Below are 57,671 nucleotides of genomic sequence, written 5' to 3' on the forward strand. Positions count from 1 at the left end.
GCGAGCAGCAGCACACCGGCGATGGCGGGCCCGATCATGCCGCCGAGCTGGAACACCGACGAGTTGACGCTGATGGCGTTGCGCAGGTGTCGCTGCCCGACGAGTTCGGACACGATCACCTGGCGCGCGGGGTTGTCGATCACCGTGACCATTCCGGTGGCGAAGGCGATGGCGAACACATGCCACGCCTCGACGGCGCCCGAGAGCGTGAGGGCCGCGAGCCCCAGGCTCAGCACGGCGAAGATCGACTGCGTGATCATCATGAGCATGCGCTTCGAGTAGCGGTCGACGAAGACGCCGCCCAGCAGGCCGAAGAAGAGCATGGGCGCGAACTGCATGGCCACCGTGATGCCCACGGCCGTGGCGCTGCCCGTGAGTTGCAGCACGAGCCAGTCCTGCGCGATGCGTTGCATCCATCCCGCGGTCATGGCGACGAAGTTGCCGGCCGTCCAGATGCGGAAGTTGGGGATGGAGAGGGCGATGAAGGTGTGCTTCCACGGCGGCCGCACGGTGGTGACGGACAGCGGCTCGGTGGGAGGGAAGGCGGCGGCGGTTGCAGAAGCAGAAGAAGAAGTCACGGATGTCTCTGGTCAGGAAGGAGAGGGCTGGTTACGTATGGGTCGGGATACTGACTTAACGCTAAGCGCATCCTGTTTATTCGGACCCTCAATGGCTACTATTACTGCCATTGGTTTTATCAATGCGGTCGGATGTCACGCCGCCCGTTCGCGAGAGGTGCACCGTGTTCGATCCCATCCTTCTGAAGACGTTGCTCGTGGTCGCCGAGACGCACAGCTTCACGCGGGCCGCCCAGCAGCTGGGCCTCAGCCAGCCCACGGTGAGCCAACAGATGAGCAAGCTCGAGAAGGCGGCCGGGCGGTCGCTCATCGTGCGCGACACCCGCGAGGTGCGGCTGACCGACAACGGCGACGCCATGGCCGGTTTCGCCCGCACGATCCTGGCGGCGCATGCGGCGGCCGAGAGCTACTTCAGTGGTTCGGCCATGAAGGGGCGGCTGCGCTTCGGCGCGGCCGACGACCTCGCGATCACGCAGTTGCCGCGCATCCTGAGGCATTTTCGGCAGCTGTATCCGCAGATCAACCTCGAGCTGACCGTGAACCAGAGCGGGCCGTTGCGGCGGCGGCTCGAGGCCGGGCACCTCGACCTCATCTTCATCAAGCAGAGCGCGGGCGACGAGACGGAGTCGACGCGCGTGGCTCGCGACTCGATGGTGTGGGTGGGGCAGGAGAAGATGACGATCGAGGAGGGCGCGCCCGTGCCGCTCATCGCCTATCAGGGGCCGAGTCTCAGTCGGCAGATGGCGATCGAGGCGCTCGAGGCGGCCGGACGCACGTGGCGCATCACCTGCAACACGCGTGACGTGAACGGGGTTCTGGCGGCCGTGCGGGCCGGTATGGGCGTGGCGGTGTTTCCGCAGGCCCTGATCCCGGCGGACCTCGTGAAGGTGAGCAACCGTTTCACGCTGCCCGAGCTGGGCGACGTCGACTACGTTTTGATGGCAAACCCGGCGGCGGCGCAAGACTCGGTAGAGGCGTTGAAGTCGGCGATCGTGAGTCGCGGGGTGAGTCGGGCGGCGTGAGGCAGAGTCGTCCGTCGAGGGCCCGGCGCTGACGTAACCTGAGAGCGTGCCACGCTTCTCTGACCTCGCCCGCGTTTTCTCTCGACGGGACCGGTCCGAAGCCAGTGGACAACCGGGCGTGGGGGCCGAGCTCGTCGACGTGACGGGTGAATCGAGCGCTCTGCCGGGAGCGACCTCTGGCGCGACATCAGGCCCGCGCTCTCGGCCTGAGAAGCTTGCGCGCGAGAAGCTGCCGCGCGACGTCCTCGTCCTCGGGGTCGTCGCCTTCTTCGTGATGGTCGGCTTCGGTGTCGTCGTGCCCGTGCTGCCCGTCTACGTGCGCTCGTTCGGCGTCGGTTACGTCGAGGTGGGTGCCGTCGTCTCGGCGTTCGCGGTCATGCGTCTCGTGGCGAACCCGTTCGTCGGCAAGCTCATGGACTGGGCCGGCGAGCGCACGATTCTCGCGATCGGCATCGGCATCGTGGCGCTCTCGTCGGGGCTCGTCGGGCTCGCGCATACCTACCCCCAGGTCCTGCTGCTGCGCGGCGCCGGGGGCATCGGCTCGGCCATGTTCTCGGTCGCGGCCATGACGTTGTTGCTGTCCTCCACGTCGCCCAAGCTGCGCGGACGCGCGGTCGGTTTCTATCAGGGCGGGTTCCTCATCGGCGGCATGGCGGGCCCCGCGGTCGGCGGCCTGCTCGCCACCGTGTCGCTCACCGCGCCGTTCTTCTTCTACGCCGTGACGCTCGCGATCGCGGGGCTCGTAGGCCTCTTCCTGCTGAGCGGTCGCAAACGGGCCGAGGTGGATGCCGCAGCCGAGGTCATCCCGTTGGGTCGGGTGATCCGCGACCGCCGTTTCCAGGTGGCGTGCCTGGCGAACCTGGCGCAGGGCTGGTCGGCTATGGGTGTGCGCGGAGCGTTGATCCCGGTGCTGGTGGTCGAGGCGCTGCACCAGGAGCCGGCGTGGACCGGTATCGCGTTCGCGGTGGCCGCCGTCGCGCAGACCATCGCCCTCGCGCCGGCCGGGCGTTTCGTCGACACCGTCGGCCGCAAACCGGCCATCATCGGTGCCTTCGCGGTGGGGGCCGTCACGATGATGGCGATCCCGTTCGTCACGTCGCTGTGGCTGCTCATCGTGTTGCTGTGCGTCTACGGCGTCGCGGCCGCTTTCATGGGCACCGCTCCCGCGGCCGCCGTCGGTGATGCAGCGGGTGCGCGCGGCGGCAAGCCGGTTGCGCTGTTCCAGGCGTTCTCCGACGCGGGAGCAATCGCGGGTCCGCTGGTGGCCGGCTTGCTGCTCGACCTGTATTCCTTCCCGGCGGCGTTCGCCTCGGCCTTCGTCATCATGGCGGCGGCCGCGCTCTTCGCCCTGCGCATGCCGTCCGACCGCGTGAAGCCGGTCGCTGCGTCGTAACAGCGGCGCCGCTCCACCTGCGCCGCTCCACCTGCGCCGAATCAGCTGCGTCGTAACAGTGGTACGCATTCGCGCCGAGGCGGCGAGCGCGTGCGAGTCTGTGACAACGCACCGGATGCCCCGAACCTCCGGTCGGCAGACGGAAGGAGCGGCGCATGGCACCCCTCGATACGCGGGAACCCGAGCTGGGGTTCAGCACGCAGCAATTGCACGGCGGCGTCGGCACGGATGGTGACGGCTTCCACGCGCGGGCGACGCCCATCTATTTGAGCGCGGGCTTCGTCTTCGACGATTTCGAACAGGCGGCCGACCGCTTCGACGGAGCGACGGGTTCCGGTGACGGGTACTCCTACACGCGCACGGGCAATCCGACGACGGCTTCTGTCGAGCGCCGCCTGGCGGTGCTCGAGCGGGGGCGCAACGCTTTGCTCGTGGGCAGTGGGCAGGCTGCGGCATCCGTGGCGTTGCTCGGGCTGTTGCAGGCGGGGGATCATGTGCTGGCGGCATCCAGCCTGTATGAGGGGTCTCGCGGGTTGCTCGTCGAGAACTTCGGGCGGCTGGGCATCGAGGCCGGGTTCGTCGACGACGCGAATGACGCGGGGGCGTGGCAGGCGGCGATCCGGCCGAACACGAAAGCGGTGTTCGTCGAGTCGATCCCGAACCCGAAGAATGATCTGGTCGACATCGAGTTGGTGGCGGGGGTGGCGCACCGCAACGGGATTCCCCTGGTGGTCGACAACACGTTCGCGACGCCCTATCTGCAGCGCCCGATCGAGCACGGGGCCGATATCGTCATCCACTCGGCCAGCAAGTTCTTGGCCGGGCACGGTTCGGTGCTGGGCGGCGTCATCGTCGACGCGGGCACCTTTGACTGGGCCGACGCCTCACGTTTTCCGCACCTCAACGAGCCGTCGCGGTCCCTCGGCGGCCTGTCGTTCGTGGAACGCTTCGGCCCCGACGCCTACTTCGTTTACGCCAAGGATGTCGTGGCGGCCCGCTTCGGCCCGACACCGTCGCCGCTCAACGCGTTCCTGATCCAGCAGGGTGTCGAGACGCTGTCACTGCGCGTCGAGCGGCAGTCGCGCAATGCGCTGGCCGTGGCCCGGTGGTTGGAGCAGCGGCCCGAGGTGCACTCGGTCGACTACTCGGGGCTGGAGTCGAGCCCGTATCACGCACTGGCCGAGCGGTATCTGCCGCGCGGGCAGGGTTCGGTGTTCTCATTCACGTTGCGCGGGGGAGTCGAGGCGGCGCGCGCCTTCTTCGACGCCGTCCAGATCTTCACGAGGATGACTCACCTCGGCGATGTGCGTTCGCTCGTCATCCATCCGGCCTCGACGTCGCACGCGGCGCGCACCGAGGACGAGCGCCGGGCCGCCGGCGTATGGCCGGGCATGTTGCGTCTGTCGATCGGCATCGAGGACGAGGCCGATCTACTGGCCGACCTGGACCGAGCCCTCCTTGCTGCGGCCTCCGCCGGTGAGCCCCTCGACGCATCGGCCCCGGCTGCGCTCGACCCGATCGGACACATCGCATGACGAAAGCTCAACACTTCGGCTGGTTCCTGTCCCGGGGCTTCGGCCCGCACGGCTGGGGGCACCCCTACTACGAGTGGAACTACCCCTGGTATGAGCCGCAGCTCTACCAGCAGTCCATCCGCGACCTCGAGCAGGCGGGCTTCGACCTCGTGATCATCGAGGATGCGCTGTCCCTCGGCAACGCAGACACACTCGACCTGCGCATCCGCAGCGCCTATGGCGGACCGAAGCACGACCCCCTCATGCTCGCGCCCTACCTTTTCGACGTGACCTCGCATATCGGCATTGCGCCGACGGTGAACCCGCTGGCGTATTCGCCCTATCAGGCGGCCCGGCAGTTTGCCACGTTGCAGCATCTGAGCTCCAACCGGTTCGGCATCAACGTGGTCACCGATGTCGGGTCGAGCCGGCACTTCGGTGTTGAACCCGTGTCTCACGACGCGGCTTACGACCGGGCCGAGGAGTGGCTCACGAGCATCCGCCGCCTGTGGCACAGCTGGGGTGACGATGCCCTCATCGCGGATGCCGCGACGGGCCATTTCGCCGACGGAACCCGCCTCGACGCCCTGCAGCACCGCGGCGCGAACTACACGTTCGATGGTCCGCTGAACGCCCTGCCCTTCGCAGCCGGCGACCCCGTGGTGGTGTCGCCGGGCGGTTCGCCGCGCGGGCTCAACTTCGCGGGCGAACAGTCCGAGGTGCAATTGGCGCTGGCGTCGCTCGATGTCGACACCATCCGCGCCTACCGGGCCAAGGTGTTGGATGCAGCAACGGCGCACGGTCGCACGGCGGCCGACATCGACATCCTGTTCGTGTTCAAGCCCATCATCGTGGCGAGCACCGAGGAGGCGGACCGACTCGTTCAGGCGTCGGCCCACCCTGACGACGCGGCGCTGCTGCAGGTGGCGGCCGGGCAGTCGAGCGACCTTGAGACGGACCTGACGAAGCTCGACCTCGACCGGCCCGTCGACGAGGGCATCTTCGGCGACCATGTGTCGCGCGGCAGCATCAAGGGCCTGCTCGGCAAGGCCGACAGCTTCGCGTCGACGACGTTGCGCGAGCTGTTGACCGCCAAGGCCCGGCTCGGCCGCATCTCGTCGCGCGAGGGGTTCGTGGGCACGGCCGACGAGATCGCCGACTTCATCGAACAGATCGGGGACGAGGCTGATAACGACGGGTTCATCTTCTCGGGCGATCTGCACCCTGTGACCATCCACCGCATGCTCGACGAGTTGGTGCCGATCCTGCGTCGCCGAGGGATTCTCCGCACATCGTTCGGCAACGGCGGTCTGCGCGGCAACCTGCGCGACTTCTAAGGTTTCGGCGCGGCCTCCGGCGGCTGGGGCGGTGCGCTGAGGATGGCCACGGTGGGTAGATCGGGCGCGGCCCAGGCGAGCGAGCCGAGGCCCTGGGGGAGGAGCCAGCGCAGCTCGTCGTGATCGAGGCTCTGTGTGGGCAAGGTCTCGGCGCGCGCTTCGTAGCAGGCGAGGTCGATGAGTCGACCCGAGTCGAGGGCCGTCGTCGAACGGTCGATGAGGGTGACAATACGGATATCGATGCCGAGCTCTTCGCGGATCTCGCGGGCCAGAGCGACTTCGGGAGTCTCGCCGGGCTCTACTTTGCCGCCCGGGAACTCCCACAGTCCGGCCGACGAGATGCCCGGGCGCCGACGGCAGGCCAAGATCCCGTCACCGTGGCGGATGACGGCGGCGACGACGCGGATGGCTGCGGGAGTGTCGGCGGCTGAGGTCACATCACTGAGGCTATGCCGTGCGCGGGCATCGGGAGGGGTGGCGCGCCCGTGGCGCCCGGGTCACCTGCGCCGCCCATGTCGCCCCTACCGCCCGAGCCGCCTACTCCTTTCGGATCGCGCGAGCAAAGGGCTGTGGGGCGTTGCAGCCGCGGCGTACCGTTGCCGGTGGACAGTTAAGGAAAGGAGCATCCCATGCCCGCTTCAGAGGAATTGCCGTCGACGCTCGAGCGCTCGCCGAAGCATGCCCAAGCGATCTGGTCGAAGGCCCACGATTCGGCTGTGCAGGAGTACGGCGAGGGTGAGCGTGCCCACCGCACCGCCTTCGCCGCGTTGAAACACGAATACGAGAAGGTCGGCGACCACTGGGAGAAGAAGGAGTCGAGCGGCCCCTCCGACGCGCAGGCCGAGGGTGGCGCGGGCCGCGGGGAGAAGAAGACGCAGGAGGGGGTCGACGCGAATGCGACGAAGGAGCACCTGCTCGACGTCGCGAAGAAGCTCGACATCTCGGGCCGTTCGTCGATGAACAAGGATGAGCTGGTCGACGCCATCAAGAAAGCCAATGCCCGCGAAACCCGAAAGGCCCGTTCATGACGACATCCAGCGAGATCATCTGCGACGGTTTCGACCGAGTGCGCGGCACGTTCGACACGGTAGCGACCGGTCTGACCGAGGAACACCTGCAGTTCACGCCCGCGCCGGATGCGAACCCGATCGTCTGGTTGCTCTGGCACCTGACCCGCGTGCAGGATGACCACGTGGCTGACGCGGCAGGGTCGGAGCAGGTATGGACGACTCAGGGGTTCGCCGATTCGTTCAAGCTCCCCTTCGCCGATGTCGCGACGGGCTATGGCATGGATGCGGCGCAGGTGTCGCTCGTGACGGGTGTCACGGCCGATCAGTTGCTCGACTACCACCATGCGGTGCACGAGCGAACGGTCGAATACGTGCGATCGCTCTCGGAGGCCGACCTGGACCGGGTGGTCGATACCCGCTGGAATCCTCCGGTGACGCTGGCGAGCCGACTCGTCAGCGTGATCGCGGACGACCTGCAGCACGTCGGTCAGGCCGCTTACGCGAAGGGCCTGCTCGGCTCGGCGTGAACCAACGCTCGCTTCAGGGCTGACTGTGACTGACTGACTGACTGATTGGCCGACTTGCTGACTGACTGATTGGCCGACTAGTTACCCCTGCCTAGGCGGCGTCCCACGGGGTGTCAACCCGTGAACGCCGTTCAGGACCGGGTGCAAGCATGGGATGACGGCATCCAACGATTTGAGGAGTGCGACACATATGGCTGAAAAGACTTCGGGTTCGGATGCGGCGGTCTTCGTCCTGTTCGGGGCGACGGGCGATCTGGCGAAGCGCATGGTTCTGCCGGCCTTCTTCCAACTGGCACAGCATGGTCTGCTGCCGAAGCAGTGGCGCCTGATCGGTAACGGCCGCGGCGACGTGTCACACGAGGATTTCACGCAGCATGTGTTCGATGTGTTGACGGAGTTCGGTCCGAAGCCCGAGGACGGCCCCTGGGACGAGTTCTCGAAGAACCTGCGTTTCGCGGGCGGCGGCTTCGACGCGTCGAACCCGGGCAGCTTGCTGGATGTCATCGACCAGGCGAAGTCCGACCTGGGGGAGGGCGCTCAGTTCATCCACTATCTGGCGATTCCGCCGAGCGCGTTCATCTCGATCACCGAGGGGCTGGGTGAGCATGGTCTCGCCGAGGGCGCGCGCGTGGTCTATGAGAAACCGTATGGCACGTCGCCCGACAACTTCCGCAAGCTGAACGAGGCGGTGCAGAAGGTGCTCGATGAAAAGCAGGTGTTCCGCATCGACCACTTCCTCGGCAAGGAGGCGACCCAGAACATCCACACGTTGCGTTTCGGCAATTCGGTGTTCGGCGACGTCTGGAACCGCGATCACATCCGCGCGGTGCAGATCGACGTGCCCGAGACGCTCGACATCGCGGACCGCGCCGAGTTCTATGACGAGACGGGCGCCCTGCTCGACATGATCGTCACGCACCTCTTCCAGCTGGCGGCGGAGATCGCGCTCGAGCCGCCGCTGTCGATGAAGGCCGACGATATGCAGGATGCCCGCAACGCCATCATCGCCGCGTTCCGGCCCATCTCGCCCGACGACGCGGTCTTCGGCCAGTTCGAGGGTTACACCGAGACCGAGGGGGTCGCGGATGATTCGACGATGGACACGTTCGTCGCCGCCAAGCTGTTCATCGACACGGACCGCTGGCGCGACGTGCCGTTCCTTCTGCGAACGGGTAAGCAGCTGGCGCGCGGGGGGCAGCGCATCAGCGTGATCTTCGAGAAGCCACACACCGGCCCGTTGAGTCACGACACCCCCGTACTCGGCAACGTGCTCACGTTCGATCTCGAGGGCTCGGGTTCGATCGACATGCGTGTGGTCGTGAAGCGTCCGGGTGCCGACTTCGAATTGGCCACCGATATCGCCCGCCTGCCCCTGTCGACGGTCGAGGACGCCGATCCGCTGCCGCCCTACGTGAAGCTCATCAACGACATCATCGAGGGCGATCGCTCGCTCTTCACACGACCGGATGGCCTCGAGCACACGTGGGAGGTCATCGGGCCGTTGCTCGACAACCCGCCCCAGATCCAGTCCTACGAGCGTGGCTCGTGGGGGCCCGAGGCCGCCGCGGCGCTCGCTGCCCCGGACGGCTGGTTGCTGGGCGACACCCGCGACGAGGATGGCCCGCTCGACGGCGAGGGCGAATCTGACGCGGCGGATGCCGATACCGATCTGAACGACTCTGCCGAGAACTAGACGAATACCTCGTCGCGCACGAGGTTGCGAAACGGCCGGGTGACGGGTTCTGCTCCCACCCGGCCGTTTGTGCGCCGGCTGGCCGGCGCGGACGTGGTCCGAATGCCGCGGGTTAACCGGGACCCGCTATCGTGCTGCGGGTGATGTCTTCTCCCGCATTGGCCCGCCGCCTTTCGCTGACCAACGCGATCTTCCTCGGTCTCGGTTCGATGATCGGCGCGGGTCTGTTCGCCTCCTTCTCTCCGGCCGCACGGGCTGCCGGTAACGGCCTCCTCGTCGGACTCGCCGTGGCCGCCCTCGTGGCCACGTTCAATGCTCTGTCGACGGCGCAACTGGCGGCCGCGATGCCTCAATCGGGCGGAACCTACCTGTACGGCCGTCGCGTCCTGGGCGAGTGGTGGGGTTTTCTGGCGGGCTGGGGCTTCGTGATCGGCAAGACCGCCAGTTGCGCCGCAATGGCTCTGACCTTCGCCGCCGCGATCGCCCCGCCCGGGTGGCTTCGACCCGTAGCCGTCGTCGCGGTGGTGGCGATCGCCCTGATCAACATCGCCGGTGTCACGCGCACGGCCCGCGCGACACAGATCATCGTCATCTTCGTTCTCGCCGCGATCGCCATAGCCGTGGTCAGCGGCCTCTCGGCGGGCAGCGACTCGTCCTCCCGCCTGGCCGGGTTCCTCACGGACGGGTCTCTCTGGTCGGGTGGCGTCTACGGGATCCTCCAATCCGCCGGTCTCCTCTTCTTCGCCTTCGCGGGCTACGCCCGGGTCGCCACGCTGGGCGAAGAGGTCCGCGACCCCTCGCGCACCATTCCGCGGGCGATCATCGTGGCGCTCGCCGTATGCGTAGCCGTGTACGCCGTGGTCGCTGTGGTGTTGTTATCGGTGCTCGGTTCCTCCGCTGTCGCGGGGAGTGCTTCGCCAGTCGTCGATCTTGCTGCCTCGTCGGACTGGCCGTGGGCGGAGTGGGTGGTGCGCGCGGGGGCTGCTGCGGCGTCGCTCGGTGCTCTTCTGGCCCTGATCGCCGGGGTGGGCCGCACGGTTCTGGCGATGTCGCGCGGCGGCGATCTTCCGGCCTGGCTGTCTGCCGTGCACCCCCGGTTCTCGACTCCCTACCGCGCCGAGGGTGTCGTGGCCGTCGTGCTGGTGATCCTCGTCTCCCTGACCGACCTGCGGGGCGCGATCGCGTTCTCCTCGTTCGGCGTGCTCGTGTACTACTTCATCGCCAACCTGTCCGCCTGGCTTCAGGACGCCTCGGAGCGCCGCTTCGGGCGTGTGGTTCCGACGCTCGGCGCGGTGCTGTGCGTTCTTCTCGTCGCGACGTTGCCCGTGAGCGCGATCGTGACGGGTGTGGCGGTCTTCGTCGTGGGCGCGGTGTATCGGGCGATCCGTCTGCGCCGGGCAATTTCCGCCTAGAAGAGCGCGTCGGCGTTGGACGCAACCGGCGGGGGAACGGCGATGGCACTCGCGAGCACCGCCCTGCCGAGTCGAAGCGTGCCGGTTGTGGTCGGTGTGCTGCGGATGCCGCCGCGGCCGCGCAGTGCCTTGTGCGCTCCCGGTGCGAGCACGGTATTCATCCAACCGCACGGGTTGGCGGGTCGCTGCCCGTCGAAATGGACCGGCCCCTCGCCCGTGTCGATACTGAAGGGCTGACGCGTAAGGAGGTCGATGTCTGCGCCCCGGACGATGATGTTACGTCGCGTCGCCACGGGGTCGAGCGGCCCACAAGCCAGGACGGTTTCGACGTGCTGGAGGGCCTCGGCGGCGAAGAAGGTGACCGCCGCGGTTCGGTGTGCGGCGCGGCCGAAGAATCGGTCACCCCTGATGCCCAAGCCGGCGACGACACTGATGGTGTCAGGGGTTTCGTCGATCGATGCGTCGAGGTCCGCTGGCCCGTCCGCTGGCCGACCCTCGTAACGGTGAGTCGGAGATACGACGAACCGTTCGATGACAATCTCGGTTCGGTAGGGGAGCTCCGGCGACACCTCCCCAGGCTAATCGACGGATGGATCGTGCGATATCCCGAACGCCCGCCCCATCGGCGCGACCCGCCCTCCATCTGCGCGAGCGATCAGCCATCTGCCGGACCGATCAGCGTTGTGATGTGTCCTTTACCCGGTCGACGAGCTCCCGCCACGGGCCGTCGAGCTTCTTCTCGGGGATGCGCGCGCCCCGTTCTTCGGGCACGGTCGGATTCGCCTGGTCGACCGAGGATTCGTCTTTCCCGACCTCGGCCGGCTGCATCAACACGCGAATCGTATACACGAACCGGTCGGCGCCGGTCTCTAGCCCGGCGTCTTCGTCATCCCACGGGCAGGAATCGACGAGAGCGAGCCACTCGGCGACGTCGGGTTCGGCTTCGGCCTCGACCGTCCATCGCGGGCTGAGGCCGGCGACACCTCCCGAACGCGTCACCGTGATGCGGAGCGTGCTCGCCGGCTCGATGTCACTCATGGGTAACCACCCCCACAGTCTGCCAGGCGTCCTCGACCGCGAGGTGTTCCGGAGAGCCATTGCCGAAACGCGCCTCGGCCGAGGCGACCGTCAACCGGGCGAACTCCGAGAACGTCGCGGTCGGGCTGATCTCGCCCTGGATGGCGTCGTACCAGACGAGCCCGACGCCGTTCCAGGCCGGCCCGCCGAGCGTGGTCGCGGCGATCGCGAAGGCGCGGTTGGGGATGCCGGAGTTCAGGTGCACGCCTCCGTTGTCGTCCTCCGTGTCGATGTAGTCGGACATGTGCGCTGGTTGCGGGTCCCGGCCGAGCACGTCGTCGTCGTAGGCCGTGCCGGGCTCGAGCATGCTGCGCAAGCCCCGTCCTTGGACCGCGGGCGTGAACAGGCCTTCGCCGATGAGCCAGCTCGCCTCTCCGGCCGTCTGGCCGAGGTTGTATTGCTCGACCAGTGCCCCAAAGACGTCGGAGATGCTCTCGTTCAGCGCTCCGGACTGCCCCTGGTATTCGAGCGCCGACGTATATTGCGTGACCCCGTGCGTCAGCTCGTGGCCGATCACGGAGAGCGACGCCGTGAAGCGATTGAACACCTCGCCGTCGCCGTCGCCGAACACCATGCGACTGCCCTCCCAGAAGGCGTTGTCGTATTCCTCGCCGTAGTGCACCGTGGCCAGCAGCGGGAGGCCGTTGTCGTCGATGGAGTTGCGCCCGAAAGCGTCGAGGAAGAGGGCATGGGTGGCGCCGAGCCCATCGAACGCCTCGGTGACCGCGATGTCGTCCGTGGCGGCATCCGTTTCTCGTCGCACGGTGACGCCCGGAAGGGTCTCTTGGCCCTGGGCGTCGGAGATGATTCTGTTCACTCGGGTGCCGGCCTCGGCGGGCACTGCTGCCGCGGTCGGGCGGGCCGCCGTGCGGGCCGCCCGTTCCCGGCGCAGTGGGGGGTCGACGAGGAGGGAGCGGCGGGCCGCAGCGGAGGCGCGCGAGACGCGTTCATCGTCGGTCTCGGCGAGGCGATTGAGGAGGTACGGCGGAACGATTGAGTAAGTCATGGGGTGACCATACGCGGCCCCACCGACGCCGTCGAGGGCCTGTGGAGAGGATTGAGGATCGCTGCCTGTGGAGAACTGATCGGGGGTGTCATCGGCGCGAAAGGCCCGCTAGCGTTGAGGAATGACTGACCCGAACAACGCGTCCATCGCCCCCGGCGACAACGAGAACGAGGCGACTCACACCGACGCCGAGCTCCCTCTCCTTCAACAGGGCGACCCCGAGGCCGAGCGCCGAAACAGCGAGAAGATCGACGAGCTCGCCCTTGCCGCCCGAGACGCCGGCGTCGAAGACATCGCCACCCAGACGGCCCTCTGGAAGGCGGTCTTTTCGCTCGAGCGCTGGTTCTTCATCCCGCGCGGTGACATGGACGCCATGGCGGACGTGCAGCCGCTCGCCGTCGTGGTCGACGAGCAGCCCATGCTCTTGGCTTACACCTCACCCGAACGCGCTCGCCAGTCGGCGATCACGCTGGGCCTCACCGACGAGGAGGCCGCTCATGTGCTCGCCGTTCCGTCCGAGGGGATGGTCGAATCCGCCGACGGATACAGCAAGGTCGGCCTGCAGGGCGTGCTCTTCGACTACGGGTGGACGGGGTTCTACGCGCCCCTGGGCCAGCTCGGTCCCATTCGCTCGCACTCGCTCGCGAACTGAGCGATCAGGAGGCGGGTGCGGTTGCCGGGGAGGGAGCTGAAGACATCCGGTCGGTTGCGGCGGAGAAACGCAGAGCGACGATCATCACCACAAGTGCCGCGAGCGTCAGGGATGCTCCCACCCAGAGTGGGGACGTGTAGCCGAGGCCGGCGGTGATGGTGATGCCGCCGAGCCAGGCGCCGAGTGCGTTTCCCACGTTGAAGGCCGCGATGTTCGAGCTCGAGGCGAGCGTCGGGGCGTGATCCGCGAAGTGCATGATGCGGGTCTGCAGCCCGGGCACGGTGCCGAAGCCGAAACCGCCCATGAGCGCCAGGAGGATGACGGTGGCGATCGGGTTCGCGGCGAGCAGTGCGAACGTGGCGAGAACGACCGTGAGTCCCGCGAGGAAAACGGTGATGGTGAGGTCGCGCGAGCGATCGGCAGCCTTGCCGCCCACGATGTTGCCGAGGAACGTTCCGACGCCGAAGAGGATGAGGAGCCACGGGACCGCCGCGCTCGCGAAACCGCTCACCTCGGTGAGAGTGAATGCGATGTAGGTGAAGGCGCCGAACATGCCGCCGAAGCCCAGCACGGTGACGATGAGCGACAACCACACTTGGCGCGAACGAAACGCCCCGAATTCTGTGCGCAGGCTGGTCTGGGCCGTCGCGACTCCGCGCGGGGCCGGCACCAGGGCGATGATGCCCACGAGCGCGATGACGCCGATGCCTGTGATCGCCCAGAAGGTGGAGCGCCAGCCAGCCGCTTGGCCGAGGAAGGTTCCGAAGGGGACACCGAGCACGTTCGCTAGCGTCAGGCCGGTGAACATGATGGCGATGGCACCCGAGCGCTTGTGCGGTTTGACCATATTGGCCGCGACCACCGAGCCGATGCCGAAGAAAGCTCCGTGACAGAGGGCCGCCACGATGCGGCCGAGCAGCATGATCGCGTAGGTGGGGGCGACCGCGGACACCAGGTTGCCGATGATAAACAACACCATAAGGCCGATGAGCACCTGCTTGCGCGGCAGCTTCGTCACGGCGGCGGTCAAGAGGATGGCGCCGGCCGCCACGCTCAGCGCATAGCCGGAGATCAGCCATCCAGCCGCCGCTTCATCGACCCGGAAGTCTGCCGCGATTTCGGGGAGGAGGCCGGCGATGACGAACTCGGTGAGGCCAATTCCGAAGCCGCCGAGGGCGAGAGCTAAGAGTCCGATAGGCACGGGGTGACCTCCACGATGTGTACTTACGCCGATAGGACGCATACGCTGTTATTTGCAGGCGCGGGGTAAATACTTGCACACGCTAGGTATCCGCGCAAGCAACTAAATGCGTCGACCGCGCGCGGTCACGGGAAGGACATCGCATGAGCATCGAAGACGACGCTGTCGAAGTGCGCGCACAGGGTTGGCGCACGCTCGCGGCGTTGCACGGCCGCATCGAAGCGGCCCTCGAACGTGCACTGAATGCCGAGGCCGACCTGTCGGTCGTCGAATACACCGTGCTCGAAGCGCTCAGCCGACAGGACGGGTGGCACATGCGCATGCAGCAGCTCGGCCGGGCCGCAGCCCTCAGCAGCAGCGCCACCACGCGTCTCGTGAACCGCCTCGAAGACCGCGGGCTGCTCACGCGCGTCCTGTGTCTCGACGACCGGCGAGGCGTGTACACCGAGCTGACTGCGGCCGGGCACAAGATCTTTGATCGGGCGCGACCGGTGCACGACCGCACTCTCGAGCAGGCGCTCGCCGAGGCAACGGACGCTCCCGAACTCGCGCCCCTCGTAGATGCCCTGCATGCCCTGAACCCCGTGCCTGCGGCTTGAGGTTCTCCACAGCGCGCCGAGTCGGATTTTCTGCACAGATGCACGAATATTCCGCTCTCTGTATCGCTCCGGCAGCACAATAGTCAGATGAGTCCCACACCCGCCACGGCGTCGTTCCTCGCCGCCCGCGACATCCTTCTCGACGAGCGCGAAGACGCCGCCGCCGCCCGTGCACGCTTCAGCTGGCCCGACGTCGGCCCGCACTTCAACTGGGCTGTCGATTGGTTCGACGCCATTGCCCTCGAAAACGACAGCACCGCCCTCTGGATCGTCGAAGAAGACGGTCGCGAGACAAAAGTGTCATTCCGTGAGATGTCCCGGCGCTCGAACCAGGTCGCGAACTGGATGCGGGAGCGGGGCGTTCGTCAGGGCGACCACGTCATGCTCATGCTCGGCAACCAGGTCGAGTTGTGGGAGACGATGCTGGCAATCATGAAGCTCGGCGCCGTCATCCTGCCGACCTCGACAGTGCTCGGGGCGGATGAACTCGCCGACCGCATCGACCGCGCAGACGTCGCGCACATCATCGCCAACGCCGATGACGCGGCCCTCTTCGACGGTGTCCCGACGAGCGTGGGGCGCATCGCGATCGGCGGCCTGGCTCACGGATGGGCGGAATACGGCGACAGCGACGGGGCGTCCAACGACAAACCGGGCGTTCAGGTGAGCTCCGATGACCCGGCCCTCATCTACTTCACCTCGGGCACCACGAGCAAGCCGAAGATGGTCGTGCATACGCATTCGTCGTACCCCGTCGGGCACCTCAGTACGCTGTCGTGGCTGGGGCTGCAGCCCGGCGACGTGCACCTGGCTATCTCATCGCCCGGGTGGGGCAAGCATGCGTGGAGTTGCTTTTTCACGCCGTGGATCGCCGAGGCGACCGTGTTCGTCTATAACTACAAGCGTTTCGACGCGCAGGCCCTTGTCGCGCAGCTCGATCGCGCCCATGTGACCACTTTCTGTGCGCCGCCCACCGTGTGGCGGATGCTGATTCAGAACGACATCACGCGGCGGCCGGGTGCGCTGCGCGAGATCATGTCGGCGGGAGAGCCGCTCAACCCCGAGGTGATCAGCCGCATCCGTTCGTGGTGGGGGCTCGTGATCCGCGACGGGTATGGGCAGACCGAGACGACCGCGATCATCGCCAATACGCCGGGCGCGGCGCTCGTTCCGGGATCGATGGGCACACCGTTGCCGGGTGTCGCGATCGCGCTCATCGACCCGCTCACGGGTGAGGCCGGTGATGAAGGGGAAATCTGCATCGACCTGAGCGCGTCGCCAGTCAACCTGATGTCGGGCTACCTCGGTGACGACGCCAAAACGGCGAAGGCCATGGCCGACGGCTACTTCCACACGGGAGACGTCGCGTCGCGCGACGAGCAGGGCTACATCACGTTCATCGGGCGCACCGACGACATCTTCAAATCATCCGACTACAAGGTCTCGCCGTTCGAGGTCGAGAGCATCTTGATCGAGCACGATGCCGTGGCCGAAGCCGCGGTCGTCGGGGCGCCCGACGACATGCGGCTCAACATCACGAAGGCCTACGTCGCGCTGGCGAACGGGTGGAAAGACGACGCCGAAACGGCTCGGCACATTCTGCAGCATGCTCGCGACGCGATGCCGCCCTACATGCGAGTCCGCCGGGTCGAATTCTTCGAGTTGCCCAAGACGGCGTCGGGCAAGATTCGACGCGTCGAACTGCGGGCCCGTGAGGTCGAGGCGGCCGAACGTGGCGAACGCCTGGCCGGCGAATGGCGCGAAGGAGACCTGCTGAGTTGACCGGCTCCTGGCACCTGACCAGGCCGAACCCGTGGGTCCGGAGCACAGGCCGAACTCGGCGCTCAGGTTCAGCGCTCGAACTCGGGGCTCGGGCTCGGCGCGCGGGAGATCGGGATCAGGCTCGGCGCGCCGGGCTCGGGTTCGGGTTCGGGTTCGGAGCCGAGTCTCAGAGGTCGAGTTCTCGGCGCAGGAAGTCGAGGATGAGCGGCTCCTCGTCGACGTCTCCGGCCTCATGACCGTTGTACGGCCACACCGTCATCGACTTCGGGCCGTGGTGCTCGTGGAACGCCCCGAACACCGTCGACGGTGGCGTGACAGCATCCATCAGGGCCGCCGAATAGTACGTCGGGGTTGACGAATTGCGGGCGAAGTTGACGGTGTCGAAGTAGCGCAACGTGTCGTGCACCTGCGCGACCTTCTCGCGATGCACCTTCAAGAACTCGCCGATCTCACGGAACGGGAGAGCGTTCGTGACAACCGTCGCCCGCGGGAAATCGGCCAGGAACGGCACCCCCGCCGCTGCCGCACGCACGTGCGGCGACAGGGCTGACGCGGCAATCGCCAACGCGCCGCCCTGGCTGTTGCCACGAACCGCGATGCGAGATGAATCCACTAGCGACAGGCCCGCCGCCGCATCTACCGCGCGCACCGCATCAGTGATGAGGCGGCGGTAGTAGTAATCCTCGCGATTCAGGATGCCGCGGGTCATCACACCCGCGAACTGCGGGCCGCCGCTGCCGCCGTTGTCAGGGGTATCGCCCACCGACCAGTTGCCGCCCTGGCCACGCGTGTCCATGTGGAAATGCGCGAAACCCGTCGACGCCCAGAACAGCTCGGCCCAGGGACGACCGCGCCCGCCACCGTAACCGACGAACTGCACCACCGTCGGAAGCGGGCCCGTCGCCCCCGCGGGAACGCGCAACCACGCCCGAACCGGATCGCCACCGAAACCCGGGAACGTCACATCGTAGACATCGATCGTCGTCAGAGGGGTCTCAACCTTCGACACCGAGACGTCGTCGCCCAGGGCGCGCGATTCGACAAGAGTCGACTCCCAGAACTCCGAGAAATCCTCGGGGAGGGTCTGGGCGCTGCGATAAGACTGCAGCTCGGTTTCGGTCATATCGGTGAACATCGATGCTCCTCAGGTCGGACTGCCACAAGTATTTCGGGCGGGCGGGAAGTCGCGGGTCGCGCCACGCGAAGCCGACGGAATTCAGTGCGCGCGCGGGGGCGAAAACGGTCCCGTAGGTGGTGCGGCTCACCGCGGCTCGTAGTGAGCGTTCGACACACGGACGACGCACGGCACCGGTCCCCGCGTCGCATCCGAGCGCTCCGGAATGAGCCCGGGAGACCCCGTCCTCAAGCTCGACGAGGCATCCGGATGCGTCGGTGCGCGCCCGTGGAAGCCGGCCGGTGCGCTCGAGTCGGAGGGCGGGCGAGAGAACGCGAACACACCGAGCCACAGGCCGAGAAAGCCGCCGGCGACAGGGGACGTGAGGAAAGCTCCATCCACGTCGGCGAGCCGGATCTCCGGCTCCGCGAGCTCGGAAGCTGAGGGGTCGTGCGCGGGGTGGCGCGCGCCGAAGCCGTAAAGGCCGCCGACGGTTTCGATGAACACCGTGACCTGCGGGTCGGTCTCGTCGGGGGAGACAGGTACACGGATCGACTGCTCGGCGAGGCGGCGCTCGGTGCTTGCTCGGCTCTCGGTCAGGGTGAGGGTGAACGAGACCGCGCGCTCGACGGGGGACGCACGTCCGGCATCGCGCCGACCAGCTGCGTCACCCGCGCGGACGGCATCTCCCGCGTCCGCAGCGGTGGCCTCTCCTGGACCGACCGCGGGGGGCCTCGGATCGGCGATTGGCGTGACCGAGAGCGAGATCCAATCGGATTCTGACTGGCGGACCGCGAGTCCCGCGACGACGCCGGGGTCGGACCAAACCGTGAACGTGGCCTCGAAGGCGGCGCGATCGTGCTGCTGGCGACGAGCGACGAACGTGGGGGCGCCGACATCCGAGAGCGTGACGGGGCGGGGGATGAGATCGAATGCTTCGGGGCTCGAGGAGAAGATCGCGCGCGGCTCGGGGGTCGTGCGCACGAACGTCCAGGGCGACGAGCCCGCGGACGAGTTCGACGGCGGCGTGGGGTCGTCGCTCGCCGACCCGGAGGGCGAGACCGCGCGGGTGCTGCGCGCCACCGCGAACGGGGCAGACTGCTGCGTTGCCGGCGTCTCGAAAGCGGCGGGATGCCTCGGCGCCAAGGCCTCGAAAACGGCGGGATTCCTCAGCGCCGGCGTCTCGAACGGGGCGGCGATGTGCCCGACGCCCGGCGCGAAGACGGGCCAGCCGTTCTGCCAGTCGACCGGCACGAGGAACGTTTCACGGCCGAGCGGTTGCGCATCGGAGGAGCCAACGGGGCGGCTGCCGAGCACGACCGCCCACCACGTGCCGTCCGTGTGCTCGACGAGATCGGCATGACCAACGCCCGTAACCGGGAACCCGCGGCCGAGATGCCGGTGCGTGAGGACAGGGTTCGCGGGGTTGCCGACGTACGGGCCCGTGACCGCATCCGCCACCGCCACGCTGACCGCGTGATCGTGTTCGGTGCCACCTTCTGCGGCGACGAGGTAGTAGCGGCCGTCGACACGATAGAGGTGCGGACCCTCCGCCCAGACCGCGCCATGCAGGGCGCCGCGCCACACAAGGTGTTCGTCGCCGATGAGGGCGATCGACACTGGGTCGCGTTCGATGCGCAGCTCGCGCAGCCAGATATCGGTTTGCCCCGCCCAGAGCCCGGGTTCGGCGAGGCGGGTGCCGGTCAGCCAAGCGCGCCCGTCGTGGTCGAAGAACAACGACGGGTCGATGCCCGGTGCCTCGTCGAGCCAGAAGGGGTCAGACCAGGGGCCGGCCGGGTCGGATGCCGTGAGCACGAAGTTTCCGCGACGCCCCTGCCCGTGCACCAGGGTGCAGGTGAGGAAGAACAGCCCGTCGTGGTGGCGGATGGTCGCCGCGAAGAGACCGCCCGAGGACGGCACCGTCGACAGATCCACCTGGTCGGGGCGGTCGATCGCGTGGCCGATCAGCCGCCAGTTCACCAGGTCGCGGCTGTGGAAGATGGGCAGGCCCGGCCAGTATTCGAACGTCGAGGTGACCAGGTAGTAGTCGTCCCCGACCCGGCAGATGCTCGGGTCGGGGTGACACCCGGGGAGAACCGGGTTCGCGAACACGGACACGTTATCCGGCGTGAGGCGCAGGCGCAGGTGTCGGCGCAGACGCAGAGGCAGGCGCAGAGGCAGGCGTGATTGTCCGCGACGGCGACGGAGACGGCGCGAGATCGGGCTCGGTGTCGATACGGACGTCGGCGTGCAGCGCGCGCGTGTGGTCGACGACGCGTCGTTCGCCCGTGAGGCGCACGGGGACTGTGAGCGGGATATCGCCGCTCGAGCGTCCGAGACCGATCACGAGGTCGCCCGGGTCGACGATGCGCCGACCGTCGCGCGCCGTGAACGATGTGAGGTCGGCGGGCAGGTCGATGTGGATGCGGGCGGTGGCTCCGGCATCCAACTCGACGCGCGCGAACGCGATGAGGCGCTGCACGGGCCGCACCACATCGGCGACCGGGTCGTGGAGATATACCTGGACGACATCGGCACCCGATTGCTCAGAGGCGTTCCGCACCTCGACGCTCAGCCTGATCGTGCCGTCGGTCGGGACGAATGTCTTCGCGACCTCAACGTTCGACCACTCGAACGCGCCGTAGGACAGGCCATGCCCGAACGGGTACGCCGCCGTGGGGTCGATGTTCGACACCTCGGTCGGCCCGGCGAGCGTCGCCGCCAGATAGGTGGATGGCTGAGCCCCCGGGCTGCGCGGAACGCTCACCGGCAGCCGCCCCGACGGGTTGACCCTCCCGCTCAACACCCCGGCCAGCGCGCCCGTTCCCTCTTCACCCGGGAAGAACGTCTGCACGATCGCGGCCGCCTCGTCGACCGCAGCCCCGAGCGCATACGGGCGACCCGCGAGCAACGTCACGACGACGGGCGTGCCCGAGGCGAGTGCGAGGTCCACGAGGTCCTGCTGCGCGCCCGGCAGTCGCAACGACTCGGCGTCGCACCCCTCGCCGCTCGTGCCCCGGCCGAAGAGACCGGCGCGGTCACCGAGCGCGAGGAGGACGACATCCGCCGATCGGGCCGCCTCGGCCGCGCGTTCGAACTCCGAGCGGTCGACATCGTCGACGCCCGTGCCGCGCACCACGACGAGCTCGGCGTCGGGGAACTCGGCTCCGAGGGCGTCGACGAGCGTCGGCAACACGATTCCGACGGGCAGCTCAGGATGCTGCACACCCACGTGCGCGGGAAAGCTGTAGCAGCCGAGAACCGCGAGGGGCTCGTTGGCATTGGGCCCGAGAACGGCGATGCGCCGTGGCGACACCAGAGGAAGGATGCCGTCGTTCTTCAGCAGGATGATCGCCTGCTCGGCGATCTCGCGCGCCAGGGCGCGGTTCGCGGGGGGATCGAGATCGACGGTTCCCGCTTCTCGCGTTCCGGTCTCGGGAAGCGCATCTGCGGTCGGTGTCCCGGCGCTAGCCGTGACCACACTGGCCTCGCCGACGCCGACGCCGACGCCTGCGCCGTCCCGGGGCGAATCGTCGCTCGTCCGCAGCGCGCTGGGCACAGCCGACCAGTCCGCATCGAGCAAACCCAGCTCGACCTTCTGCCGCAGAACCCGCTCGAGCGCCCGATCCACGAGCGCCTCGTCCACGACGCCGCTCCGCACGGCCTCGACGAGCGGCGCCCCGAAGGCCTTGACGGTCGGCAGCTCGACGTCGACACCGGCCGCCAGGGCCGCGCCCGCGGCATCCGCCCACGTCTCGGCGACACCGTGCAGCAGCCGCAGGAACGCGATGCCGAAGTAGTCGGCGACGACGGTTCCGTCGAACCCCCAGGTGTCGCGCAGCAGCCCCGTGAGCAGCGACGCGTCGGCCGCCGAAGGCACACCGTCGATATCGGTGTAGGCGTGCATGACCGACCGCACACCGGCCTCGCGCACGGCCATCTCGAACGGCGGCAGCAGCACATCGGCCAGCTCGCGCGACCCCACCGACACCGGTGCCAGGTTGCGCCCGGCCTTGGACGCCGAGTACCCCACGAAGTGCTTCAGCGTGGCGACGATACCGGCTCGCTCGAGGCCGCGCACATAGGCCGAGGCGACGGTGCCCACGAGATACGGGTCCTCGCCGATGGTCTCTTCGACCCGGCCCCAGCGCGCATCGCGCACCACGTCGAGCACGGGCGCGAGGCCCTGGTGCACACCGACCGAGCGCAGGTCGCGGCCGATGTGGCCCGCCATGCGCTCGATGAGCTGCGGGTCGAACGTCGCGCCCCACGACAGCGGCACCGGATACGCCGTGGCCCCCCACGCCGCGAAACCGGCCAGGCACTCCTCGTGGGCGACGGCCGGGATGCCGAAGCGGTTCGAGCGCACGATGCGCTCCTGCGTGCGCTGCAACGAACGCGCACCCACGGCGGCGTCGACGGGCGCGCTGCCAAAGGGCCGGGTCAGCTGCCCGAGGCCATGGGGGAGTAGTGCGTCGAGGTCGATGTGGTCGTCCATATCGTGCTGGTGCGGGGCCACCTCGCCGCCGTCGTTCGAGGCGCCCACCCACACACCATAGAGCTGAGCGATCTTCTCCTCGAGCGTCATCTCGGCGATCAGGGCAGAGACGCGGCGGGATGCGGGCTGCGACGGGTCGTTCCAGAGCGGCAGGCTCGAATCATCCGTCGTCTCGGCGTGGCTGTCGGCGGGCCGCTGAGTGGCCCGGCTGTCATCGTGAACGGTCATGGTTATTTTCCTCCCATGCCCATGAGGCCCTGCACGAGGGCCCGGCGGGCGAAGAGATAGACGAGCAGCACGGGAATCATCGACAACATGACGGCGGCGAGCAGCCCCGGAACGTTGACGCCGTACTGCGACTGGAAGTTGAACAGGCCGAGCGTCACCACGCGGGTGCTGTCGGACTGGGTGAGGATGAGGGGGAACAGGAAGCCGTTCCACGCCTGCAGCGCCGCGAACACGACGATGGTCGAGATGCCCGACTTCGACAGCGGCAGCACGAGCCGGAAGAACGTGCGGACGGGGGTGGCGCCATCCATCGCCATGGCCTCATAGAGCTCGGGCGAGATATCGCGCATGGTGCCCGACAGGATGAGCGTCGACACGGGCAGCGCGAAGGCGGCGGTGGGCAGGATGATGCCCAACAGGTTGTCGTAGAGCCCGACCACGTTGATCAGGTAGAAGATCGGCACGATCACGGCCGACGACGGCACCGCGAGCCCCAGCAGGAACAGCCGGAAGACCCCCGTCGCGAACCGCCCGCGGCTGCGCACGATGGCGTAGCTGAGCGGCGCGACCAGCACCACGACGATGAGGACGACGGCCACCGTGACGATGACGGTGTTGACGAAGTACAGCCCGAAACCGGATGAGATGGCGTTGGCGTAGTTCTCGAACGTGAACGTGGTCGGCACCGCGAGCGGCCCGTCGGCGCCATACCCCTGCCGCGTCTGGAACGACGCCGACACGAGCACGTAGAGGGGCAGGATGACGACGAGCAACCAGACGATCGACCCGAACCCGGCCAGATAATTGGGACGAGGTTTCATCAGATTCCTTCTTGCTCGCTCTGCATCTTGTCGTAGCCAGAGAGCCGCACGACGAGAAGCGAGATGGCGGTCGCGACGACCACGAGCACCACGGCGATGGCGCTACCGGTGCCGAAGTTGAAGCTGCGGAACGCCTGCTGGTACATGTAGAACGCCGTGATGGTCGTATCGGTGCCCGGCCCGCCGTTGGTCAGGATGAGCACGGTGTCGAACGTGGTCAGGCCGCCGACGACCATGAGGATCATCGAGGTGATGACGCTGTTCTTCAGCTGCGGCAACGTGATGCTGAAGAACTGACGCACCGTCGACGCGCCATCGATCTGCGCCGCTTGGTAGAGCACCTGCGGAATGGCCCGTGCGGCGCCCTGGTAGATGAGCGTGTGAAAAGGCGTGAACTGCCACATGCCCACGAACGTGAGCACGGCTATGGCGCCGGCCTGGTTGCCGAGCAGGTTGCCGTCGCCGAACAGCCACGGCAGCTGGCCCGGGATGCCGAAGTTCGGGTCGAGCAGCGCCCGCCACAGCACCGAGATGGCCGCGGCCGAGAGCAGCAGCGGCACGAAGTAGATCGCCGAGAGCACGGCGCGGTTCTTCTGGTGGCCAGCGGCCCACACGCCGAGCAGGATGCTGAGCGGGGTCTGCGTGACGACACCGAGGACGACGAGCAGCACGCTCAACCAGAGGCTTTTCATCATGACCGGATCGGAGGCGAGGTCGGTCCAGTTCTCGAGCCCGACGAACCGCGGGCTGCCGATGCCCGACCACTGTGTGAACGACAGCACGACGACCATGACGAGGGGAACGAGGGCGAAGAGCCCGAAGAACAGGGTGGCAGGCAGAGCCCACACGGCACCGGGGCGGCCGACAGAGGGGCCGCCCCGGTTCGTGGAGCGCCTGCGGGGAGCAAGCGTTGTCACGGTGGTCCTTACTTCAGAGCCTGCATGGCCTGGATGAAGCCGGCCTCATCGATCTGTCCGCTGAAGAACTGCGCGACGGCCTGGTGGATGGGCGTGATCGCCGACGGCGGGTAGGCCTGGTCCCACGAGAGCTGGAAGGAGGGTGCGGCTTCGACGAGACCGAACTGGTAGGCGGCGTAGTCGGGGCTCGCGGCATCCTGGAAGAATTCGGGCGTGTTGGTCGTGGTCGGCAGGTTGCCGATGCCGAGCTGCGCCTCGACGAACTCGTCGGAGTACATGAGCTTCAGGAAGTCGCGCGCCGTGTCGGGGTAGCGCGTGGCCTTCAGCACCGAGTAGAAGTTGTTCGTGTTGCCGACGAGGTTCTTGGCGTCGCCCTTGCCGCCCTCGATGGCGGGGAACTCGGTGTAACCCAGGTTGGTCTCGGCGAACGTCGGGTCGACGTCCTGTTGCGTGGCGTACTCCCACGAGCCCATGAGCTCGAAGGCGGCCTTGCCCGTGCGCAGGAGCGTGGGCGAACCGCCGTCGGTGAACTTCACCGAGTCGTAGTTGGTGCCGAATGCGCCCGCGTCGATGAGGTCCTTCAGCATGCCGAGCGACTTCTTGCTGGCGGCCGACTCCCAGACCTTGGTGTCGCCCGCGAGGGCCTTCTCGAACAGCTCGGGTCCGGCCACGCGGTCGTAGACGTACTCGAACCACATGAGCGTGGTCCACTGGTCGGCGCCGCCGAGCGCGATGGGCGTGATGCCCGCGGCCTTGAGCTTCTCGACGGCCTCGAGCAGTTCATCCCACGTGGCGGGGGCCGTGATGCCGTTGTCGGCGAGCACCTGCTTGTTGTTGAACAGCATGACGGGCTGCGTGCCGCGCATCGGGATGCCGTAGGCCTTGCCGTCGATGACCGCGGTGTTGAAGACCGAGGGCAGGAAGTTGTCCTTCAGGCCCGGGTCTTCCTCGATGAAGTCGTCGAGGGGGAGGAGGAGGTCGCTCTCGACGAAGTCGGAGATGCTGCCGCCGCCCCAGTTGAAGAAGATGTCCGGCGCGTTGGACGTGCCGATGATGGTCTGCAGCTTCTGCTGGTAGTCGGCTCCGGGGATCGTGTCGAGCACGATTTTGACGTCGCTGGTCTTGTTGAACGTGTCGACGAGCTGCTGCTCGACGGTGTTGCCGGAGTCGCCATAGACGGCGACATGGATCTCATTCTCGGGTCGGTCGGATCCGCCGGAGCCGCCGGACGCGCAACCGCTCATCGTCAGACCGACGGCGAGGGCGACACCCCCTGCAAGAAAGCGGGTGACGCGGGATGTGCTCTTGTTCATCTTTGAACGCTCCTCGAAAGTTTCGATTTCATTATCGAAAGTGGTTAGGATGTCCTGAGCATACGGGTTCGGCTATTTGGGGTCAACACCAACAAATCACGGATGCATCACGAAGCCCGACAACCCTCCACGGCCCGAGCCGGAACGGCGGATACGATCCCACCATGACCATCGACAGCACCGAACCCCGCGTCACCCTGGCCGAACTCGCGGTCGAAGCGGGCGTTTCGCTCTCCACCATCTCGAAGGTGCTGAACGGCCGGTCGGATGTCGCGGCCCGCACGCGCACGCGCGTCGAGCAGATCCTCGAATCGAACGGGTATCGACGCCGCGGGGGAGACAACCGCGACGCCACGCTGCTCGAGGTGGTCTTTCATGAGCTCGAGAGCGCCTGGTCGATGGAGATCATCAAGGGCGTCGAACGCGTCGCCCGCGAGAACGGCATGAGTGTGGTCGTCACCGAATCGGGCAGCCGCCACGCGCCCGGTCCTGAGTGGATCTCGGGAGTTCTGCGCCGCCGCCCGGCCGGGGTCGTGCTCGTGTTCTCCGATCTGGCCGAGGAGCACCGCGAACAGCTGCGGTCGCGAGCCATCCCGTTTGCCATCATCGATCCGGCCGGCGACCCGTCGCCCGGTGTGCCGTCGGTCGGCAGCGCCAATTGGTCGGGCGGGGTCATGGCCACGCGGCACCTGATCGAGCTCGGCCACACGCGCATCGCCGCCATCACGGGCCCCGAGGACATGATGTGCTCGCTCGCCCGCCTCGACGGGTTCCGATCGGCCCTCAGTCAGGCGGGCCTGCCGGTCGACGAATCGCTCGTGCGTTTCGGCGACTTCCACGTGGATGGCGGTCGCGAACGCGCCCTCGAGATCCTCGACGTGCCGGCCGATCGGCGCCCGACGGCGATCTTCGCGGGAAGTGACCTGCAGGCGCTCGGCGTGTTCGATGCGGCGCGGATGCTCGGGCTCAAGGTTCCCGATGACCTCTCGGTTGTCGGTTACGACGACGTGCCCGTCGCGCGCTGGGCGAGCCCCCGCCTGACGACCGTGCACCAACCGTTGCAGCGCATGGCCGAGGAGACCGCGCGCCTCGTGCTGCGGCTGCGCGATGTCGCCGCGGCCGAGGCGGCGGGGGATACGCGCATCGATCTCGCGACGCATCTCGTCGTGCGCGACTCGACCGCGCCGCTGTCGGGGCGCTGAGTAAGCGCGCATTCTCGGCTCGTTGCGCGCGCCAATCCTGCGGGTGAATCGGCCTGTTTTCCGAGCGCCTGACGGAAACGCTTGCGCTCCCCGGCATCCGCTCGTATAGTCGCTGTAAACGTTCTCGTAAACGTTTACACGCTCTGCGAAACCCTCCAATGACGTAAAGGGATGCCATGTCCGCGACGAAGAAGTCCACGCTCGTGCTCGTCGCCGAGCGCGCGGGCGTGTCGATCGCCTCGGTCAGCCGTGTCATGAACGGGCTGCCCGCCTCCGACGCCATCGTCGAGCGTGTGCAGCGGGCCGCCGACGAGCTCGGTTACGTGCCCGACGCCACCGCGCGATCCCTCAAGGCCGGCAAGACGCAGCAGATCGCCCTCGCGGTCGCGGATGCCGGAAACCCCGTCTACGTCGCCATGATGCACGAGATCTCGCGCGTCGTCACGAAGGCCGGCTACCGCCTCATCCTGTCCTCGACGGGCAGCGAGCCGGGCGACCAGATCGACCTGCTCACGAACCTGAACCGCGGTTTCGCCGATGGCCTCGTCATGAGCCCCCTGAAGGTGACCGACGAGTTGGTCGCCCGCATCCAGGCCAGCCGCCTACCCATCGTCGTCATCGGTTCGCTGCCGGGCGACGTCGAGATCGACAACGTGCGTGCCGACTCGGTGCGGGGCGTCGGCCTGGCGGTCGAGCACCTCGTCGAACAGGGCCGCCAGCGCATCGCCTTCGTCAACGGCCCGGTCGACACCGTTCCGGGTGCCGCCCGACTCGGCGGCTACCTGCGCGCGCTCGACGAGCAGGGCCTGCCGCACAACGCCGACGGGCAGGTCAACGCGCGCGACTTCACCTACAAGGCGGGCCTCAAGGCCGTCACCAAACTGCTCGACCGCTCGACGCCCGACGCCATCGTGTGCGCCAACGACCTGCTCGCCATCGCGGCTATCAAGGTCATCACGGCGCGCGGCCTGCGCGTGCCCGAAGACATTGCGCTCGTCGGCATGGACGACACCGACCTGGCCGAGCTCGCCAACCCCTCGATCACGAGCGTGAACCTCGGCTCGGTCAAGCGTGCAAAGACCGCCGCGAAGCTGCTGCTGCGCCGCCTGGCCGATCCCGACGCACCCGTGCGCCGCGAAGTGATCCAGCCCACGCTCACGATCAGGGAATCGACATCCTCGCCCGCGCGCCCGGCCGTCGACCCCGCCGCGAACCCCGCCCGCCAGGCCGCCGGAGAGATTGCGCCCGTGACCCCCGAAACCACCCGAAACCAGAAGAGGGAACCCTTGCTATGACCTCAACGGTAAGCCCCGCCACTGTCGCCGAGGCTTCCGCTCCCCAGAAACGTCGCCGGTCCTCCGGCGGCTCTCCGGTGAACGGATCCCGCCGCGACGCCTGGCTGCTCGTGCTGCCGGCACTGATCCCGGTCGTGCTGTTCAGCGTGTACCCGCTCGTTCAGGGAATCCTGCTCGGTTTCACCGACGCAAAGGCCGGACTCGGACAGGTCGTGTCGTTCAACGGCGTCGACAACTACACCCGGCTGGCCACCAACGAGCTGTTCTGGAACTCGTTCCGCATCGGCCTGATCTGGGCCTTCGGTGTGACGATCCTGCAGTTCTTCGCCTCCCTCGGGCTGGCGCTGCTTCTGAACCTCAACCTGAAGATGCGCTGGCTCGCCCGCACGCTCGCGCTCGTGCCGTGGGCCATGCCGCCTGTGATCATCGCCATCATGTGGCGCCTCATGCTGAACCCCACCTACGGCCCGATCAACGGCGGGATGCGCGCGCTCGGCCTCCCCGGTGACATCAACTGGCTCGGCGACTTCTCGACCGCCCTGCCCGCCGTCATCGTCGTGGGCGTCTGGGCCGGCATGCCGCAGACCACCATCACGCTGCTCGCCGGACTGCAGAACGTGCCGAGCGAGTTGCACGAGGCCGCCGCCATCGACGGCGCGAGCACGTGGCAACGCTTCTGGCACGTCACGCTGCCGGCGCTCCGACCCATCATCGTCGCCATCACCACGCTCGACCTGATCTGGAACTTCAACTCCTTCGCCCTCGTCTATGTGCTGACGGCCGGCGGACCGGGCGGCCAGACGATGCTGCCCATGCTCTTCGCCTACAACGAGGCGTTCCGCTACGGCAACTTCGGCTACGCCGCCGCGATGGGCAACGTGATGGTCATCGTCATCGCCGCGTTCCTGTTCCTCTATCTCCGCAGCCAGGCAAGGAGCCGTCAGTCATGAGCAACGCCACGGTCACCCCGACGCCCGCCCGCCAGGAGACGGTGCCGCCCGAGACGCCGCGCCGGCGCAAGAGCCAGGACTCAGGCATCCCGCAGAGCCCGATCCAGCGCCGCGTCACCCGGCCGCTGCAATATGTGGCGCTGGCCGGATACATCGTCTTCCTCGGTTTTCCGCTGCTGTTCCTGCTCACCACGGCGTTCAAGACGCCCGCCGAGCTCCAGTCGCCCAACCCGAGCTTCCTGCCCACGAGCCTCAACTTCGACAACTTCATCCAGGCCATCGCCAAGGCGAACCTCGTGCAGGCAGCGGGCAACAGCCTCATCGTGGCCGTTGCGACCACCGTCATCGTCACGCTCATCTCGCTGCCGGCCGCCTATGCGCTCGCCCGGTTCCGCACCAAGCTGCGGTCGATCGCGACGGGGTGGATCCTGCTCAGCCAGGTGTTCCCGTTCATCCTGATCATCATCCCGCTGTTCCTCGTGCTGAAGCAGATCGGCCTGATCAACAACCTGCTGGGGCTGATCCTCGTCTACTCGGTGTGGTCGCTGCCGTTCGCGCTGTGGATGCTGCAGGGCTACGTCGCGGGCATCCCGGTCGAACTCGAAGAGGCCGGCGCGATGGATGGTGGCTCACGCATCCGTGTGCTCGTGTCGATCGTCTTGCCGCTGCTCGCCCCCGGTCTCGTGGCCACGAGCCTCTTCACCTTCATCTCGTCCTGGAACGAGTTCTTCTTCGCCCTCGTGCTCATCCAAGATCCGGCCCTGCAGACCCTGCCCCTCACGCTCGCCCGATTCGTCGGGGCCGAGGGCCAGGTGCAGCTGGGCCAGCTCGCCGCGGCATCGTTGCTCGCCACCATCCCGAGCCTCGTGTTCTTCGCCCTCATCCAGCGCCGACTCACCTCGGGCCTGCTGTCGGGCGCCGTCAAGGGCTAAACGCTTCACCCCGCACTCCAACTTCACCCCGCATCACCACCCGTGTCACAACGCAGTGAAACCACGACAAAGGAGTAACACCATGAGAAAACAAGCCTTGCTCGGCGTCGGCGCCCTTGCGCTGGCCGGCCTGCTGGGCGGCTGCGCCTTCTCCGGCGGCAGCAGCACAGGCGGCGGCGAATCGGAGGGTCCCGTCACGCTGACCTTCCAGAGCCTCGCCTACCAGGACTCCACGGTCGCCGCGACGAAGAAGATCGTCGACGACTGGAACGCCGACAACCCCGACATCCAGGTGAAGCTCACGCAGGGTTCGTGGGACAACGTGCACGACCAGCTGGTCACGCAGTTCCAGGGCGGAACGGCACCCGACATCATCCACGACGAATCCTCCGACATCCTCGGTTTCGCCAACCAGGGTTACCTGGCCGACCTGTCGTCCTACCTGAGCGACGACGTCAAGAAGTCGGTCTCGGATGACGTGTGGAGCACCGTGACCACGGCCGACGGCAAGATCGTCGCCGCCCCCACCCTCTTGCAGACCTACGTCGTCTACGCCAACAAGCAGGCGTTCGCGGATGCCGGCGTCGAGGTTCCCGCGGGCGACGAGCTCACGTGGGACGACCTGCAGAAGGTCTCGAAAGAGCTGACGGCCGACGGCAAGTTCGGCGTCGGCTGGGGCCTCAAGCAGCCCACGGCCGCCATCATGAACACGGCCCTCGGCTATGACGGCACCTTCTTCGACGTGGCCGACGACGGCTCGGCGAAGATCGACGTGGGCGACGACGAACTCGCCGTGCCCGAGAAGATCCACGCCATGGCCTATGACGACGCCTCGCTCGACCCCGTGACCCTCACGCAGTCGGGTTCGGATGTGCTGCCCGGCTTCCTCGGCGGCAAGTACGCCATGTACGTGGGCGGCAACTTCCTCGCCCAGCAGATCACCGAGACGGCACCCGAGGGCTTCGACTGGACGGTCCTGCCGCCCCTCGCCGGCAGCGACGGACCCGTGCAGGCCGCCAACCCGCAGACCATGTCGGTCGCCGCGGAGTCGAAGCACCCCGAACAGGCCGCCGAGTTCATCAACTACTTCATGAACGCCGACAACCAGGCCGCGCTCGCGCAGGGCGACTGGCTCATCCCGTCGTCCTCCGACGCACGCGACAAGGTGGCCGAGCAGACGGCCGACCAGACCGGCTGGAAGGAACTGCTCGCCACGGGTGAAGACCTGAAGGGCGCCCCGTTCCAGAAGGCCACGAACTACCCGCAGTGGAAGGACCAGTTCGCGACCCCGGGCCTGCAGCAGTACTTCTCCAACTCGATCTCGCTCGACGAGCTGAAGAAGCAGCTCACCGACGGTTGGTCGTCGATCGGCGGTTAGCCGCACACGGTCGGCGGGGCGGATGCCTGCAGCCCACGCATCCGCCCCGCTGGCCGCTGCTGACCGGCCCGCCGACCGCCCGGCCGGCCCCACACACTCAACGCACGAACAAGGAGACGACGCAGATGGATCTGCTCGAGGACAAAGCAACCGGAGCCTTAGCGGGCGCAGCCGTCGGAGACGCGCTCGGGGGAGCGGCGGAGGGCAACACGCCCGAGGCCATCCAGGAGCGTTACGACGGGTTCATCGAGGGGATCGTTCCGCCGTTCCTCGCCGATTGGAAGAACGCTCGACCCATCGCGCCCTATCACAAGGGCGACGGGCACATCACGGACGACACCCTCATGACCACGGCGCTCGTCGACGTCTACGACACCGTGCGCGCCCACCTCGACGCCTACTCGGTGGCCGACCACCTGGTGCCGTTGCTGATCGGCGAGAAGCGCTGGATTCCCGAGCTCGAGGCCGAGAACATTCTGCTGCAGCGCATTTTCCTGGCCGAGAAGTGGCTCGTCGCGCGCATCCACTACGGCCACATCGACCCGCGCGAGGCCGGCGTCGGCAACATCGTCAACTGTGGTGCGACCATGTATGCGGCGCCCATCGGCATCGCCAACGCGGGGTCGCCCGACGGCGCCTACGCCGAAGCCATCGACGTCGCGGGCGCCCACCAGTCGAGCTATGGCCGCGAGGCCGCCGGCGTCTATGCCGCGTGTGTCGCCGAGGCCATGCTGCCAGGGGCCACCGTCGACGACGTCATCGAGACTGCTTTGCGCCTGGCCAAGGACGGCACGTGGGACGCCATCGACGCCGTCGTGACCGCCGCCTCGGGGGCACTCGGCGACGCGGGCGGCTTCGCCACGGATGGCTGGCGCACCTCGCTCGCGCTGCTGCGACGCGCCGTCGAACCCTACGACACCGTCGGACCGAACTACCGGGCGCCGGCACGCGACGCCCGCATCCCGAGCCGCACCAAGTCGATCGAGGAGTTGCCCATCGCGCTCGGCATGCTCGTGCTCGCCGGTGGCGACTACCGCGACAGCGTGCTCGGATCGATCAACTACGGCCGCGACTCTGACTCGATCGCCGTCATGGCGGGGTCGATCGCGGGGGCTTTGGGCGGAGCATCCGTCGTGCCCACCGAGTGGATCGAGGGCGTGTCGGCGGGAAGCGCCATCGACATCACGGCGACCGGCCCGCGCATGGCGCGCATCGCCCGCGACATCTGGGCGAAGGACCGCGCGCGGTTCGAGGCGCAGCAGAGTGCCGTGGATGCTTTGACCGCCGAGGTTGCCGCCGACCCGGCGCGTCGGGAGCGTGAGCACGCGTGATCCGCCTGAGCTGGACCCAGCCAGAAGACCTCGTGCCGCATGCCCTGCGGGCCGCCCAGATCGACGGTGTGGATGCCGCGACACTGGCTGCCGCGCGGGTGCGGTGGCTGGCGGCGGGTGGGTCCGATATCGCGCCCGTGAGCGGGGCGACGCCGGAACGTGCGTCGGCCGAGTTGCGGGCGCTGGGGCGCGAGATGTTGGCCGAGACCGACACGTGGGAGGTGTCGCCCGAGATCGCGGCGAACGAACCCGACGGCTTCGATGAGATCATCGCTTCGGCTTCGGCTTCGGCTTCGGCTTCGGCTTCGGCTTCCGGCCCGGTTGTGGCCTCGCCTTCGGCCTCCTCTTCCTCCGACCTCGCCGACCGCGTGCACGGCGCGTGGCTCGGCCGGGCCGCCGGATGCCTGCTGGGCAAGCCCGTCGAGAAAATCCCGCGCGAGGGCATCCGTGCCATCGCCGAATCGACGGGCAACTGGCCGATCGCGGGCTACTTCACCGAACGCGGACTCGACGATGAGATCGCCCGGCGTTACCCCTGGAACCGCCGCAGCCGCCCGACGAGCCTCGTCGATAACATCGACGGTATGCCCGAGGACGACGACCTCAACTTTCCGTTGATCGCGCTCGACCTGCTCGAACGCCTGGGCCGCGAATTCACGACCGACGACGTCGCGCAATCGTGGCTCGCCAACCTGCCCGGGGGGCGCGTCTTCACGGCCGAGCGCATCGTCTATCGCAACCTGCTCGACGGCTACGAGCCCGACGAGGCCGGCCGCGTCGCGAACCCGTTCCAGGACTGGATCGGCGCGCAGATCCGCACCGATGTGTACGGCTGGGTCTCGCCCGGTGACGCCCGCGAAGCCGCACGGCTCGCCTACGCCGACGCGCGCCTCAGCCACTCCCGCAACGGCGTCTACGGCGCGATGTTCGCAGCGGCGTGCTGCTCGGCGGCGCTCGTCGCGTCGAACGTTCACGAGGTCATCCACGCGGGACTGGGCGTCATTCCGGCCCGGAGTCGTTACGCGGCCGCCATCCGGCGAGGAGCCGAACTGGGCGCGTCGGACCTGTCCCTCGACGACGCACTCGATGCCATCTACGACGACTACGGCGACCTGCACTGGGTGCACGCCGTCAACAACTCGGCCCTGCTGGCCTTCGCGCTCGTGCGCGGTGACGGCGACTACGCGCGCACCATCACGACGGCCGTCTCGGGCGGCTGGGACACCGATTCGGTGGGTGCCACGGCCGGATCGATCGCCGGTGCCCTCACGGGGGCCCGCGGCCTGCCCGCCGCCTGGATCGAGCCGCTGCACAACCGCCTCGCCACGAGCGTTCCGGGTTTCGACGCCGTGACCTTCGACGCGCTGGCCGCGCGCACGCTGGCGCTCGTGCGGGAGGCTTGAACCATGACCGTCACCGTTCTCGGAAGCGCCAACCTCGACCTCGTCTACCGCGTCGAGAAGATCCCCGCCCCGGGTGAGACCGTGCTCGCCACGGGTTTCGCCGAACATCCGGGCGGCAAGGGCAACAACCAGGTCATCGCCGTCGCGCGGGCCGGAGCATCCGTCACGTTCGTGGCCGCCCTCGGTTCGGACGCCGCCGCCGAAACGCTCACCGACCAGCTGCACGCGGATGGTGTCACCACGCTCATTCGCACGGTCGACGCCCCGACCGGCACGGCGCTCATCACGGTCGACGACGGCGCCGAGAACAGCATCGTCGTGAACTCGGGCGCCAACGCGCTGCTCGTCGACCTCGACGAACGTGAGGAACAGGCCATCCGAGACGCCGACGTGTTGCTCATGCAGCTCGAGACCCCGGTCGAAACCGTGCAGTGGGCGGCCCAGATCGCTCGGGATGCCGGCACCACCGTCGTTCTCAACGCCGCGCCCATTCTCGACCTGCCGTCGGCCGTGCTCGAGGCCCTCGACATCCTGATCGTCAACGAGCACGAGGCGGCTGCCCTGGCCCGGTTCGCGGGGATCGATGTGGGGACTGAATGCGAGGCTGACTCGTTGCAGGCGCACAACCGACTCGCGGCGGCTCTCACCGAACTGGTTCCCGTCGTCGTCGTGACGATCGGGGCCGCCGGGGCCATCGTGGCGCAGCGAGGCGCTGACAACACTCGGCACATCGCCGGCCGCCGGGTCACGGCAACCGACACGACGGGCGCGGGCGACACCTTCTGTGGAGCGTTCGTCGCCGCGCTCGACGCGACCCGAACTGGCACCGACGTATCGCCGACCGATCCCGCGGCCTCCGATCCTGCGGCATCCGATTCCGCGTCGTCCGACCCTGCGGCGTCCGACGCCGGCGCTCTGAGCGACGGCGTTGCAGCTGCGCGCTCGACGCCCATCGACGCCGACGCTCTCGAAGGCGCCGCTCTCTTCGCCACGGCCGCCGCCGCGCTCTCGGTACAGCGATCCGGCGCCGTGCCCTCCATCCCGAATCGCCAGGAGATCGACGATGCACTCTGACACGACCGTGCGCCCGGATGCGCCGGCACACGACCCCGACGAAGCGCACACCAACGGCCTGAACCCGCTCGTGCCGCGCCCGATCGACCGCCCCACCGAGCTGCCCCTGCCGGGTGACGGACGCGATGAGCTCGACCCCGCCGTGGGCGATATCGCCAAGATCTTCAGCGCCCCGAGCGACCCCGCCGACTGGCCCGCTTGGCGCGAGGCCCTCGCCGCCTGGCGCGACGATGCCCGCGCCCGCCTCGCCTACTCGGGTGAGGCCTATGACCGCCCCGACCAGCGCTGGACAAGTAGTTGCTACAGCGTCGCGCTCGTGTGGTTGTGGGATGAGCGTCTCTTCGATCGCGCCACCTCGCGCTTCACGGTCGAGGCGTTCCTCGAGCGCACGGCCGACCACGGCGGCTTTGACGGCGTCGTGTTGTGGCACGCCTACCCCGTCATCGGCATCGACAACCGCAACCAGTTCGACTTCTACCGCGAGGTGCCCGGCATGGCGGATGTCGTGGCCGAGTTCCAGCGGCGCGGCATCCGGGTCTTCATCAACTACAACCCGTGGGATACCGGCACGCGGCGGCCGGACGGCGACGACCCGACCGAGCTCGCCGCTCTCGTGGGTGAACTCGGGGTGGACGGTGTCTTTCTCGACACGCTCAAACAGGCCGACGACTCGCTCGTCACGGCACTGCGTTCCGCCAGACCGCCTCAGGTTTTGGAGGGGGAGTCGCGCGTTCCGAACGAACGCATCGCCGACCATCAGCTGAGCTGGGCTCAGTGGTTCGCCGACAGCAATGCCCCGGGCGTCATGCGCGCGCACCTCTTCGAGCAGCGGCACATGATGCACTCGACGAGGCGCTGGAACCGCGACCACTCGGCCGAACTGCAGTCAGCCTGGATGAATGGCACGGGCATGCTCGTGTGGGACACCGTCTTCGGCGTCTGGGTGGGCTGGAACGAACGCGACAAGGCCACCCTTCGCTCGATGCTGCGCGTGCAGCGCGCCTTCACCGACGTCTTCAGCCGCGGTGACTGGCAGCCGCTGGCGGGCGGCACCGACGCGGCCATCGCGGCGGGTGTGTACACGAGCACCTACCGGCTCGGGTCGATGACGCTCTACACGCTCGTGAACCGCGGCGACAGCGACTATCGCGGCGAGGCTGTCGCGGCGCTGGTGGGTGGGCTCCCGTCCGACGGATCGCGCGCCTACGATCTGTGCGCCGGCGTCGAGCTTGATGATGCTCAGGTGTCGGTGCCCGCACGGGGCGTGACAGCCGTGCTCGTCACGATGGATGCCGTAGCCCAGACATCCGGCGGCCGTGTCGATGCGTTCGCTTCCGCATCAGCTCCTGCTTCCGCTTCGGCTTCCACGCCGTTCGGGCTTGGCCAGGCCGAGCTTTCCGCGCTGCTGGCCGAGGCGGCCGACGACCGTGCCTGTTCCGCCGAGCTGCGGGACAGCATGCCCGATTGGTCGGCATTCCCCGCGCGTATCGCTCGGCGCACGCTGCCCGAGCAATCCCGGTTCACGGGCGCGGGCTCACACGTCGGCGTGGTTCCCGTGGCCGCCGGCGATTACGCGCTTCCGTTCCGCTATCGCCGTCGCGAGACAGGTACGTATCAGGGCGCCCCTTACGTCGAAGAGTGGAAGCCCCTCGCACCGCGCCTGCACGACGACCGCGAAGAGATCATCGAGGTCACGCTCGGCGCCGCTTCGGTGGCCGCCCGCGAGGTGACCGTCGCCGAGTTCACGCGTTTCGTCGCCGAGACGGGCTATCAACCGGCCTCGTCGAACCGATTCCTGGTCGGAACGGCGTCGGGCTCCAGTCATCCGGATGTCGCGGTGACGGGTGTCTCGCTCGACGACGCCCGCGCCTACGCCGCCTGGGCCGGTGCGCGCCTGCCGACCGAATTCGAGTGGCAGGTTGCGGCCGAGCAGCCGGGGTTCGAACGCATCCGCCCGCTCGTGTGGAACTGGACGGAGAGCGAACACACCGACGGCATCACGCGGTTCAGCATGCTGAAGGGCGGCTCGGACTATGAAGCGCCCGGCTCGGATTGGTATGTCGACGGCGGCGAGCGCGAGCCCGCCTTCAGCCTGAAGTTCCTAGCGACGGGACTCGGGATCGACCGCTCACCGCACATCGGGTTCCGCCTGGCGTGGGACACCGTCGACGTGGACGACGAGGGAGGAACCCGATGACGCAGACCTCGTCGTCGCGCCCGCTGCCTCTCGCGGATGTGCGCGTGCTCGACATCTCGACGCTGTTCGCGGGTCCGCTGGCGGCGACCTTCCTCGGCGATTTCGGGGCCGATGTGATCAAGGTGGAGCATCCGACCAAACCCGACGCGGCCCGCGGTCACGGCCCGGCGCGCGACGGCATCAACCTGTGGTGGAAGACTCTCGGGCGCAACAAAAGGACTCTTACGCTCAATCTCGGTCAAGCCGAGGGTGCCGAGCTCCTGCTGCAGCTCGTGCGCGACGCCGATGTGCTGGTCGAGAACTTCCGGCCGGGCACGCTCGAGCGCTGGGGGCTCGGCCCCGAACAGTTGCTGGCCGCCAACCCGCGGCTCGTCATCGCGCGCGTGACGGCTTTCGGGCAGATCGGTCCGTATGCGGGTCGCCCCGGGTTCGGGTCGCTCGCCGAGGCGATGAGCGGTTTCGCGGCCCTCACGGGTGAACCCGACGGCCCGCCGACGTTGCCGCCCTTCGGCCTTGCCGACGGGATCGCCGCCCTCGCAACGGCCTACGCCATCATGGTGGCGCTGCGGCAGGCCGAGGCCACGGGCACAGGCCAGGCCATCGATATGGCCATCATCGAACCGATCCTCATGTTGTTGGGCGGACAGATCACGGCCTACGACCAGCTCGGCCGCGTGCAGCCGCGCACGGGCAACCGGTCGGTGAACAACGCTCCGCGCAACGTCTATCGCACGGCCGACGGCGACTGGGTGGCCGTGTCGACGAGTTCGCAGTCGATCGCCGAACGCGTGATGACTCTCGTCGGACGCCCCGATGTCGTCGACGAGCCCTGGTTCGCCTCCGGCCACAGCCGCGCTGAGCACGCCGACGAACTCGACGCGGCCGTCTCGGCGTGGATCGCCGAACGCTCGACCGATGACGTCGTCTCGAGTTTCGAGCAGGCCAACGCGGCCGTCGCCCGGGTGCTCGATGTCGCCGGCGTGATGGCCGACCCGCAATACGAGGCCATCGGAACCATCCGTACGGTCGAGGACGACGACCTTGGACCGGTGAAGATGCAGAACGTGTTGTTCCGGCTGTCCGAGACGCCCGGGGACATCCGCTTCACGGGCCGCTCACACGGTGCCGATACCGCGGCGGTTCTCGACGAGATCGGCGTGACGCCCGAGCAACTGGCCGCGCTGCGGGAACGGGGGATCGTATGAACGACCGGATGCCTGACTTCCCGCCGATCACGGGTCTGTATGTGCCCGGCCACCGCTCCGACCGCTTCGAGCGGGCCTTCACGTCGGGCGCCGATCTCGTCATCCTCGACCTGGAGGATGCCGTACCGGTGGCGCAGAAGGCTGAGGCGCGCGAGACGATCGTGGCGGCGTTTGCCGAGCGGGGCGCGGGTCTCCGCGACGAGAGAAGCGGCAAAGCCGAGGTCACAGCCGATGCCGATGCCGATGCCGATGCCGATGCCGATGCCGATACGGATGCTGACGCCGATACGGATGCCGATGCCGATGCCGATGCGCGAGGGAGCCTCGGTGCGCGCGGAGAGACGCTCATCCAGGTGCGGGTGAACGCCGGTCCGTTCCTCGCTGACGACCTCGCGGCCATCGCCCCAATCTTGCAGACAGACGGGGCCGCGCGCCCGGTTGAGATCAGGCTGCCGAAAGTCGAGGCGGCCTCGGACGTGGATCGCGTCATCCACCTGCTGGACGATGTCAGCCCGGGCTGTGGCCAGCACATCGCCGTGACGGCCATTCTCGAGACGGCTCTGGGCGTCGAACGGGCCCTTGAGATCGCGTCGCACCCCGCGGTGACCCGTTTGGCCCTGGGGGAGTCTGACCTGGCGAGCGACCTCGCCACCCGGCATCCGGATGTCATCGGCTACGCCCGCACGCGTGTGCTGTTCGCTGCCCGCGCCGCCGGTCTCGACGCGCCCATGATGTCGGCCTACCCCGATATCCGCGACCAGGCGGGTTTGCGTGCCGACACCGCCGATGGGGCAACCCGAGGATGGCTCGGGCGCGTGGCCATCCATCCGACTCAGCTTGCTGTCATCGCGAGCGCTTTCCGACCCGAGCCGGCCGAGGTCGTCTGGGCCGAACAGGTGCTCGAGGCCATGCGCGACGGGGGAGTGACGACTCTGGCGAGCGGCGAGATGGTAGACCCCGCCATGATCGGGCGGGCCCGCAGCATCATCGCGCGGAAGAACGCCACCGCAGCCGTCACCTGAGCAGTCCTCCTCCATCACCCACAACCGAATACCTCACAACCGAATCATCAGGAGCCACAATGTCGTGGAAATCATCCGCTAGCCTCGCCGCAAGTCTCGCCCTGGCCGGCGCGCTGGCCCTCGCCGGCACGTCGTCGGCAACGGCCGTCTCGAGCGCGACCGCGCTCGCCGAGCCGACGTTCGGCCTGGCGAAAACCGCCGCCGCGCCCACCAGCCAGCTCGTCCCGGGGCATGTCGACACCGACACCGTCGCGGGCGGCATCGACTACACGACCTACCTGCCCGCCGGTTTCGACGCCGACGCCGCCGAGCGCTACCCGACGCTCTACCTGCTGCACGGCCGCGGCGACACGCAGGCCGCGTGGCAGCAGGTCGCCCCGAAGCTCGACTCGATGATTGCCGACGGCCAGGTGCCGCCGCTCATCGTCGTCATGCCCGACGCGCCCTGGTCGGGCCGAGGCAGCTACTACGTCGACTCGCTCTACACCGGAGGGGCCGCCAACACCACGCCGGGCCAGGCCGTCGAGACGGCGTTCACGACCGACCTCGTCGACCACATCGACGCCACTTACCCCACCGTCGACGACCGCGCGGGCCGAGCTGTCGGCGGCTACTCGATGGGCGGCGCCGGAGCCCTGCGCTTCGCAACCGCCCACCAGGATCTGTTCTCGTCGGCGCTCGTGTTGTCACCCGCCGTCTACGTGCCGAGCACACCCGTCGATTCCTCCACGCGCGAATTCGGCGCCTACGGTCGCGGCGACGCCCTCTACGACGAGGCCCGCTACCAGGAGCTCGCCTACCCGGCCGCGCTCGACGCCTTCGACCCCGCGCTGCCCGTCCACCTGTTCATCGCTGTCGGCGACGACGAATACGCCAACCCGAAGCCTGAAGACGCCATCCACGACCTCGACTACGAGGCCGCAACGCTGTACAACCGGGCGAAACGGGTCCCCGGCATCACGGCCGAGATGCGCACGTACGACGGCGGCCACGATTGGGATGTCTGGGCGCGCGGTTTTGCCGAGGGCCTCACCGACATCGGCCCCCGCCTCTCGACCACTCCTCCCACTCCGTTCACGGGATCGCAAACGGGTTCGGCAGGCGACGATCGCGCGAGCGGCATCCTCACCCTGGCCGACGGCAGCGTCGTCGAGGCGATAACCGCGGCGGGGGATGCCTGGGGCCACAGCTCGGCGGGCGGCACCGACATCCTCGTGCAGAAGCGGTCGTCGGCGGGCGCCGTGCAGTGGACGACGGCCATCGCGTCGCCGCTCAACGAACGCGCCTACGGCCTCGTCGAAGGTGAGGATGGTTCGGTGATCGTGGGCGGCTATCAGCGCGTCGATCACGCCGGCGCGCAGAACGACGACGTGCTCGCGGCCGCGCTCTCGACCGACGGCACAGTCCTCTGGACGACCACGGCGGGCGACCCGGCGGCCGCCGACCGGGCCTACGCGATCGTCGGTGACGGTGCGGGCGGAGCGTTCCTCGCGGGTTACACCTCCGGCCGAGTCGGCGACGCAATCCCGGCCGGTGACAAGGATGCTCTGGTTATGCACGTGGGCCGCGACGGCGCCGTGGCGAGCACCCATCAATTCGGCGGCGCGGGCGAAGATAAAACGCTTGCAATCGCGCGCTCCGAGGACGGCCGGTTGGCCCTTGGCGGTGTCACGACGGGCGCGATGCCCAGCACAACCGCCCACGGCGGAACGGATGGCTGGTTAGCCGGTTTCGGCAACGATCTGGCCGCCGGGCCGACCTTCGTCACGCAGATCGGCACCGACTCGTCTGATCAGGTCAGCGCCCTGCTCGCGCGCGGCAGCAGCTGGCAGGCCGCCGGTTTCACAGGCGGAGCGCTGGCGACGACACCGTCGGCGGGCGGCAACGACGCGTTCGTCGCCGACGTCGACGGCGCGGGCACGGTCTCGGGCATGCGGCAATACGGCACCCCGGGTGACGACCGTACGGCGGCGCTCGTCGCGGGCGCAGACGGCGCGACGCTGTTGGTCGGCCACACCGACGGCCGGTTCCAAGCATCCGCGGGGAGCGTCGACGTCTTCGCGCTCGATCTCGCGGCGGGCGGAAACATCCGAACCGCGACGCAGTTCGGCAGCGTGGCGCGTGATGGCGCCGACGAATACGACGAAGCGAACCTGTTCGCGGCGGCGGCAGGTGCCGACACGGTTCAGATTCAAGGCCTCACGTATGGGGCGGTCGAGGGTGTCACCAACGCGGGCGGGGGCGACGTCTTCCTGTCGACCGTGGCCTTCGCCGTGCTCGAGGCCCCGGGCGAGCCGAGCACCCCGACCACACCCACCTCTCCGGCCGTGCCGGGCGGACCGGACATGGGCGGCGGCACCGCGGGTAACGGCAACGGCGCCGGAGTCTCCCCAGCTAATTCGACGGCGAGCGCCCTAGCCTTCTCGGGCACCCAGCTCGGTCAGATCGCCGCATTCGCTCTCCTCGCGCTCGGCGCAGGAGCAGTACTGGCGCTTCGCCGTCACCGCGCACACGGCCCTCTGGCAACCCCTGTTCGCTGACCCGGCCACCCGGCGCACGGCCACTCCTGGCCACCACCGCTTGGGGGCCCTCCTCCCTGAGCCGCGCCGAGACCTCGACTCTGCCTCGCGCTGCCGTCAACCCGTTTAGTTGAACGGCCCGCCGCGATACCGTCGAAGATGAGCGGCGTTCACCGAAGCACCCGATACATACGAAACCGAAGGGATGACGATGAAAGCGTTGCAGTACACGAAGATCGGGTCGAAGCCAGAGGTCGTGGACATCCCCATCCCGACGGTCGGCCCCGGACAGGTGCTCCTCAAGGTGACCGCCGCGGGCGTCTGCCACTCCGACGAGTTCATCATGAGTCTTCCCGAGGATCAGTACATCTACGGACTGCCGCTCACGCTCGGCCACGAGGGCACGGGCGTCGTGCACGAGCTCGGCGAAGGCGTCGAGCACCTCTCGGTCGGCGACGCCGTCGCGGTCTACGGTCCCTGGGGTTGCGGCCGCTGCCACAACTGTTCCGAGGGCAAAGAGAACTATTGCACCAACGCCGCCGCCGAGGGCATCACCCCTCCCGGCCTCGGTTCGCCCGGCTCGATGGCCGAGTACATGCTCATCGACGACCCGCGGCACCTCGTCCCGCTCGGCGACCTCGACCCCGCCAAGAACGTCTCGCTGACGGATGCCGGCCTTACCCCGTATCACGCCATCAAGCAGTCGCTGCCGAAGCTCGGCGCCGGTTCGACGGCCGTCGTCATCGGTACGGGCGGCCTCGGGCACGTGGGCATCCAGATCATCCGTGCGCTCTCCGGCGCCACCGTGATCGCCCTCGACGTCAACGACGAGAAGCTCGCGCTGGCGAAAGAGGTCGGCGCACACCACGCCATCCTGAGCGACAAGAACGCCGTCGACACGATCAAAGAGTTGACGGATGGCCTGGGCGCTGAGGCCGTCTTCGACTTCGTGGGTGTGCAGCCGACCGTCGAGATCGCGACCGCGTCGGTGGCAACGGGCGGTGACGTCACGATCGTGGGTATCGGCGGCGGAACGGCCTCGGTCGGCTTCGGCACGATCGCCTACGACGCGGCACTGCGCGTGCCGTACTGGGGTTCGCGCGGCGAACTCATCGAGGTTCTCGACATGGCCCGCCGCGGTCAGCTGAGCGTCGAAACCGAAACGTTCAGCATCGACGACGGCCCGAAGGCCTACGAGCGCCTGCACGAGGGCTCGATCCGCGGCCGCGCGGTCATCTTGCCCAACGGCTAACCGTAGCCGCAACAGTTCGCGTCCGGTGGGGTCGTCGTTTGATGCGACGGCCCCACCGGCTTCTTGGGCTCAGATGTCCATAGCCTGCGTCGCCCCGACTGAACTTCGTCGAATTCGCCGCGAAACGCTTTCCGGCGAAGAACTTCTCTTCCGCTCACGATCCCGGACTCCTGGGCGCCATCGCGGGTGATGGGCCAGTCCGGCCGCGATGTGTCAGACTGCGGTCGACCGGAGTGACGCGATCCGCTTGCGCGCAGCCCGCTCGGATGTCGAGCTCGGCCCGAGCACGATTCGCACGAGCCCCAACACGAGGCGAGTCGCCGTGACGACGGGCAGCGGCGATCGCTTGAGCCCCAGCATCTGCCGATACTCGCGAGGGATGGTGGCGACGGCGCCCGCGAACATGACGCGATAGGCCGGCATCATCCCCTTGCGTAGCGGCGGATTGCGAATGAACCTCACGGCCTCGTCGACGCGTTCGCCGCCCATCAGCGTGCCGTCGGCGCGGAACGCCTCGAGCTGAGCGCGCAGCTCAGCCTCGCTGTGCGGCGCGTCAGCGACACCGATCAGCTCGCCCGCCGTGGCCCATTCGTCGACATAACGATCGGCACCGCCCGGGATGCTGCCACCCCACGTCTCGTGCGACCGCAAGAACGCGTCGGTGAACACGACGTGCACCCACGAGAGAAGCTCGGCATCGCCCGCCGCGTAGGGCCGCTCTTCGCCGCGAGCATCGACATACGTGCCGACCACGCGATCGTGGAAGCGCCCCACCCGCGTCGACGCCTGCTGAGCCAAAGCCCGATCGCCATAGGTCACCGTGAGCAACCACTGAATGGTGCCCGACAGCCGCCCGAGCGGATCTTCCTGATAACGCGACCAATCGTGCACGCCCGCCATGGCCCCCGGGTGCAACGTCTGCATGAGCAATGCTCGAATGCCGGCGACCATCGTCGAGATGCCGGCGTGCACGGTCCACGACGCCGACCCGGGCCCGAAGTATCCGGCGTCATTGCCCGTCTCGAGCGACTCGACCCAGTAGGGGCGCCCGTCGTCGTCGCCCGACAGCGTCGACAGGAGATGCGATCTCCACACGTTCGTGAGTGTGCCCATAGGGCGACGTTAACCCCCACCCCTGACACCCGCATGGGAGTGCGAGGGTACTAGCGCCGCGCGTTCTTCGGCAGCGACGCCGAACGTTCGACCGCGGGTCGGGCATGCCGCGGCAGCTTCGCCACGACGAGGTCGTAGGAGTTGCCCACGAGGTCCTCGACGAAGGTCGCATCAGCGTCGCCGGCCAGATCGACCGTCACCCAGTGACGTTTGTTCATGTGATACCCGGGCCGCACGGCGGGATGATCACGCACGAGCGCCTCGCCGTGATCGGGCATCACCTTGAGCGTGATCGTCGTCGGCAGCTCGGTCATCCCGATCATGGCGAACATCTTGCCGCTCACCTTGAACACGGCGGTCTCCTCGCCGAACGGATACTCCTCGAGGGCGTTCGGCAACGCCAGACACGCCTCCTGCGCCGCCTCCAGCGCCCGTCGAAACTCGACCTCGCTCACGTCATCCATACCCCCACGCTACCGAAGCGCGCCGGGTCTCGCCCGACGGCTTCGGCGCACCGAGGCGCTACTGCAGGGCCGGGCGGATGTCGCGCGCGATGGTCTCGAGCAGGTGCGCGTTGTAGTCGACGCCCAGCTGGTTGGGCACCGTGACGAGCAGCGTGTCGGCGGCCATGACGGCCGCGTCGCCGAGCAACTCTTCGACGATCTTGTCGGGTTCGCCGACGTAGCTCTTGCCGAAGCGCGCGATCGAGTTGTCGATGTAGCCGACCTGGTCCTGGCGCTCGCGCGTGGCGAGGTTGCCGAAGTAGGCGCGGTCCTGGTCCGTCGTGATGGGCAGGATGCTGCGGCTCACCGAGACGCGCGGTTCCCAGTCCCAACCGGCGGTGGCCCAGGCATCCCGGAACAGCTGGATCTGCTCGGCCTGCAGGTCACCGAACGGCACGCCGGTGTCTTCGGTCAAGAGCGTGGATGACATGAGGTTCATGCCCTGCTCGGCGGTCCACGTGGCGGTGCCGCGGGTTCCCGACCCCCACCAGATGCGCTGGCGCAGCCCGGGGGACTGTGGCGTCAGGGGCAAGAGTGCCCGGGTTCCTGTGGCCTGCGGGTTGGCGGGCGCGATGCCGTGGCCCTCGAGTCCGCGCAGGAAGTCGGCCGTGTGCTCGCGCGCGAGATCGGCGTCGGTCTGGCCGTCGGCCGGCACATAGCCGAACGATTCCGAACCGTTGAGCGCCGTCTCGGGCGATCCCCGGCTCACGCCGAGCTGCAGTCGCCCGCCCGAGATCAGGTCGGTGGCGGCGGCCTCTTCGGCGGCGTAGCATCCGTTCTCGTAACGCATGTCGATGACACCCGTGCCGAGTTCGATGGTCTTGGTGCGCGCGGCCATGGCGGCGAGCAGCGGATACGGCGAGGCCAGCTGGCGCGCGAAGTGGTGCACGCGCACGAAAGCGCCGTCGATGCCGATCTCTTCGGCGGCCACGGCCAGGTCGATGCTCTGCAGCAGCGCGTCTTGCGCGGTGCGCGTGAGGGAGCCCGGCACGGGCTGCCAGTGGCCGAACGAGAGGAAGCCGATTTTCTTCATACCCACCTCAGCGCCCGCGACCCCGGATCTATTCCATGCGTTTGCATGAAGCATCGCTTCGGGTCGACATCGACCGCAGCGTCACCACTGCGAGCGTTCGTAATCCTTCAGGAAGCATCCGGTCAGGTCTTCGCCGGCCTCGCCGCGCACGATCGGGTCATAGACGCGGGCAGCTCCGTCGACCAGGTCGAGCGGCGCGTGGAAACCCTCTTCGGCCAGCCGCACCTTGGTGGGGTGGGGGCGTTCGTCGGTGATCCACCCGGTGTCGACGCTGGTCATGAGGATGCCGTCATCCAGCATCTCTTTAGCGCTCGTGCGCGTGAGCATGTTGAGCGCGGCCTTGGCCATGTTGGTGTGGGGATGCCCGGGGCCCTTGTAGCCGCGCCCGAAAACGCCCTCCATCGCCGAGACGTTGACGATGTAGGTGCGGCGGGCGGGCGAGGCCTTGAGCGACGGGCGCAAACGGCCGACCAGGATGAACGGAGCCGTCGTGTTGCACAGCTGCACCTCGAGCATCTCGAGCGGGTCGACGTCGTCCACGTTCTGGGTCCACGAGTTGACGGCGTGCAGGTCGGGCACGAGGCCGCCCGCGTCGATGGCCGTGCCGTCGGCCAGCTTGTCGAGGCTCGACGACCCGGCCGTCATGGCGAGCGTCGCGATGTCGGTGGGCGTCAGCGCGGGGGCGTCGTCGCCGCGGCGCGCCGGGGTGACGCCCGCCAGGATCGGATGCCCGGCCACCGAGGCCGCGAGGGCCATGGGGTGCTGGTCGTTGGTGTGGCCGAACGTGGAGAGCTCGGGCAGCGGGCCGTCGGGCAGCGGCGCGGTCTCGGCATCGGCAAGCAGCGAGTAGGAGCCCGCCGAGCGGCGCACGGTCTGGGCCGCATTGTTGATGAGGATGTCGAGGTGCCCGCGCTCGGCCACCGAATCGGCCAGGGCGATCACCTGGGCGGGGTCGCGCAGGTCGATGCCCACGATGCGCAGGCGGTGCAGCCACTCGCCCGAATCGGGCAGGGCCTGGAACCGGCGCACGGCGTCGCGGGGAAAACGCGTCGTGATGGTTGTATGGGCGCCGTCGCGCAGTAGCCGCAGGGCGATGTGCATGCCGATCTTGGCGCGGCCGCCCGTGAGCAGCGCGCGGCGGCCCGTGAGGTCGGTGCGCGCGTTGCGCTTCTGGTGGCTGAGCGCCGCGCAGCGCGGGCACAGCTGGTGATAAAACGCGTCGACCTCGGTGTAGCGCTCCTTGCAGATGTAGCAGGGACGCGCCTTGAGCAGCGTTCCCGCGGTGGGGGCCGCGGCCGTGATGGCCAGCTCGATGCCGCGCGTCTCGTCGTCGATGCGGTCGGGAGCGCCCGTGGCGGTGGCGGCGACGACAGCCCGGTCGGCGGCGCTGATACGCTGGCGCTTCTCGGCCCGGCGCGAGACCTTCACGGATTTGAACATGTTCGCGGTGGCGCGGCGCACGGCGATGAAATCGGGATGCTGGTCGTCGATCGTGTTGAGCGACGCCAGGGTGCGCAGCGTGGTCTCGAGATCGGCCGGGTCGATGCCGGATGCGCCGACGGGGCCAGTGGCGCCGTCGGATTCGCCCCGATCGGTGGTCTCGTCGGTCTCCGGAGCGGAAGTCAAGTCATGTTCGTGCACTGGGCGAGTTTACTCGCCACGGCTGACGTTCGCGGGTGCGTCACGAGCGGAGTGGGCTGGGACCCGTTCGCCCGGAGCGTGACGGGCGTGGACCCCGCTGAACCTCGTCTACTCCCGGATGCAGCCGCCCGACGACACGGGGGCGTCGAGCGCGGCGGCCTGCGCGGCCACGGGGGACAGCTCGTCGAGCGTCATGGCGTAGCCGACGTTCTGCACCGTCGTCGCGCGCGCGAACACGACGCCCACGACCGTGCCGTCGGTGGCGAGCAGCGGCCCACCCGAGTTGCCGGGCTGCACGTTGGCGGCCAGGGTGTACACGCTGCGGTCGCTCGACGATTCGTTGCGGATGTCGGGAACGCGCAACGAGCTCACGCTCAGCACTCCAGCCGGGCCGGTCGTGAACGGCCCGCCGTGCGGATACCCGTCGACCACGGCGTCGGCCCCCGCGGCGAGGTTCTGGCCCAGGGGAATGGGCCGCGCATCCAGGTCGTCGACGGCGATGACGGCTAGATCGTCGACCGGGTCGAAGTAGACGACACGCCCCGGCCGAGGCAACTCGTTGGGCGCCTCGATCACGGGGTCGGTGACGCCCGCCAGCACGTGCGCGTTGGTGACGACGCGGTCGTCGGACACGACGAAACCAGAACCCGTGAGTCCGAGCCCGCATTCGGCGGCCGTGCCCGAGATGCGCACGACCGAATCGGCCGAGGCGGCGAGGGAGGCTGAATCGGTGGCCACATCGGGCACATCGGGCGTCTCGCTCGGCACGCCGAGCGCCTCGGTGATCCAGGGCAGCGCGTCGTCGACGGCCGCCGTGCGCACCTGCGCAAGCCACGTCTTGACCGGATCGGGCGTGAGACCGTCGATGGCCTTGATGACCGCGGAGGACGCCGTCATCTGGGTGAGCGCCGGCACGCCGAGTGCGCTCACCTGCGACGCCACGAGGCCGAGCACGAGGGCGCCGACCACGACGTTGGCCGCGGCCCCCAGCAGCCGGTCGACGAAACCGAGTTTGACGATCTGCACGCCGCGCCGCAGCACGCGCCCGATCGTTGTGCCGATCGTGAAGCCCAGGGACAGCAGCAGCAGTGCCACGACGATCACCGTGAGCACCCGCCACTCGGGCGGAACGGCGGTCGCCGCGAGCGGCACCACGAAGTACGCCGCAATGCCTCCGAGCACGAGACCCGCGATGCCGAAGAGCGTGCGCAGAATGCCCACGCGGTAGCCATAGACGAGATAGGACACGAGCAGAATCACGAGAAGGATGTCGACGATCCAGTGGGTCTCGGTCACGAAATACTCCTGTTGCTGGTGCGCCTCACGGGCGGGTCGGGCACGCGTTTGCCGGCCAACACGTCACCCCAGCCGATGTGCACGAGGCCGCGTGTCGTCTCGACGCCGATGCCCGATTCGTCACGCGCGATGAGCAGGCCCAAGGCATCCGTATAGCGATGGATGCCGTCGGCCTCTGGCATGCCGTCACGCAGCGCCCAGCGCACCACGACGCGCGTGCCGAGGGGCAGGGCGCGCAGTTCGGCGGTCGGATCGAGCGAGGGCATGAGTGCAGTGTAGGAGAGACGTCCGACAGGAAACCCGACAGTAGGGCAGGATCGAAGCATCATGACTGACGCCGAACCTGCCGACGACACCACCTCCGTCCCCGCTTCGGCGACCGATCCCACGAACGATCGCGCGGCCGATTCCGCGGACGATCAGGCTGCAGCATCCGTGTCGCCCGCGCCCACACTCACGGCCCGCCTGCCCGACAGCTACGACCCGGATGTCGTGTTCGAGCGTTTCGAGGAGTGGGCGGGCGGCCGCGGCCTCTCGCTCTACCCTGCGCAGGAGGAGGCGGTGCTCGAGATCGTGACGGGCGCCAACGTCATCCTCTCGACCCCCACCGGAACGGGTAAATCGCTCGTCGCGATCGGCGCCCATTTCGCAGCCCTCGCGGAGGGTAAGCGCAGCTACTACACCGCCCCCATCAAAGCGCTCGTCAGCGAGAAGTTCTTCGCGTTGGTCGAAATCTTCGGCGCCGAGAACGTGGGCATGGTCACGGGTGACTCGTCGGTCAACGGCGACGCGCCGATCATCTGCTGCACGGCCGAGATTCTCGCCAACCTCGCACTTCGGCAGGGCGACGCGGCCGACGTCGGCCAGGTCGTCATGGACGAGTTCCACTTCTACTCCGACCCCGATCGGGGTTGGGCCTGGCAGGTGCCGCTCCTCACGCTGCCGAAGGCCCAGTTCCTCCTCATGTCGGCCACGCTCGGAGACGTCGAGTGGCTGGCCAAAGACCTCACGGCGCGCACCGGGCGCCCGACCGCCACGGTCACGGGAGTCGAGCGACCCGTCCCGCTGCACTACTACTACGCCAAGACGCCCGTGCACGAGACCGTGGAAGACCTGCTGCAGACCGGCCAGTCGCCCATCTACATCGTGCACTTCTCGCAGCTCGCGGCCCTCGAACGCGCGCAGGCCATGACGAGCATCAAGGTCGTCACGCGCGAACAGCGCGATGCCATCGCCGACCTCATCGGGGGTTTCCGCTTCACGACGTCGTTCGGCAAGATGCTGTCCCGCCTCATCCGCTCGGGAATCGGTGTGCACCACGCGGGAATGTTGCCCAAGTACCGCCGCCTCGTCGAGCAGCTGGCACAGAAGGGTCTCCTGCGTGTCATCTGCGGCACCGACACGCTGGGCGTCGGCATCAACGTGCCCATCCGCACGGTGCTCCTGACCGCCCTGACCAAATACGACGGGCAACGGATGCGTCAGCTCAACGCGCGCGAATTCCACCAGATCGCGGGGCGCGCGGGCCGAGCCGGTTACGACACCGCCGGCACGGTCGTCGTGCAGGCCCCCGAGCACGAGACCGAGAACGCGAAGGCCATCGCCAAGGCGGGCGACGATCCCAAGAAGATCCGCAAGATCGTGCGCAAGAAGGCGCCAGACGGTTTCGTGTCGTGGGGCGAGCCCAGCTTCCAGCGTCTCGTCGCGGCCGAACCCGAGACCCTCACGTCGAGCATGCAGATCACGCACGCCATGATGCTCAACCTCATCGGGCAGGGCGGCGACGTCTTCACCACCGTGCGCACCCTGCTCGAGGACAACCACGAGCCGCGCGCCAGACAGCTGGCTCTGCTGCGGCAGGCGCTGTCGATCTATCGCAGCCTGCGCACGGCCGAGATCGTCGAACAGATCGAGAGCCCGGATGGCGGGCGTGCGACCATCCGCCTGACCGTGGACCTGCAGCCCAACTTCGCGCTCAACCAGCCGCTATCGCCCTTCGCGCTGGCCGTCTTCGACGTGCTCGACCCCGAGAACGAGAACTATGCGCTCGACACCATCTCGGTGCTCGAGGCGACGCTCGACGACCCCCGGCCCGTGCTCTCGGCGCAGCAGTTCATGGCGCGCGGCGAGGCCGTGGCCCAGATGAAGGCCGACGGCATCGAATACGACGAGCGCATGGAGATTCTCGAGGGGATCACGCATCCGAAGCCCCTCGAGGAGATGCTCGACGCCATGTTCGAGACCTATTCGGCCACGCAGCCCTGGATCGGCGACTTCGAGCTGCGTCCCAAATCGGTCGTGCGGGACATGTACGAGCGCGCCATGACCTTCGGCGACTTCATCTCCTTCTACAAGCTCGCGCGGTCGGAGGGGCTCGTGCTGCGCTACCTGTCCGACGCGTTCCGGGCGGCGCGTCAGACCATCCCCGACGAGGCGAAGACCGACGAGCTGCGCGACCTGATCGAGTGGCTGGGCGAGCTGGTGCGGCAGGTGGATTCGAGTCTGCTCGACGAGTGGGAGGAGCTCGTCCACCCGTCGTTCGATCCGGGCGACCCCGACAGCGTGGTGCCGCCCGCGCCCAAGCGGCTCACCAACAACGTGCGCGCTTTTCGGGTGCTGGTGCGCAACGAGATGTTCCGGCGGGTGCAGTTGGCGGCGCGCGAGGACTACGAGGCGCTCGGCGAACTCGATGCTGCCTCGGGGTTCGACGCGGATGCCTGGCGCGACGCCCTCGACGGGTTCTTCGCCGAATACGAGGACACCGAGTCATCCCGCCCCCTGTCGCCCATCGGAACGGATGCCGCGGCGCGCAGTGCCTCGTTGCTGCTGGTCGACGAGCAGCCGGGGGCCTGGGTCGTGCGGCAGATCCTGGCGGATCCCGCGGGCGACCACGACTGGGGCATCAGCGCGACGGTCGATCTGGCCGAGTCGGACGAGCAGGGTGTGGCTGTCGTGCGCATCGACAGAGTGGGGCAGCTGGGGGCCTGACGAGCGGCCGAAAAGAGGCGTACGCTGGAACCTAATCGACAGATGTCGAAAAGAAAGGTTTCACTCATGACACGGTTCGAGGGCAAAGTCGTCCTGATCACCGGCGCGGCCTCCGGTCTCGGCAAGGCCACCGCACTCCACATCGCTCGCGAGGGCGGCGCGCTCTCGCTTGTCGACCTCAATGCGCAGGGTCTCGACGACGTCAAGGCGGCCATCCTCGAGGTCGCACCCGACGCCCAGCTCGAGACGATCACGGCCGACGTCTCGAAAGAAGAGGATGTCGAGAACTACGTCGCGAAGACCGTCGAACGCTTCGGCAAGATCGACGGTTTCTACAACAACGCCGGCATCGAAGGTAAGCAGAACCTGACCGAGGAGTACGGCAGCGACGAGTTCGCCAAGGTCATCGGCATCAACCTCAACGGCGTCTTCTTCGGCCTCAAGCACGTGCTGAAGGTCATGAAGGAGCAGGGCTTCGGCTCGGTCGTCAACACGGCCTCCGTCGGCGGCATCCGCGGCGTCGGCAACCAGTCCGGCTACGCGGCCGCCAAGCACGGCGTCGTGGGCCTGACCCGCAACTCGGCCATCGAATATGGCCAGTTCGGCATCACCATCAACGCCATCGCCCCCGGCGCCATCATGACGCCCATGGTCGAGGCATCCCTCAAGCAGATCGACCCCGTGAACTGGGAAGAGGCCGGCACCGAGTTCGTGAGCGTCAACCCGGCCAAGCGTTTCGGCAAGCCGCACGAGGTCGGAGCCGTCGTCGCGTTCCTGCTGTCGGGCGAGGCCTCGTTCGTCAACGCCACCGTGATCCCCATCGACGGCGGGCAGTCCTACAAGTACTAGAGCCGTCGCCGGTCGCCAACTGCGGCTGATAGCCAGCTGTAGCCGGGGGAGCGGGCGAGGTCTAGCATGACGACCATGCAGACCATCAGCCCGTTCCTCTGGTTCGACGGCCGTGCCGAAGAGGCCGCCGAGCTCTATGTGTCGATCTTCGACGATTCGCGCATCACGAACGTGTCGCGCTATCCCGAGGGCACGCCGCAGGCCGGGCAGGCGCTGGCCGTGTCGTTCGTGCTCGAGGGTCTCGAAATGAACGCCCTCAACGGCGGGCCCATGTATCAGTTCACGCCGGCGATCTCGTTGTTCGTGCGCGCCGACACGCAGGAGCGCATCGACCACATCTGGGATTCGCTCATCGCCGACGGCGGCGCGCCGAGTCGGTGCGGATGGCTCGTCGACAAGTTCGGTCTGTCGTGGCAGGTCGTTCCCGCGGCCCTCGATGAGGGTCTCTCCGACCCGCGGCCCGGAGTGGCCGGTCGTGTCATGGAAGCCATGATGCAGATGGACAAGCTGGATGTCGCGCTGCTGAGGGCCGCCCGCGAGGGCTGAGGTCAGCTCAGCTGCTGACGCCCGAGGGCTGCGCCGTGCCGTAGAGATGTGACGGCATGGCGTCGGCGAAGATGCGCGCCGTCACGGGCCCGATGCCCTTGAACGCCGTCAGGCGGTCGATCAATTCATCGCGGTCGGATGACGAGGCGACGAGGTGGTGCACCGAGCCGTATTCTTCGGCCAGGCGGGGCATCACATCGCGCAGCTCGTCGGTCATGATGTAGTCGAACCGGGCATAGCCGCCCTCGTCGAGGATGCGGCGGAACTGCTCGCGTCCCACTTCCGAGAAGCGCGCGGGCGACGTGAAGCTGTGGTCGATGAGCGTGCGGTAGGTCTGCGCGGCGATCTCCTGCTGGATGCGGCGCCCGAAGAGCAGGCTGGCCAGCAGCCAGCGGTAGAGCTGCACGGGCGAGCCGGTCGACGGGTCGATATCGAGATCGGCCGGGGTCAGATTGTCGCTCATCGGGGTCCTCCGCGGGGTTCGTGCGGTCTGTGGGTCAGGGGTGCGTGAAGGCGCTGGCCTGCGCGGCCCGCACGGCGTCGTCGCCCTGTTCGGCGGCTGACCCGCTCGGCGCGGCTCCCTCGTCGGCCGCACCCGGGCCGTCGACGTCTTCGGGGGCGTTGTCGCCCGTTCCCGAACGGTGTTCGGGGGAGTCGGTCTCGTCGGCGGCGTCGAGATCGGCCGCGACATCCGCGTCGGTCTGCGCGTCGGCGGTGTCGCCGTCAGCGGTGTCGGCGTCGTCGGCGACCGTGTCGCCGCCGGAGCTCAGGCCGTCCTGGGCGGGGAGGGAGTCGTCGTCGACGTGGCTGAGCGCCGTGCCATCGGGAGCCACGCCGCCGATCGAGCTGTCGCTGTCGTCTTCACCGGGAACGTGGGACTGGACGCCGGGGGTCGATCCGTCTGTCGTGCTCATGTGATGCCTCCATACCGTGTCGAAGCGGCGCGATGACGGCCGCTGATATTCATCCAACGCCACCCGGTGAACCGTGAAAAGGGGATAGCGCGGACCGCCTCTGCCGCGTATGGTGCCGCCGTGCCCCGCCCCGGATGTCGGGGGTGCTCAGTAGGCTCGACGCATGCGCATCTTGCACACCTCCGACTGGCATATCGGCCGCACGTTCCACGGCCACGCCACCGTCGATGCGTTGCACGGGGTGTTGCAGTCGCTCGCCCAGATCGTGCGCGATGAGCGGGTCGACGTGGTCGTCGTCGCGGGTGACATCTTCGATTCGGCAATGCCGTCGGGCGAGCACTTCCGCGTACTCACGGCCGCGCTCACCGCTCTGCGCGAGGCCGGCGCCGTGGTGGTCGCCACGAGCGGCAATCACGACTCTGCGGCGCGGCTCGGGTTTCAGTCGAGCTTTGCGCGGCTCGCCGGCATCCACGTGTTGACCGATCCCGAGCGCATGCTCGAGCCCGTCACGGTCGATGGCGTGCACATCTATGGCATCCCTTATCTCGAGCCCTCGCTCGTGCGCCACCTCTTTCCCGGCGAGACCCTGCGTCGGCACAACGACGTCTTGGCGCGCGTCATGCAGCGCGTGCGCGACGACGCCGAGGCGCGCGGGGGTCGATACATCGTGGCCTCACACAGCTTCGTGGGCGCGGTCGGCGCCCCCGACGAGGCATCGGATGTCGAGAGGGACATCACGGCCGGCGGGCTCGACATCGTGTCGCTCGACGTGTTCGACGGGCCGGACTACGTGGCGCTCGGCCACATCCACGGTCGGGCTGTGCTGACCGAACGCATCCGCTATTCGGGGGCACCTCTGCACTACTCCTTCTCCGAGGCGGGCAAGCCGCGGGGCGTCTGGATCGTCGACCTCGACGACGACGGCTTCGCGGGGGCGCGGTGGGTCGACCTTCCGATCCCGCGCCGCCTGTCGGTTCTGACGGGCACCATCGATGAGCTGCTGACGCTCGACCGGTTCGCGCCGGCCGAGGATGACTGGGTATCCGCCATCCTGACCGACGATGTGAGGCCCCTCGACGCCATGGCCCGCCTGCGCGCGCGTTTCCCGTGGTGCGCCACCCTCGAGCACCGACCGGCGACGACGGCGCCCGCTTCGACCGAAAGTTATGCGGCGCGCATCGCCCAGAAGAGCGACCTCGACATCGTCGACGGTTTCCTGGGCCACGTGCGCAACGGGCAGGCTCTCACCGCCGCCGAGCGCGAGCTGGTGCTCGACGCGCTCGGCGAGCTCGACGCGGACGGGGTGGCCTCGTGAAGATCAACGCGCTCACGTTTGCCGGCATCGGGCCCTACAAGGCCGAGCAGCACATCGACTTCGATGCGCTCGAAGACGACGGCATCTACCTCATCTCGGGCAAGACGGGTGCGGGCAAGTCGACCATTCTCGACGCCATCTGCTTCGCGCTCTATAACGCCGTGCCGCGTTTCGACGGCGGCCCGAGCCAGACGCGTCTGCGCAGCGACTATTGCGCGCCCGAGGACCCCTCGTTCGTCACGCTCGAGTTCTCGGTGCACGCAGATCGCTACCGGGTGACGCGCACGCCCGAATACGTGCGCCCGGCCAAGCGTGGCGGTGGGCTCACGACACAGAAGCAGACGGCCGTGTTGGAGCGGCTCGAGGCCGGCGAGTGGCGGGGCATCGCGGCCCGGCCGGTCGACGTCTTTCCCGAGATAGACCGCATCGTCGGGCTGAACAAAGATCAGTTCTTGCAGGTCATCCTGCTGGCGCAGAACCGCTTCCAAGAGTTTTTGCTGGCGAAGAACGACGATCGCCTGCAGGTGTTGCGCAGCCTCTTCGGCACACGCCGCTTCGGCGACCTCGAACAGATCCTCGCCGATCGCCGCGCGGCGCTGAAGGGCGAGGTCGAGGCCCTCGGCGATGCGCTGCGCAGGCTCGCCGACCGGGCCGTCGCAACGGCCACGCTCGAGACCGATGGCACGCTCGAGACCGATGGCACGCTCGAGACCGATGGCACGCTCGAGACCGATGGCACGCTCGAGACCGATGGCACGCTCGAGACCGATGGCACGCTCGAGACCGATGGCACGCTCGAGGGCGATGGCACGCTCGGCGCCGACGGCGCGCCCGAGGCGGCTCTCTCCGCGCCGGCCGAGCCCGACCGCGAGTGGTTCGACCGCGTCGCCCGCTCTCTCGCGCCGCGAGTCGCGTCTGCCCGTTCGGCGCTCGATCACGCGACGAGGCAGCTGGACGAGGCCGATGGACGTGTCGCGGACGCTAAAGACATCGCCCGGCGGCATGCTCGCCGAGCCGACGCCGCGGCGACGCTCGAACGGCTCGGCGAACAGGCGGCCGACATCGCCACGCTCCGTGCGCGGCTGGCGGCCCACGAGCGGGCGCACGCATTGTGGTCCCTTCTCGACGGTGTCGACAGTGCCGATGCGGATGTCTCGCGGGCGCAGGTTCGGCTGGCCGACGCCGCAGATGGCCTGCTCGCGGATGGCGGTGCCGCGGAGGCGTTGAACGTCGCTGGCGCCGCCGACGTGCCCACGGCAGAACGCGTAGCCGGGCTCGTCGACGAGCTGAACCGCACGCTGGGCGCGATGGCCGAGGCCCTGCGCGATGAGGAGCGGGCCGTGACGCTGGCCTCTGAGCTCGCGGCCGCCGATGAGCGTCTGCTCGACATCGACGCCCGCGCCGCGGACCTGCGCGCGCGACTCGATGTGCTGCCCGAAATGCAGAACGACCTCCGCGCCCGGCGCGACGCGGCGCGTCTCACGGCAGCCCGACACGACGATCTGGCGGCGCGCGTCGACGACCTGGCGCGCAAACTGGAAGCGGCGCGAGCGGGCGAACGCGCCGGGCTGGCCGCAGCCGAAGCTCTGCGGGCCGAAGCGGACGCCGTCTCCGAGCATGCGCGCGCCGCCCAGGACTTGAGCGACCTCTTCTCACGCCGCCTCAACGGCGACGCCGCGCATCTCGCAGCGGAGCTCGAGCCCGGTGAGCCGTGCGCGGTCTGCGGTTCGCGCGAACATCCGCAGCCCGCCGTCGCTGACGGCGAAGCGGTCACGGACGAGGCGCTGGAGGACGGCCGGGCGCGCGTCGAACGCGCCGACAAGAAATCTCAGAAGGCCGCTGACCGCCGCCGCGCCGCCGACGACGAGGTTGCGGCGCTGAAGATCGCGTCGTCGGGGCGCACGCCCGACGACCTGAGCCAGGAACTCGAGGGCCAGACCGCAGCGCTCGACGCGGCCGAAGCGGCGCGAGCAGAAGCGGCGAGGCTCGACCGGGAGGGACAACGCCTCGACACGGAGC

The 57,671-nt window shown here is 68.2% G+C and carries 49 protein-coding genes (2 of these 49 cut by a window edge); 29 read left to right on the forward strand and 20 right to left on the reverse strand.

Translation table 11 applies throughout. The annotated features are described in order from the left end of the window. Window positions 1-578, reverse strand: partial view of an MFS transporter gene (locus tag ALI44B_RS01410; RefSeq protein ID WP_238591960.1) — the 5' portion only. The gene continues 832 nt to the left of window position 1, outside the view; the window shows 578 of its 1,410 coding nt (coding positions 1-578); its start codon is at window positions 576-578; its stop codon lies beyond the left edge, outside the window. Between the two features lie 164 nt (window positions 579-742). Between ALI44B_RS01410 and ALI44B_RS01415 the strand changes: the two genes are divergently transcribed. From ALI44B_RS01415 to ALI44B_RS01430, 4 genes are all read left to right on the forward strand, one after another. After that, window positions 743-1,600: a LysR substrate-binding domain-containing protein gene (locus tag ALI44B_RS01415; protein WP_077053014.1), complete on the forward strand. Its 858-nt coding sequence runs from the start codon at window positions 743-745 to the stop codon at window positions 1,598-1,600. 46 nt (window positions 1,601-1,646) lie between these two features. Further along, entirely contained in the window at window positions 1,647-2,993 is a 1,347-nt protein-coding gene (locus ALI44B_RS01420) for an MFS transporter (protein ID WP_238591966.1), read from the forward strand. Between the two features lie 155 nt (window positions 2,994-3,148). After that, window positions 3,149-4,528 (forward strand): O-acetylhomoserine aminocarboxypropyltransferase/cysteine synthase family protein, encoded by a 1,380-nt coding sequence (locus ALI44B_RS01425; protein ID WP_077053015.1) that lies wholly within the window; start codon window positions 3,149-3,151, stop codon window positions 4,526-4,528. Next, a complete protein-coding gene (locus tag ALI44B_RS01430) occupies window positions 4,525-5,844 on the forward strand; it encodes an LLM class flavin-dependent oxidoreductase (RefSeq protein WP_077053016.1) in 1,320 nt (439 codons plus the stop codon). Before ALI44B_RS01425 ends, ALI44B_RS01430 begins: the two co-directional genes overlap by 4 nt. On the opposite strand, the gene ALI44B_RS01435 is transcribed toward ALI44B_RS01430, so the two are convergent. Next, on the reverse strand, window positions 5,841-6,281 hold the full coding sequence (locus ALI44B_RS01435; RefSeq protein WP_238591968.1) for a (deoxy)nucleoside triphosphate pyrophosphohydrolase: 441 nt from the start codon (window positions 6,279-6,281) through the stop codon (window positions 5,841-5,843). The two genes, ALI44B_RS01430 and ALI44B_RS01435, sit on opposite strands and share 4 nt — an antisense overlap. Before the next feature lie 192 nt (window positions 6,282-6,473). Between ALI44B_RS01435 and ALI44B_RS01440 the strand changes: the two genes are divergently transcribed. From ALI44B_RS01440 to ALI44B_RS01455, 4 genes are all read left to right on the forward strand, one after another. Then, window positions 6,474-6,872 carry a ChaB family protein gene (locus ALI44B_RS01440; RefSeq protein ID WP_077053017.1) on the forward strand — a complete coding sequence of 133 codons (399 nt, stop codon included), beginning with the start codon at window positions 6,474-6,476 and terminating at the stop codon, window positions 6,870-6,872. Beyond that, window positions 6,869-7,381: a mycothiol transferase gene (locus ALI44B_RS01445; protein ID WP_077053018.1), complete on the forward strand. Its 513-nt coding sequence runs from the start codon at window positions 6,869-6,871 to the stop codon at window positions 7,379-7,381. Before ALI44B_RS01440 ends, ALI44B_RS01445 begins: the two co-directional genes overlap by 4 nt. Before the next feature lie 190 nt (window positions 7,382-7,571). After that, window positions 7,572-9,074 carry a glucose-6-phosphate dehydrogenase gene (locus ALI44B_RS01450; RefSeq protein WP_077053019.1) on the forward strand — a complete coding sequence of 501 codons (1,503 nt, stop codon included), beginning with the start codon at window positions 7,572-7,574 and terminating at the stop codon, window positions 9,072-9,074. A 143-nt stretch (window positions 9,075-9,217) separates the two neighbouring features. Then, window positions 9,218-10,486 carry an APC family permease gene (locus ALI44B_RS01455; RefSeq protein ID WP_077053881.1) on the forward strand — a complete coding sequence of 423 codons (1,269 nt, stop codon included), beginning with the start codon at window positions 9,218-9,220 and terminating at the stop codon, window positions 10,484-10,486. On the opposite strand, the gene ALI44B_RS01460 is transcribed toward ALI44B_RS01455, so the two are convergent. The 3 genes from ALI44B_RS01460 to ALI44B_RS01470 all read right to left on the reverse strand — a co-directional run bounded on the left by ALI44B_RS01460 (window position 10,483) and on the right by ALI44B_RS01470 (window position 12,569). Continuing rightward, on the reverse strand, window positions 10,483-11,055 hold the full coding sequence (locus ALI44B_RS01460) for a hypothetical protein (protein ID WP_077053020.1): 573 nt from the start codon (window positions 11,053-11,055) through the stop codon (window positions 10,483-10,485). The two genes, ALI44B_RS01455 and ALI44B_RS01460, sit on opposite strands and share 4 nt — an antisense overlap. Before the next feature lie 106 nt (window positions 11,056-11,161). Beyond that, window positions 11,162-11,524, reverse strand: a complete 363-nt coding sequence (locus tag ALI44B_RS01465; protein WP_077053021.1) for a protealysin inhibitor emfourin — start codon at window positions 11,522-11,524, stop codon at window positions 11,162-11,164. Continuing rightward, complete coding sequence (locus ALI44B_RS01470; protein ID WP_077053022.1) at window positions 11,517-12,569, reverse strand: M4 family metallopeptidase; 1,053 nt, start codon at window positions 12,567-12,569, stop codon at window positions 11,517-11,519. Before ALI44B_RS01470 ends, ALI44B_RS01465 begins: the two co-directional genes overlap by 8 nt. Before the next feature lie 121 nt (window positions 12,570-12,690). On the opposite strand from ALI44B_RS01470, the gene ALI44B_RS01475 reads away from it, so the two are divergent. Beyond that, the gene (locus ALI44B_RS01475; protein ID WP_083709391.1) at window positions 12,691-13,221 is read left to right on the forward strand and encodes a hypothetical protein; all 531 of its coding nucleotides are present in this window, start codon (window positions 12,691-12,693) and stop codon (window positions 13,219-13,221) included. Between the two features lie 4 nt (window positions 13,222-13,225). Here ALI44B_RS01475 and ALI44B_RS01480 read toward each other — a convergent pair whose 3' ends face one another. Beyond that, window positions 13,226-14,422: an MFS transporter gene (locus tag ALI44B_RS01480; RefSeq protein WP_077053023.1), complete on the reverse strand. Its 1,197-nt coding sequence runs from the start codon at window positions 14,420-14,422 to the stop codon at window positions 13,226-13,228. A 143-nt stretch (window positions 14,423-14,565) separates the two neighbouring features. Between ALI44B_RS01480 and ALI44B_RS01485 the strand changes: the two genes are divergently transcribed. Both ALI44B_RS01485 and ALI44B_RS01490 read left to right on the forward strand, forming a co-directional pair. Then, window positions 14,566-15,021 carry a MarR family winged helix-turn-helix transcriptional regulator gene (locus tag ALI44B_RS01485; RefSeq protein WP_077053024.1) on the forward strand — a complete coding sequence of 152 codons (456 nt, stop codon included), beginning with the start codon at window positions 14,566-14,568 and terminating at the stop codon, window positions 15,019-15,021. Window positions 15,022-15,108: 87 nt separating this feature from the next. Continuing rightward, on the forward strand, window positions 15,109-16,803 hold the full coding sequence (locus ALI44B_RS01490) for an AMP-binding protein (protein WP_077053025.1): 1,695 nt from the start codon (window positions 15,109-15,111) through the stop codon (window positions 16,801-16,803). 166 nt (window positions 16,804-16,969) lie between these two features. On the opposite strand, the gene ALI44B_RS01495 is transcribed toward ALI44B_RS01490, so the two are convergent. The 6 genes from ALI44B_RS01495 to ALI44B_RS01530 form a co-directional block, all read right to left on the reverse strand. Beyond that, entirely contained in the window at window positions 16,970-17,938 is a 969-nt protein-coding gene (locus ALI44B_RS01495; protein ID WP_077053026.1) for an acetylxylan esterase, read from the reverse strand. 126 nt (window positions 17,939-18,064) lie between these two features. Then, the gene (locus ALI44B_RS01500; RefSeq protein WP_238591970.1) at window positions 18,065-20,029 is read right to left on the reverse strand and encodes a family 43 glycosylhydrolase; all 1,965 of its coding nucleotides are present in this window, start codon (window positions 20,027-20,029) and stop codon (window positions 18,065-18,067) included. Window positions 20,030-20,036: 7 nt separating this feature from the next. After that, on the reverse strand, window positions 20,037-22,643 hold the full coding sequence (locus tag ALI44B_RS15470) for a beta-xylosidase/alpha-l-arabinosidase (protein ID WP_083709393.1): 2,607 nt from the start codon (window positions 22,641-22,643) through the stop codon (window positions 20,037-20,039). A 2-nt stretch (window positions 22,644-22,645) separates the two neighbouring features. Further along, window positions 22,646-23,464, reverse strand: coding sequence for a carbohydrate ABC transporter permease (locus ALI44B_RS01520; protein WP_077053028.1), 819 nt, complete (start codon window positions 23,462-23,464; stop codon window positions 22,646-22,648). Next, window positions 23,464-24,381: a carbohydrate ABC transporter permease gene (locus ALI44B_RS01525; protein ID WP_077053029.1), complete on the reverse strand. Its 918-nt coding sequence runs from the start codon at window positions 24,379-24,381 to the stop codon at window positions 23,464-23,466. The genes ALI44B_RS01520 and ALI44B_RS01525 overlap by 1 nt, the downstream gene beginning before the upstream one ends. An 8-nt stretch (window positions 24,382-24,389) precedes the next feature. Next, window positions 24,390-25,694: an ABC transporter substrate-binding protein gene (locus ALI44B_RS01530; RefSeq protein ID WP_077053030.1), complete on the reverse strand. Its 1,305-nt coding sequence runs from the start codon at window positions 25,692-25,694 to the stop codon at window positions 24,390-24,392. A 164-nt stretch (window positions 25,695-25,858) separates the two neighbouring features. Here ALI44B_RS01530 and ALI44B_RS01535 point away from each other — a divergent pair, with 164 nt between their 5' ends. The 13 genes from ALI44B_RS01535 (at window position 25,859) to ALI44B_RS01605 (ending at window position 43,454) form a co-directional block, all read left to right on the forward strand. Then, complete coding sequence (locus ALI44B_RS01535; protein ID WP_077053031.1) at window positions 25,859-26,896, forward strand: LacI family DNA-binding transcriptional regulator; 1,038 nt, start codon at window positions 25,859-25,861, stop codon at window positions 26,894-26,896. A 176-nt stretch (window positions 26,897-27,072) separates the two neighbouring features. Then, window positions 27,073-28,191, forward strand: a complete 1,119-nt coding sequence (locus ALI44B_RS01540; RefSeq protein ID WP_083709395.1) for a LacI family DNA-binding transcriptional regulator — start codon at window positions 27,073-27,075, stop codon at window positions 28,189-28,191. Further along, the gene (locus ALI44B_RS01545; protein WP_077053032.1) at window positions 28,188-29,141 is read left to right on the forward strand and encodes a carbohydrate ABC transporter permease; all 954 of its coding nucleotides are present in this window, start codon (window positions 28,188-28,190) and stop codon (window positions 29,139-29,141) included. Before ALI44B_RS01540 ends, ALI44B_RS01545 begins: the two co-directional genes overlap by 4 nt. Then, on the forward strand, window positions 29,138-30,073 hold the full coding sequence (locus tag ALI44B_RS01550; protein ID WP_083709396.1) for a carbohydrate ABC transporter permease: 936 nt from the start codon (window positions 29,138-29,140) through the stop codon (window positions 30,071-30,073). The genes ALI44B_RS01545 and ALI44B_RS01550 overlap by 4 nt, the downstream gene beginning before the upstream one ends. Before the next feature lie 82 nt (window positions 30,074-30,155). Next, a complete protein-coding gene (locus tag ALI44B_RS01555; RefSeq protein ID WP_077053033.1) occupies window positions 30,156-31,451 on the forward strand; it encodes an ABC transporter substrate-binding protein in 1,296 nt (431 codons plus the stop codon). 125 nt (window positions 31,452-31,576) lie between these two features. Next, on the forward strand, window positions 31,577-32,782 hold the full coding sequence (locus tag ALI44B_RS01560) for an ADP-ribosylglycohydrolase family protein (RefSeq protein ID WP_077053034.1): 1,206 nt from the start codon (window positions 31,577-31,579) through the stop codon (window positions 32,780-32,782). Continuing rightward, entirely contained in the window at window positions 32,779-34,185 is a 1,407-nt protein-coding gene (locus ALI44B_RS01565; RefSeq protein WP_238591973.1) for an ADP-ribosylglycohydrolase family protein, read from the forward strand. Before ALI44B_RS01560 ends, ALI44B_RS01565 begins: the two co-directional genes overlap by 4 nt. 3 nt (window positions 34,186-34,188) lie before the next feature. Beyond that, window positions 34,189-35,259, forward strand: a complete 1,071-nt coding sequence (locus ALI44B_RS01570) for a ribokinase (protein WP_077053035.1) — start codon at window positions 34,189-34,191, stop codon at window positions 35,257-35,259. Continuing rightward, entirely contained in the window at window positions 35,249-37,456 is a 2,208-nt protein-coding gene (locus ALI44B_RS01575) for an SUMF1/EgtB/PvdO family nonheme iron enzyme (protein ID WP_077053036.1), read from the forward strand. Before ALI44B_RS01570 ends, ALI44B_RS01575 begins: the two co-directional genes overlap by 11 nt. Next, window positions 37,453-38,661 (forward strand): CaiB/BaiF CoA transferase family protein, encoded by a 1,209-nt coding sequence (locus tag ALI44B_RS01580; protein WP_077053037.1) that lies wholly within the window; start codon window positions 37,453-37,455, stop codon window positions 38,659-38,661. The genes ALI44B_RS01575 and ALI44B_RS01580 overlap by 4 nt, the downstream gene beginning before the upstream one ends. Before the next feature lie 8 nt (window positions 38,662-38,669). Beyond that, window positions 38,670-39,683, forward strand: coding sequence for an HpcH/HpaI aldolase/citrate lyase family protein (locus tag ALI44B_RS15475; RefSeq protein ID WP_143458927.1), 1,014 nt, complete (start codon window positions 38,670-38,672; stop codon window positions 39,681-39,683). A 59-nt stretch (window positions 39,684-39,742) separates the two neighbouring features. Further along, window positions 39,743-42,223, forward strand: a complete 2,481-nt coding sequence (locus tag ALI44B_RS01600; protein ID WP_077053038.1) for an alpha/beta hydrolase-fold protein — start codon at window positions 39,743-39,745, stop codon at window positions 42,221-42,223. Between the two features lie 190 nt (window positions 42,224-42,413). Further along, entirely contained in the window at window positions 42,414-43,454 is a 1,041-nt protein-coding gene (locus ALI44B_RS01605) for an NAD(P)-dependent alcohol dehydrogenase (RefSeq protein ID WP_077053885.1), read from the forward strand. Between the two features lie 213 nt (window positions 43,455-43,667). Here the strand turns inward: ALI44B_RS01605 and ALI44B_RS01610 are convergent, their stop codons facing one another. The 6 genes from ALI44B_RS01610 to ALI44B_RS01635 all read right to left on the reverse strand — a co-directional run bounded on the left by ALI44B_RS01610 (window position 43,668) and on the right by ALI44B_RS01635 (window position 49,306). Continuing rightward, entirely contained in the window at window positions 43,668-44,567 is a 900-nt protein-coding gene (locus ALI44B_RS01610; RefSeq protein ID WP_077053039.1) for an oxygenase MpaB family protein, read from the reverse strand. A 50-nt stretch (window positions 44,568-44,617) separates the two neighbouring features. Continuing rightward, window positions 44,618-45,031: an MmcQ/YjbR family DNA-binding protein gene (locus tag ALI44B_RS01615; RefSeq protein ID WP_077053040.1), complete on the reverse strand. Its 414-nt coding sequence runs from the start codon at window positions 45,029-45,031 to the stop codon at window positions 44,618-44,620. A 58-nt stretch (window positions 45,032-45,089) separates the two neighbouring features. Then, a complete protein-coding gene (locus ALI44B_RS01620; RefSeq protein WP_077053041.1) occupies window positions 45,090-46,103 on the reverse strand; it encodes an LLM class flavin-dependent oxidoreductase in 1,014 nt (337 codons plus the stop codon). An 81-nt stretch (window positions 46,104-46,184) separates the two neighbouring features. Then, window positions 46,185-47,648 carry an SDR family NAD(P)-dependent oxidoreductase gene (locus tag ALI44B_RS01625; protein ID WP_077053886.1) on the reverse strand — a complete coding sequence of 488 codons (1,464 nt, stop codon included), beginning with the start codon at window positions 47,646-47,648 and terminating at the stop codon, window positions 46,185-46,187. Between the two features lie 204 nt (window positions 47,649-47,852). Next, window positions 47,853-49,040, reverse strand: coding sequence for a MarP family serine protease (locus ALI44B_RS01630; RefSeq protein WP_238591976.1), 1,188 nt, complete (start codon window positions 49,038-49,040; stop codon window positions 47,853-47,855). Further along, window positions 49,037-49,306 carry a putative acetyltransferase gene (locus ALI44B_RS01635; RefSeq protein ID WP_077053042.1) on the reverse strand — a complete coding sequence of 90 codons (270 nt, stop codon included), beginning with the start codon at window positions 49,304-49,306 and terminating at the stop codon, window positions 49,037-49,039. Before ALI44B_RS01635 ends, ALI44B_RS01630 begins: the two co-directional genes overlap by 4 nt. A 61-nt stretch (window positions 49,307-49,367) precedes the next feature. On the opposite strand from ALI44B_RS01635, the gene ALI44B_RS01640 reads away from it, so the two are divergent. From ALI44B_RS01640 to ALI44B_RS01650, 3 genes are all read left to right on the forward strand, one after another. Next, complete coding sequence (locus ALI44B_RS01640; RefSeq protein WP_083709399.1) at window positions 49,368-52,028, forward strand: DEAD/DEAH box helicase; 2,661 nt, start codon at window positions 49,368-49,370, stop codon at window positions 52,026-52,028. Window positions 52,029-52,094: 66 nt separating this feature from the next. Further along, the gene (locus ALI44B_RS01645) at window positions 52,095-52,877 is read left to right on the forward strand and encodes an SDR family oxidoreductase (RefSeq protein ID WP_077053043.1); all 783 of its coding nucleotides are present in this window, start codon (window positions 52,095-52,097) and stop codon (window positions 52,875-52,877) included. Between the two features lie 75 nt (window positions 52,878-52,952). After that, window positions 52,953-53,423, forward strand: a complete 471-nt coding sequence (locus tag ALI44B_RS01650; RefSeq protein ID WP_077053889.1) for a VOC family protein — start codon at window positions 52,953-52,955, stop codon at window positions 53,421-53,423. Window positions 53,424-53,430: 7 nt separating this feature from the next. Here the strand turns inward: ALI44B_RS01650 and ALI44B_RS01655 are convergent, their stop codons facing one another. After that, on the reverse strand, window positions 53,431-53,886 hold the full coding sequence (locus ALI44B_RS01655; RefSeq protein ID WP_077053044.1) for a DNA glycosylase family protein: 456 nt from the start codon (window positions 53,884-53,886) through the stop codon (window positions 53,431-53,433). Window positions 53,887-53,920: 34 nt separating this feature from the next. Next, entirely contained in the window at window positions 53,921-54,337 is a 417-nt protein-coding gene (locus ALI44B_RS01660; RefSeq protein WP_077053045.1) for a hypothetical protein, read from the reverse strand. 163 nt (window positions 54,338-54,500) lie between these two features. Here ALI44B_RS01660 and ALI44B_RS01665 point away from each other — a divergent pair, with 163 nt between their 5' ends. Next, complete coding sequence (locus ALI44B_RS01665; RefSeq protein WP_077053046.1) at window positions 54,501-55,652, forward strand: exonuclease SbcCD subunit D; 1,152 nt, start codon at window positions 54,501-54,503, stop codon at window positions 55,650-55,652. Further along, window positions 55,649-57,671: the 5' portion of an AAA family ATPase gene (locus ALI44B_RS01670; RefSeq protein WP_077053047.1), read on the forward strand. 1,199 nt of this gene lie beyond the right edge of the window; the window shows 2,023 of its 3,222 coding nt (coding positions 1-2,023); the start codon lies at window positions 55,649-55,651; its stop codon lies off the right edge, out of view. The genes ALI44B_RS01665 and ALI44B_RS01670 overlap by 4 nt, the downstream gene beginning before the upstream one ends.

The sequence above is a fragment of the Leifsonia sp. ALI-44-B genome, assembly GCF_001984125.1.
Classification (GTDB): domain Bacteria; phylum Actinomycetota; class Actinomycetes; order Actinomycetales; family Microbacteriaceae; genus Okibacterium.

Excerpts from the sequence above, each read along its gene's own strand:
- ALI44B_RS01645 (WP_077053043.1), top strand. The coding sequence starts at position 52,095 with ATGACACGGTTCGAGGGCAAAGTCGTCCTGATCACCGGCGCGGCCTCC.
- ALI44B_RS01470 (WP_077053022.1), bottom strand. The coding sequence starts at position 12,569 with ATGACTTACTCAATCGTTCCGCCGTACCTCCTCAATCGCCTCGCCGAG.
- ALI44B_RS01660 (WP_077053045.1), bottom strand. The coding sequence starts at position 54,337 with ATGAGCACGACAGACGGATCGACCCCCGGCGTCCAGTCCCACGTTCCC.
- ALI44B_RS01530 (WP_077053030.1), bottom strand. The coding sequence starts at position 25,694 with ATGAACAAGAGCACATCCCGCGTCACCCGCTTTCTTGCAGGGGGTGTC.
- ALI44B_RS15470 (WP_083709393.1), bottom strand. The coding sequence starts at position 22,643 with ATGACCGTTCACGATGACAGCCGGGCCACTCAGCGGCCCGCCGACAGC.
- ALI44B_RS15475 (WP_143458927.1), top strand. The coding sequence starts at position 38,670 with ATGCCTGACTTCCCGCCGATCACGGGTCTGTATGTGCCCGGCCACCGC.
- ALI44B_RS01555 (WP_077053033.1), top strand. The coding sequence starts at position 30,156 with ATGAGAAAACAAGCCTTGCTCGGCGTCGGCGCCCTTGCGCTGGCCGGC.
- ALI44B_RS01475 (WP_083709391.1), top strand. The coding sequence starts at position 12,691 with ATGACTGACCCGAACAACGCGTCCATCGCCCCCGGCGACAACGAGAAC.
- ALI44B_RS01605 (WP_077053885.1), top strand. The coding sequence starts at position 42,414 with ATGAAAGCGTTGCAGTACACGAAGATCGGGTCGAAGCCAGAGGTCGTG.
- ALI44B_RS01615 (WP_077053040.1), bottom strand. The coding sequence starts at position 45,031 with ATGGATGACGTGAGCGAGGTCGAGTTTCGACGGGCGCTGGAGGCGGCG.
- ALI44B_RS01600 (WP_077053038.1), top strand. The coding sequence starts at position 39,743 with ATGTCGTGGAAATCATCCGCTAGCCTCGCCGCAAGTCTCGCCCTGGCC.
- ALI44B_RS01430 (WP_077053016.1), top strand. The coding sequence starts at position 4,525 with ATGACGAAAGCTCAACACTTCGGCTGGTTCCTGTCCCGGGGCTTCGGC.
- ALI44B_RS01655 (WP_077053044.1), bottom strand. The coding sequence starts at position 53,886 with ATGAGCGACAATCTGACCCCGGCCGATCTCGATATCGACCCGTCGACC.
- ALI44B_RS01580 (WP_077053037.1), top strand. The coding sequence starts at position 37,453 with ATGACGCAGACCTCGTCGTCGCGCCCGCTGCCTCTCGCGGATGTGCGC.
- ALI44B_RS01570 (WP_077053035.1), top strand. The coding sequence starts at position 34,189 with ATGACCGTCACCGTTCTCGGAAGCGCCAACCTCGACCTCGTCTACCGC.
- ALI44B_RS01455 (WP_077053881.1), top strand. The coding sequence starts at position 9,218 with ATGTCTTCTCCCGCATTGGCCCGCCGCCTTTCGCTGACCAACGCGATC.
- ALI44B_RS01540 (WP_083709395.1), top strand. The coding sequence starts at position 27,073 with ATGTCCGCGACGAAGAAGTCCACGCTCGTGCTCGTCGCCGAGCGCGCG.
- ALI44B_RS01535 (WP_077053031.1), top strand. The coding sequence starts at position 25,859 with ATGACCATCGACAGCACCGAACCCCGCGTCACCCTGGCCGAACTCGCG.
- ALI44B_RS01450 (WP_077053019.1), top strand. The coding sequence starts at position 7,572 with ATGGCTGAAAAGACTTCGGGTTCGGATGCGGCGGTCTTCGTCCTGTTC.
- ALI44B_RS01640 (WP_083709399.1), top strand. The coding sequence starts at position 49,368 with ATGACTGACGCCGAACCTGCCGACGACACCACCTCCGTCCCCGCTTCG.
- ALI44B_RS01650 (WP_077053889.1), top strand. The coding sequence starts at position 52,953 with ATGCAGACCATCAGCCCGTTCCTCTGGTTCGACGGCCGTGCCGAAGAG.
- ALI44B_RS01495 (WP_077053026.1), bottom strand. The coding sequence starts at position 17,938 with ATGTTCACCGATATGACCGAAACCGAGCTGCAGTCTTATCGCAGCGCC.
- ALI44B_RS01440 (WP_077053017.1), top strand. The coding sequence starts at position 6,474 with ATGCCCGCTTCAGAGGAATTGCCGTCGACGCTCGAGCGCTCGCCGAAG.
- ALI44B_RS01520 (WP_077053028.1), bottom strand. The coding sequence starts at position 23,464 with ATGAAACCTCGTCCCAATTATCTGGCCGGGTTCGGGTCGATCGTCTGG.
- ALI44B_RS01635 (WP_077053042.1), bottom strand. The coding sequence starts at position 49,306 with ATGCCCTCGCTCGATCCGACCGCCGAACTGCGCGCCCTGCCCCTCGGC.
- ALI44B_RS01545 (WP_077053032.1), top strand. The coding sequence starts at position 28,188 with ATGACCTCAACGGTAAGCCCCGCCACTGTCGCCGAGGCTTCCGCTCCC.
- ALI44B_RS01560 (WP_077053034.1), top strand. The coding sequence starts at position 31,577 with ATGGATCTGCTCGAGGACAAAGCAACCGGAGCCTTAGCGGGCGCAGCC.
- ALI44B_RS01620 (WP_077053041.1), bottom strand. The coding sequence starts at position 46,103 with ATGAAGAAAATCGGCTTCCTCTCGTTCGGCCACTGGCAGCCCGTGCCG.
- ALI44B_RS01445 (WP_077053018.1), top strand. The coding sequence starts at position 6,869 with ATGACGACATCCAGCGAGATCATCTGCGACGGTTTCGACCGAGTGCGC.
- ALI44B_RS01665 (WP_077053046.1), top strand. The coding sequence starts at position 54,501 with ATGCGCATCTTGCACACCTCCGACTGGCATATCGGCCGCACGTTCCAC.
- ALI44B_RS01465 (WP_077053021.1), bottom strand. The coding sequence starts at position 11,524 with ATGAGTGACATCGAGCCGGCGAGCACGCTCCGCATCACGGTGACGCGT.
- ALI44B_RS01610 (WP_077053039.1), bottom strand. The coding sequence starts at position 44,567 with ATGGGCACACTCACGAACGTGTGGAGATCGCATCTCCTGTCGACGCTG.
- ALI44B_RS01550 (WP_083709396.1), top strand. The coding sequence starts at position 29,138 with ATGAGCAACGCCACGGTCACCCCGACGCCCGCCCGCCAGGAGACGGTG.
- ALI44B_RS01490 (WP_077053025.1), top strand. The coding sequence starts at position 15,109 with ATGAGTCCCACACCCGCCACGGCGTCGTTCCTCGCCGCCCGCGACATC.
- ALI44B_RS01575 (WP_077053036.1), top strand. The coding sequence starts at position 35,249 with ATGCACTCTGACACGACCGTGCGCCCGGATGCGCCGGCACACGACCCC.
- ALI44B_RS01425 (WP_077053015.1), top strand. The coding sequence starts at position 3,149 with ATGGCACCCCTCGATACGCGGGAACCCGAGCTGGGGTTCAGCACGCAG.
- ALI44B_RS01485 (WP_077053024.1), top strand. The coding sequence starts at position 14,566 with ATGAGCATCGAAGACGACGCTGTCGAAGTGCGCGCACAGGGTTGGCGC.